We start from the raw sequence: 43,317 nt of genomic DNA, 5'->3' as shown, positions 1-43,317 counted from the left end.
GCGGGAAGGTCGTCTGATGCTCAGCACCACGCGACCTTCGCCGAGTACGAACGCGAGCTCATCCAGGAACGTGTCCACGCCGGCGTGAACGCAGCCAAGGCCCGAGGCGTTAAGTTCGGTCGTCCGGCTCCGGATTTCGAAAAGGTTGCGCCCAATCTTCGTCCGGTAAAGTACCTCATCGACTCCGAAGGGCTCGGCGTGGTTGAGGCTACTAAAACGGTCGGATGGTCGAAAGCTACCTACTACCGGCACCGCTCAGCACGGGCGGACTCATAGTGGACTTCCCGACCGTCAGGTCCGGCAAGAAGGTGCTCGTGTCCCGGCCATCCTCGGTGCAGGGAGCAAAGCTGCGTCGCTGATCAACGTGACCGACTTTGATCCACGCGTGAGAGCGACATAGAGTTCCTGGGCGCTATACCTCTCCGGGCTGAGGATGACTACATGGTCGTATTCAAGGCCCTTGACGAGAAGTGGCCGGGAGACCACGCGTGCCATCGGTCTGCGGCCGGTGGCACGCGAGTGGTTCCTCGTCCGATTAAGGGCATCTACAACAGTGCACCCATCGGTTCCGGCCACAGTGACAGAAGTCAGAATCTCGGTCCATGCCTCACGGCAATGGACTGATACCCCCGGCAATCTGCAGAGATGATCGAGAGCTGTTCGTACTGTTTCAGGCGTGGGGTAGTCACGGACCCGGAGGACCGCCTCGTAAGCCGGTTTCAGGTCGTGGCTTCTAGTGGAGAATGACTTGCCCTCACCGAGCTGCTTCCGCTTCACGGCAGAGAAGTGCGTTGGCAGGCCAATGCTGCTTGCGATTGCGAAATCGAGGACAGCTTTCGCCGTCGTCGCGCCGCCTTCTGTGTCGATGGTCGTCGCCAAGGTCATCGGGATCTTCTCATCGAGCGCCTCCATCACCGAGTAGGTGCCTTTCAACGCACTCGCAGCGTTCACGCAATCTGGTCGGAACTGTCCCAGGACGGCCACCGTCCCTTCGAGCTTCAGTGCCCTGTAACAGACACCGACGTATGCGCGCGGATCGTGGCGCTGCACCCAGGAGAGCGGCGCAGACGTTAGATCGATCGGCACTCCGTGAAGAAGATTGCCTCTGACCTCCACGAGCCATGCACCGAGTGCCTGATGATCGGGGTCCCATCGGCGCGGACGGTGCTCAACCTCGGCTTTGGGGAAGTTACCAACGACATCGGTTTCCCAGTCCACCGGCCGGTTGTTGCCGAAGTTGAACAGGCTCTGCAGCGGGTCCCCGAACACAGCGGTTGGAAGAGCCTTTGCCAACGCAAGCACCAATTCGTGCTGACCGATCAGGCAATCCTGGTATTCGTCGATGAACAGGTGGGTGTAGCTGGCTCCAAGCATGCGCACCACAGCTTTAGCGCGTACCGCACGCGAGGCCGCCCGATGGTAGTCAGAGGACCTGCTCCAGTTGGGAACCGCCGGCACCGAGAGTCCAGCAAGGTCGGGAAAATGGGCTATCAGATCGTACGACCACGCATCGATCGTGCGGACAACCACGTGGTCGTTTGCCACGCCGAATTTCTGTATCCGACGACGGAGTGCATCCACACCAGCATGGGTGTGCGTCAACACCAAACTCGTTCCGCCGCGCTGAGCAACTTCCGCCACGGACGCAGCGATGAGCTCCGTCTTTCCCGCGCCGGCAGGAAGGGTTACAGAGCACGGCAGCCCGGCGAGGACAGCGTCGACGGCGTCCTGGATACGTGGCTCCTCAGCCATGAGCGGGCGTCTCCGCATAGTCAGTCTCTATCGGCCCCGTTGCTGACGGGTAGGCGAACTCCCGCAACTCTCCGATCACGTTGATCAAGTGAGTGTCGCCCAGCCCGTCCCAGTGCGCGATGACTACCTCGGCGAGCTCCTCGCCCCGGTCTTCGCGCTTGAACCATTCGTTCCTCTTGGTCGCAGCGGCAATAGCGATGGCATTGCGCACCGAGGATTCGTCGACTCCGGCCTGCGCCTGCCAACCTTCGACGTCCGTTCCCCCGAGACCGACACTGAGCCTTGCTCCGACGGCGTTGCTGATCGATCCCTCTCCCCGTATGTCCGCAGCGAGGTCCACTAGCGCCTGCAGCCCCTCAATAGGGAGCGTCTGGATGATCTCGTCCTCAAGGGAATTGTCGAACGCCCACCGATGCACGGCGACGCCCCCTGCCAAGGCCGCCACAACCGACCCATCGATCGCCCGGTCATCGTTGTCGATGAGCATGCACGTCGGGTATCCGAGATACCGAAAGTTCTGGGCGCGCTGAATTGATTGTGTCCCGCCCGCGCCGTTAACAAGAACGGTACCGACCGCCGCAGCGGTTGCCTGCTCCGCCTTGAGCCGTTCAAGATCCCAGTGCCGCAGCAGCCCGCGCAAGAAGCCGACCTCCGTCGCCCCTTCACCGACGAGCACCGGCGGCCCAGTAGCGCTTCCGGCGCGCTCCGGAACGTACCTTGCACGTTGTCGAGAGACTCAGGCACGGGAATGCACGTAGTGACGCCCGCCCCATTGGTGTGCACGACGACGAAGTCGACGGCGCTCAGGGTCTTGACCGCGACGGGTGAGTGAGTTGTCATAATCACCTGCAGATGGCCTCCTTCAGCGCGTGACTTGAGCCGGTGGAGGGCGTGTGTCAGGCGATGCGGTTCCAACCCGTGCTCCACCTCGTCAATAGCGATGATCGATCCATCGGCCATCGCCTGGTCCTGTATCGACAGACTCATCAGCCGGCGGGTACCGAGCCCAAGGCTCGATACCGGCACATCACCATCATGGAGAATCAGAGAATGAGACGAAGACGCCGAGCCGGGCTCCAGCCCGGGTCGCAGCTGGTTGAACTTGGCCGCACCGAATCTGTCCGCTGAACGTTGTGCCGCCGCCGCTGCGTTGTGCAGCGCGTTCGGTTCGGAAGCGAAGACGGCCGCGCGCGCCTCTCTCTGCGCATCAAGAACGATTGACGAAGCACCGTCACCATCGCCGGTCAGACCCGAGAGCGCTGACCCGCGCCCCCAGCGAAGATGGTAGTCAGGTCTTTCTCCCAGCCGGAAGAAGCCCAACTGTCGGCGTTGGCTGGCGGAGATTGGACGGGCCTCGTCGGCGCCAGGGCGCACCAGGTCCCACGTCGGATCCAGATCCGGAGTAACGGTAAGCCTGATTACCAGGCATTCCTCGGCTTCATCAACTGGATCGTGAAGCAGCTTGCCATCAGGCATGATGCCGGATCGGTGCTTGCCCAGCTGGCTTTCCTTGATCAGGTTGTCCGGTAGACCCGTGACCGCCGCCTCGATGACGATGTTCTTGGTCACGTCCAGAAGGTAAAAGTCTGCATCAGTGAACTGAGGACTGTGGCTCGGGCTTAATACGAGACCGACTGCCTCAAGAAGCGTGGTCTTGGTGCTATCTCCGGCACCGATTAGACCGATCAAACGCTGACTGATCACCCAGTCCAGAGACTCGATGCCACGGAAGTGATTGATTCGAAGGCGGCGGAGCATCATGGAGGTACCTAGCTCTCGAGACTGACTTGGTCAAAATTCTGCCGGTCTGCTACGCGGGGAAGACCACCGGCCGCCAAAAAAATGACGCTTGACCTGTGCAGGGCCAGTCAGAATGTTCGGTGAGAGTCTATGCAATCGTCTCATAAAGCACGTCTCGTATCGCATAAGCACAAGACAGACTTATGAGGCTCCTCCCACAACAGGGAACCGCGCAACCGTTTCTGTCTCGCGAAGGAGATGTTTTCGTGACCACCGATTGTCGGTAGTCCTCTGTAGCTTAACGACTATCAACAGGAAGGCTGGCGCCATGGACGTTCCCAGGACTGAGACAATGATAGTTGCAGATGGAGGGAGAATCGCTGAGTAGCGCGAACAATCGTTCTTTCGTCCCGCTCACCGATTCAGATGTCCGGGAGCTCGAGTGCCCCCGCCGGAGGACCAGTGTCGCTCCGCAGGGGACTACTGAATTAACTGAGCGGGCTATCCATGCGAAATGACCGGCCGCTCCAAATGGCTCTTGGGACACTCGTGGACCGAGCGATCTGCATGCCGTACGCCAAGCCGCAGGTACTCCGGCGTGGATACCGCCCCCAAGGGGACGAGGACCTCGGAACGTGGATACTGTCGCTCCCATCAGCGAAGACGCCGCTGCTGCCGAAGAATTCCTCGTCACGATACTGACAGAGTCTCATGCAGACTCCAGATGGTCGACGGCAGAACTCGCCCTAGATCCGGGCGGTCGATTGTGGGCGAAACCACGCGACGACTTCTTCCAGCTGGACAACGACACGCGCACTTGGGTTCTCGACAGGCTGCAAGTGACCGCCCTGTGCGCAGCCGAGAGCATCGAAACCGTAGCGGTAGCCCGGGACTGGGCGTGGCTGTGGTCGCAGCCTCCTTTCGCATCTCCGAGCAAGTTGCGCCCGTCTATAACGCAACCCGACCTTATCGGCGGCATGGACTGGAAGCATTGCGACGTAACCGATCTCAAGACGACGGGCGAGGACGACCTCCGCGCCACCGTGAATTCGGGCCAAGCCAAGGCATTCGGGTCGCGGGTTGCCTCGCTGAGAGCGTTGGGCATCATTCCTGAGCGTTGCTATGCCCTCGCAGTTTCGACAGCGGACAATCGGTACGGGTGGATCGAGTTCCCGGCTCAGGACCAGTAAGGGGAAGGTCCCAGTGTGGTTAGGGTGAGCTGAGGGCTCGAGCGCGGGATGGACTTTGTCGGAGTAGGAGCCTGCTCGAACAGCAGGGCGACATAGCCACCTCGTCGGCACCTCCATCTAGTAGAAGCACGTAGTCACTCGTCGTCTCTGAGCTCGAGCATCAGCCCGAGGGCCCGTGCGATCTTAGCTATAGTCGCGGTCGCCCGCGCCGGTGCGCCGTCACTTCTTGCCTTGTGCCGCAGAGGTTATTCCATGACGGAACTCCACCACGTCGCCGTCCTTCATGATGTATTCCTTGCCCTCGATGCGCACCTTGCCGGCGGACTTGGCGTCGGCCATCGATCCCGCCGCCACCAGGTCATCGAAGTTCACGATCTCGGCCTTGATGAAGCCGCGCTGGAAGTCGGTGTGGATCACGCCGGCCGCCTCGGGCGCCGTCGCACCCTTGTTGACCGTCCAGGCGCGGGTCTCTTTGGGCCCTGCGGTGAGGTAGGTCTGCAGCCCGAGCGTGGTGAAGCCGACGCGGGCCAGCTGGTCCATGCCGGACTCTTCCTGGCCATTGAGCTCCAGCATCTCGCGGGCCTCCTCCTCAGAGAGCTCCACGAGATCGGCCTCGAGCTTGGCATCGAGGAACACGGCGTCGGCCGGTGCGACCAGGGCCGCCAGCTCGGCCTGCTTCTCGGCGGAGTTCAGCACACCCTCGTCGGCGTTGAACACGTAGATGAAGGGCTTGGCGGTGAGCAGGTTCAGCTGTCCCAGGTGCTCCATCTCGAGCTTGTCCTTGGTGATGGAGCTGAAGATGGTGTCCCCGCGCTCGAGCGTCTTCTGCGCGACCAGGTAGGCATCCAGGGTGGCCTGCTCGGCCTTGCGTCCCTTGACCTGCTTCTCCAGCTTCGGGATCGCGTTCTCCATGGTCTGGAGATCGGCCAGAATCAGCTCGGTGTTGATGGTCTCCATATCGGAGGTGGGATCCACCTTGCCGTCCACGTGGATGACGTTTTCATCCTCGAACACACGGACCACCTGAGCGATGGCGTGAGCCTCACGGATCGTGGCCAGGAACTGATTGCCCAGCCCTTCACCCTCGGAGGCGCCCTTGACGATCCCGGCGATGTCCACGAAGGACACCGTCGCGGGGAGGATCTTCTGCGAGCCGAAGATCTTCGCCAGCGCGTCCAGCCGCTCATCGGGCAGGTTTACGATGCCCACATTCGGCTCGATGGTGGCGAACGGATAGTTCGCCGCCAGGATCGACTGACGAGTCAGCGCGTTGAACAGGGTCGACTTGCCCACATTGGGTAGTCCTACGATTCCGATAGTCAAAGCCACGGTCACCTAACCTACCGTCCAGACGGCCCCGCGGCGACTTCCAGGGGCTTCCCGGCTCTGACCAGCGCGCCATAGACTGATCCTGACGTTCACTATGTGGACCGGGTCTTCGCCGGATTCAGGAGATTCGGATCACATCTACCACACCTTCGTGTCCCGGACGCGGTCAACCCGTGTCTAAGATGCCTGAGGCTCAATCACTCGAACCTATTGATACACAAGCGCACTCACTCAGCACCGGAAGGAACATAATTTCATGGCATCGGCCACGCACGACGTCCCCAGTGACGTCCCGAGCGATGTCCAGGGGGACGGCTCGTCAGGGACTCCTGCACGCTCGAAAGTGAATCTGCCGGTCTTCATCGGCTCCGCGGCGATCATCATCGCCTTCACCCTGTGGGCCTGGCTCGCACCGGACACCGCTTACACCACGCTGGAAGCCGTCTTCCTCTGGATCGGCGCGAACCTCGGCTGGTACTACATCCTCACCGCCGGCATCGTGGTGGTCTTCGTCCTGATCGTCGCGTTCTCCCGCGTGGGACGCACCAAGATGGGACCAGATCACTCCACGCCGAAGTACAACCTCTTCACCTGGACCGCGATGCTCTTCGCCGCGGGCATCGGTGTGGACCTGATGTTCTTCGCGATCTCGGGACCCGCCACGAACCTCACCACCGCCCCCGGCAATGAGGCCGGCTCCTCAGGCGCCACCGAGATGGCAGTGCTGTGGACCCTCTTCCACTATGGGATCCCCGGCTGGGCGATGTACGCGCTGATGGGCATGGCCTTCGGCCTCTTCGCCTACCGCTACCACCTCCCGCTCAGCATCCGCAGCGCGCTCTACCCGATCATCGGCAAGCGCGCCCAGGGCGCCACCGGCGACGGCATCGAGATCGCCGCCGTGATCGGTACCATCTTCGGCATCGCCACCAGCCTGGGCATCGGCGTGGTCTTCCTCAACTACGGCCTGGAATGGCTCTTCGGGATCGAGCAGGGCACCGGCGCGCAGATCGGGCTGATCGTGCTCGCGGTGATCGTCGTGATCTTCTCCTCCGTCTCCGGGGTGGACAAGGGCATCCGCCGGCTGGCCGAGCTCAACGTGGTCTTCGCCGTCGTCCTGCTGCTCTACGTGCTGATCGCCGGCGAGACCACCTTCCTGCTCAACGGGCTGGTCAAGAACATCGGCGACTTCGCCGCCTTCTTCCCCTCGATGCTGCTGGACACCTTCGCCTACAACCCGCCAGAGGGTCAGTGGCTCGAATGGTGGACGCTGTTCTTCTGGGCCTGGTGGATCGCCTGGGCCCCCTTCGTGGGCCTCTTCCTGGCCCGCATCTCCCGCGGCCGCACCCTGCGCCAGTTCGTGGTCGGCACGCTGATCATCCCCTTCGGCTTCATCCTGCTGTGGATCTCGATCTTCGGCAACGGCGCGATCTGGGAGTTCCTCAGCGGCAACACCGAGTTCATCACCGCCGCGGTGGAGAACCCCGAAGCCAGCTACTACCTGCTCCTGGAGCAGTACCCCGGCGCCACCTTCACCATCGGACTCTCCGTGATCACCGGCCTGCTGTTCTACATCACCTCCGCCGACTCCGGCGCCCTGGTGATGGCGAACTTCACCTCCAAGTCGCTCAGCGCCTCCGACGACGGCGCCCCCTGGCTCCGCGTGTTCTGGGCCCTGGCCACCGGTGCGCTGACCCTGGCGGTGCTGATGCTCGACGGGGTCTACACCCTGCAGATGGCCACCGTGATCATCGGACTGCCGTTCTCGGTGGTGATGTACCTGCTCATGGTGGGCGTCTGGCGCGCCCTGCAGATGGAGCGGTATAACCGCGAATCCAGGGAGGCCACCCTGCCCTGGATGGTCTCTGAGCGCAGCCAGGACTCCGGCGAGCGCGGCGGGCTGAGCTGGCGCCGTCGGCTTGCCCGCGGCATGCACTTCCCCTCCGCCAAGCAGGCCACCGAGTTCATCGAGACGGTCGCGGCACCGGCCGTGGAAGACGTCGCTTCCGAGCTGCGCGACCAGGGCGCGGAGATCAGCTGCGAGCGCGGCCTGGTGCCCGACACCGGGCTTCCGCACATCGATCTGCATGTCTACTTCGGCGAGCAGACCGAGTTCAAGTACCAGGTCTACCCGGTGGCGTACTCGGTGCCGAGCTTCGCGCGCAGCATGCGCCCGACCGAGGAGACCTACTACCGTGTAGAGACGTTCTCGGCCACCGGATCGGAGGGCCATGACCTCATGGGTTACACCCGAGAGCAGGTCATCGCCGATGTCCTGGACTCCTACGAGCGTCATCTGACCTTCCTGACCATGAGCGAAGAGGGCGGACAGTCCTCCTCGCTGCACACCGGCAGCAACATCCCAGACGACTGGGACCACGACCGCACCAACGGAAGCTGAGGAGCACATATGAGCACAGCAGAGCAGGCCTCCACGCTGTTCATCGACGGAGAATGGGTTCCCGCCCAGTCCGGCGAGACCCGCACCATCCACTGTCCTGCGGACGGCTCCGAGGTGGGTGTGGTCTCCGAAGCCGGCGAGGCCGACACCCTCGCCGCGATCGCCGCAGCCCGCAAGGCCTTCGACTCCCACGTCTGGGCCGACACCCCTGCCGCTGAGCGCGGGGCCTTCGTGCTCGCCGTGGCCGATGCCATCGAGGCGCGCAAGGACGAGTTCGCCCGGGCCGAAGCGCTGGACACCGGCAAGCGGTTCGTCGAGGCGCAGATCGACATGGACGACATCATCGCCTGCTACCGGCACTTCGGGAAGCTCGCCGACGCCGAGTCGGGCCGCCTGGTCGACGCCGGGGACCCCACCGTGATCTCCCGGGTCGTCTATGAGCCCGTCGGCGTCGTCGGGATGATCACCCCGTGGAACTATCCGCTGCTGCAGGCGGCCTGGAAGATGGCCCCCGCCCTGGCCGCGGGCAACAGCTTCATCCTCAAGCCCGCGGAGCTGACCCCGCACACCGGCATGCTGATCATGGACGTCTATGACTCCCTGGGCCTGCCCGCCGGTGTGGCGAACCTGATCACCGGCGCCGGCGCCACCGCGGGTGCGCCGCTGTCCTCCCACCCTGACGTGGACATGGTCTCCTTCACCGGAGGCGTGGTCACCGGACGCAAGATCGCCGCCACCGCCGCAGAGACTGTGAAGAAGGTCGCCCTGGAGCTTGGCGGCAAGAACCCGAACGTGGTCTTCGCCGACGCCGACTTCGACGCCGCGGTGGACAACGCGCTCAACGCCGGCTTCGTGGACTCCGGGCTGGTCTGCTCCGCAGGCACCCGGTTGATCATCGAGGAGTCCATCAAGGAGAAGTTCGTCACCGAGCTGGTCCGCCGCGCGGAGCACATTCGGATGGGCGGGCCCTTCGAGGAGGCCGCCGAGACCGGACCGCTGATCTCCGCCGAGCACCGCCAGAAGGTCTATGACTACACCCAGCGCGGCATCGAGGAGGGCGCCACGCTGCGCACCGGACACCACTTCGGCGGCGAGGAGCACCGCAACGGGTACTTCTACGCCCCCACGGTGCTCGATGACGTCGAGCGCGGCATGTCCGTGGTCCTGGAGGAGGGCTTCGGCCCGGTGATCACCGTGGAGACCTTCACCACCGAGGCCGAGGCCATCGAGACCGCGAACGACACCATATACGGACTGGCCGGAGCGGTCTGGACCTCGGACCGGGGCACTGCGCACCGGGTGTCCTCGCGCCTTCGCCACGGCACCATCTGGATCAACGACTACCACCCCTACCTGCCGCAGGCGGAGTGGGGCGGCTTCAAGCAGTCCGGCGTCGGCCGCGAGCTGGGCCACATGGGTCTGGACGAGTACCGCGAGGCCAAGCACATCTACGAGAACACCGAGCCCGCCGTCACCGGCTGGTTCAGCATGCCCGAGAAATAAGGAGACCCCGTGGAGAACACCACTTTTGACTACGTCGTGATCGGCGGCGGCTCAGGCGGCGCGGCCGTCGCCGCCCGCCTGTCCGAGGACCCCGACGTGACGGTGGCCCTGCTCGAGGCAGGACCCACCGACGCGGACAAGCCAGAGATCCTGCAGCTCAACCGCTGGATGGAGCTGCTGGAGTCCGGCTACGACTGGGACTACCTGATCGAGCCCCAGGAGAACGGCAACTCCTTCATGCGCCACGCCCGCGCCAAGGTGCTCGGCGGCTGCTCCTCGCACAACTCCTGCATCGCCTTCTGGGCGCTGCGCGAGGACATGGACGAATGGGAGGCTCAGGGAGCCGTCGGCTGGAACGCCGAGTCCACCTACCCGATCTTCCAGCGGCTGGAGACCAATGACGCCCCCGGCGATCATCACGGCCGCAGCGGACCGGTGAACCTGATGACCATCCCGCCGAAGGACCCCTGCGGCGTGGCACTGCTGGACGCCTGTGAGGAAGAGGGCATCCCGCGGGTGCAGTTCAACACCGGTGAGACCGTGCTCAAGGGCGCGAACTTCTTCCAGGTGAACCGGAAGGAGGACGGGACCCGGTCGTCGTCGTCGGTCTCCTACCTGCACCCGATCCTGGAGCGACCCAACCTGAGCATCCTCACTGACACCTGGGTGCGCGAGATCATCTTCGAGGGCGACCGCGCGGTCGGCGTGGACGCGGTCAACAACGCGTTCGGCCGGGCCGACCGGATCAGTGCCACCAAGGAGATCGTGCTCTCGGCCGGGGCGATCGACTCCCCGAAGCTGCTGATGCTCTCCGGGATCGGCCCGGCGCAGCACCTGGCCGAGTTCGGCATCGAGGCCCGCGTGGACTCCCCCGGCGTGGGCGAGCACCTGCAGGACCACCCCGAGGCGGTCATCGCCTGGGAAGCCAAGCAGCCCATGGTGGAGGACTCCTACCAGTGGTGGGAGATCGGAATCTTCTCGGCCACCCGTGAGGGCCTGGACCGTCCAGACCTGATGATGCACTACGGCTCGGTGCCCTTCGACATGCACACCCTGCGCCAGGGCTACCCCAGCGCGGACAACACCTTCTGCCTGACCCCCAACGTCACGCACGCGAAGTCACGCGGGACGGTGCGGCTGCGCTCCAAGGACTACCGGGACAAGCCCAAGGTGGATCCGCGCTACTTCACCGACCCGGAGGGTCACGACATGCGTGTGGCCGTGGAGGGCATCAAGCTGGCCCGCCAGATCGCCGCCCAGCCGGCCATGGCTGACTGGGCCGGACGGGAGCTCTTCCCCGGTCAGGAGACGCAGACCGATGAGGACCTCGCCGACTACGTCACCCGCACGCACAACACGGTCTACCACCCGGCCGGTTCCGTGCGGATGGGCGCCGACGACGACGCGATGTCACCGGTGGACTCCCAGCTGCGGGTCAAGGGCGTCCAGGGGCTGCGCGTGGCCGACGCCTCGGTCATGCCGGAGCTGACCACGGTGAACCCGAACATCACCACCATGATGATCGGTGAGCGCTGCGCGGACCTGATCAAGGCGGCCAACGCCTAGGTCTAGTTCGCTGGCCCGGGTTCCGCCGGGCACCCCGCCTCGAGTGGGCGATTTGAGGGAGGTTCTCGGCCTTAGAGGTCGGGATAGTCCCTTGAATCGCCCACTCGATGCGTTTCCGGCGCTGCTGTTCAGATGGCGGGAGTGCTCAGCCCGGGGTTCAGCAGCTCCGGGGAGAGGTTGATCAGACGCAGCCGCGCGTGATCGGCAATCTGGGCATCGGTGAGCTCGCGGATCGCACGGGCCTCGGCGTCGTCGTCGTGCTCCTCGTCAAGCCCCGCGTTGGGCAGCGAGGAGGAGACCGAACCCGAGGTCAGCGGAATGTCGAGCACGGTGACCGCGGCCGGGGTCAGCGGGATGAACTGACGCCGATCCAGCAGCCCGAGCCCCTCGAAGAGCACCCGCAGCGCAGCGCCATGGGAGACGACGACGGCGGTGCGCACTTCGAAGCTGAGGTCGGCCGAGGCGGTGGGAGCGATCTCTGCGGTCGAACGCACGATGTCGCTGAAGGCGCGCGTCATCCGGGACTGCAGATCCGCGTGCGCCTCTCCCCCGGCCGGGGTGTAGCTCCCGGCGCGCCAGCCCTCGAAGTTCTCCGGCTCGGCGTCACGGATCTCTGCCGCGAAGGCGCCCTCCCACTCCCCCAGGTTTTGCTCACGCAGCTCGTCCCAGATCTGGGGCTGAAGGTCGAGGCCGAACTCGGCGAAGGTCTGCTGGGTCCGCACCAGGCTGGAGACATGAGCCTGTGCCGGGTTCTGCGCGCGGACGAATGCACCGGTGGTCTGCGCCTGTAGCTTTCCGGAGTCGGCGAGCGAGATGTCCGAATGCCCCTGGAGACGGTGGGTCTTGTTCCAATCGGTCTCTCCGTGGCGGACGAGCAGGATTCGGATCATCGGGGCTCCTCTGGTTCTGGCGGGCCGCGCCGTACGCGGCGCGAGTTCTCTGCTGCAACCCTATGTCAGCGGGCTCGGCGGTGCGCAGGTCACCCCTGATGCCGGCGTCGATGTCTGCCGCCGGGTCACGCTCCATGTCCCAGTCCACGTCCGCGTCCATGTCACTGCCCAGTGGCATGCTGGGTGGTATGACCCTCGTGTACTTCCTCAGCGGACTTCTCCTCGGCGTGCTGGGCAGCTGGCTGGTGCTCTTCCTGCTTCGCCGCGGCACCGATGACGCCGGCCAGCTGCGCGGCCAGCTGGAGAGCTCCCACCAGGCGCTCACCAGCGTGCAGGCGGAGCTTGCTGGGACCCAGCAGCAGCTCAGTCTGGCGCAGGGCCGGCTCTGGGAGCTGGAGCGCCGTCGTGAGGAGGACTCCGAGGCGGCCCGGGAGCGCGAGACGCTGGTGGAGATGCTGCACCCGGTGCGCCAGGGCGTCACCGAGATGCACCGCCGGGTCCAGGAGCTGGAGACCGAGCGGGCCGCCCAGCACTCCCGGCTCTCCCAGCAGCTGACCTCTGCCGCGGAGACCGATGCGCGGATCATCGAATCCACCCAGGCGCTGCTCGGGAGTCTGCACTCGACCTCGGCGCGTGGACACTGGGGCGAGGTGCAGCTGCGCCGGGTCGTGGAGTCCGCCGGGATGCTGCCCCATGTGGACTTCACCGAGCAGCACAGCGGCCGCGGCGCCGACGGGCAGCTGCTGATCCCGGACATGGTGGTGCACCTGCCCGGAGGGCGCCAGCTCGTGCTCGACGCGAAGGCGCCGCTGAACCCCACCGACCCGAAGGCCCAGGCCAAGGCGCTGCGCTTCCGGGTCGATGAGCTCGCGAAGAAGCGCTACTGGGAGGCCGTGGACCTCTCCCCCGATGTGGTCTTCTGCTTCGTCCCGGCCGAGTCGCTGCTCTCCGCGGCGATGGAGGCGGACCCGATGCTGCTCGATGACGCGCTCTCCAAAGGCGTCACCCTGGTCTCCCCCGCCTCGCTGCTGGCCTCGCTGAAGGCGGTCTCCGCGGCCTGGCGGCAGGAGCGGCTGGCGCAGAACATCCGCGAGGTCGTGGATCACTCACGGGATCTCTACCGTCGGCTGGCCAAGATGAGCGAGCATCTCGCCCGGACCGGGGACCGGCTTCGGCAGGCGGTGACGGCGTACAACGGGTTGATCGGCAACATCGAACGCCAGGTGCTGCCCAAGGTGGAGGCGATGAGCCGTCTGGAGGTCAGCGAGCCCACCGCGACCTCCACGGAGGGGCTGCTCGAGGATCTCGGCGAGACGCTGAGCGCCACCACCGTGAACACCGAGGTCAACCCGCTCGGCCCCCGGCTGGAGGCCGAACGCAGCCAGGGGCAGTGAGCGTCTGGCGTTACAGGGTCAGACCAAAGACCCAGACCAGAATGGTCATCGAGACCGCCGTGATGATGACGACGCCGGCGACGTTGAGCCAGATGCCGCCCTTGATCATCTGACCGATGGTCACGTACCCCGAACCGTAGGCGATCGCGTTCGGAGGGGTGGCCACAGGCAGCATGAACGCGCAGGTCGCGGCCAGCGCGACCGGGGCGGCGAGAATCAGCGGATCGACTCCGGTGCCCATCGCGACGCCGGAGGCCACGGGAAGGAAGGTGGCCGCCGTCGCCGTGTTCGAGGTCATCTCGGTGAGCAGCAGGATGCCGAGTGCTGCGACGAGCACCAGCACCCAGACCGGGATCCCTGCCAGGCCTTCGACCTGCGTGCCGAGCCAGGCGGAGAGTCCGGAGTTGCCGAACTGTGCCGAGAGCGCCAGGCCGCCGCCGAAGAGCAGCAGCACGCCCCAGGGCAGCTTCGCGGCGTACTCCCAGTCCAGCAGACGTACGCCCTTGGCGGCTCCTCCGGGGAGCAGGAACAGCAGCAGGCCGACGATCATCGCGATCCCGGCGTCGGAGATGAACGGGTCCTCCATGCCGAGCAGGTTCGTAGAGATCAGGGGGATGAAGACCCAGGAGAGCGCGGCGAGCACGAAGATGATCAGCACGCGAAGCTCCGCGGCGGACATCGGGCCGAGCTTGCGCAGCTCCTCGCGGATCAGATCGCCGCCACCGGGGATGTCATCGATCTCGGGCTTGAACAACACCCGAGTCAGCAGGACCCAGGCGATGACGAGCATCACGATCGAGATCGGGACACCGACGAGCATCCACTGGCCGAAGCCGATGGTGAGGTCGTGGTTGGCCGCCATATGACCGGCCAGCAGCGCATTGGGTGGGGTGCCGATGATGGTGCCCAGGGAACCGATGGACGCGGCGTAGGCGATGCCGAGCATCAGGGCAGTCCCGAAGTTGGACTTCAGCGCGACGTTGGTCTCCTCCTCGCCGGCATCCTTCGCCGTCTCGGGATCCTCACCCTTCATGATCTTGCTGACCAGCATCAGCACCGAGACGCCGATGGGCAGCATCATCACGGCGGTAGCGGTGTTGGAGACCCACATGGAGAGGAACCCGGTGGCGATCATGAAGCCGGCGATCAGGTTCACCGGCTTCGAGCCCATGGCGCGCAGGGTCATCAGCGCGATCCGGCGGTGCAGGTTCCAGCGCTGCATGGCCAGAGCCAGCATGAAGCCGCCCATGAACAGGAAGATGATGTTGCTGCCATAGCTCGCACCGACGTCGTCCACGGAGACTCCGCCCACGGCCTCTTCGGCGCTGCCGAAGTCCCCTGCAGGGACCAGCAACGGGAAGATGATCAGCGGGAGCAAGGCCGTGGCCGGGATCGGGATCGCCTCGGTCATCCACCAGACGGCCATCAGCACGGCGGTGGCGGCGGTCAGCCGGGGCCAGACCTCCATGTCACCGGGCATCACGAAGTAGACCAGCAGCGCCAGGACCACGCCGCCGATGAGGCCGATCATCCGTCGGATCAGCGCCGGACGGTCAAGGCCCTCCGCGCGAGCACCGACTGAGAGCTGTTCAGACTCCGCCTTTGACTGCGTACGGGGATCGTATTTCTTCAGGTGGTCACCTGAGACACGGGAACGCGGAGGCGTCGTCATTGCCGGTACTCCTGCTGGTGGGGTGCAAAGGGGCGCGCTGTCTGGTGACAGGGCTCACAGAGTCTACGGGGGCTCCAGACATGTTGCCACTTTGAACTTCAGAAGATGACGTCGGCACAGCCTGGGCCGCATCGTGAGCCTGTGCAGCGTGTTCAACCTGGCGAGGACAGCCAGTCTCTGGGAGTCAGTCTCTGGGCAGGACCACGGCGGCCAGCACCGTGGCGAGTCCGGCGAGCCCGAGCACCATCAGCACCGTCCCGGACCAGCCGGCCACGTGCAGCGCGGTTCCGCCGAGGTAGCCGAAGATCGAGGAGCCTCCGTAGTAGCCCAGGTTGTACAGCGACGCGGACTGCGCTCGGCCGGCCGTGGCGGCCGCGCCCACCCAGCCAGAGGCCACCGCATGAGCGGCGAAGAACCCCGCGGTGAGCACCACGGTGCCCAGGATGATCACGGCCAGATGCGGCACCAGGGTCAGTGCGACGCCGAGGATCATGATCAGGTTGCCTGCGAGCAGCACCGGCTTGCGCGAGTAGCGTGCCGCCAGTCGTCCGGCGCGCGGTGAGGACCAGGTGCCGGCGAGATAGGCCAGGAAGACGAGCGACGCGATCCACAGCGGGATCGAATACGGCGGCGCGGAGAGGTGGAAGCCGAGGAAGTTGTACATCGCCACGAATCCGCCCATGGTGAGGAATCCCTGAAGGTAGAGGGTCCACAGCGTGGGCGAACGCAGGTTCCCGGTCAGCGCCGGCATGATCTCGCGCACCGGGACCCTCCGCGGGGTGAAGTTCTGGGCGGTCGGCGCCAGGCGCAGGAACACCAGCACGCAGGCCACCGCGATCAGCGTCACGGTGAGCATGCCGATCTTCCAGCCCAGCTGCTCCCCCACGGGAGCCGCCACGATGCGCCCGGTCAGTCCTCCCAGCGAGGTCCCGGAGATGTAGGTGCCTGCCGCAGCCACCGCGATCTTGGGGCTGACCTCCTCGTTGAGGTAGGCCACGGCCAGGGCCGGCACCCCGCCCAGCATGAACCCCTCGATGAAGCGCATCAGCAGGGCGAGCTCGAAGCCTTGGGCGGCGAACAGGGCGGGCATGAGCACTGCCAGGATCCCGAAGAAGCAGGCGAGGCTGATGGCCCAGATCATGGCCTTCTTCCGCCCGTGGGCGTCGCCGATATAGGACCAGGGGATCACCCCGAGCGCGAGCCCGAGGGTGGCGGCGGAGATCATCAGCGCCGCCTGGTCGGCGGAGACCTCCTGCTCGGCAGCGATCAGCGGCAGCAGGCCCTGCGGCGAGTAGAGCTGGGCGAAGGTCGCCACCCCGATGAAGAACAGCGCGATGAGCAGTCGCCGACTGTGTGCGCTCTGGGCAGTCACGCCAGCACGTCCAGAGTGCCGCGGATGATCGCGCCGGCCCCGCCGAGTCCGGCCAGCGTCATCGCCACGGTCCTTGCGGTGGGGATGGACACGCGTTTGGCGAGCTGGGTGCCGAGCAGGATGCCGACGATCACGGTCACCACGATGACCGGGAAGAGCCAGCCCAGCGGCGGCCCCGCGTGCTCGTTGACCTCGACCGAGCCCATCAGCAGCTTGGTGATCACCGAGACCGCGCCCATCGTCATGAAGATCGGCTGCAGGGTCGCCGCGAAGCTGCGATGGTCCCAGCGCGAGATCCGGGAGTAGATGACCAGCACCGGTCCGGCGACCCCGGAGGTGGTGTTGAAGAATCCGCCCAGCAGCCCGGCGAAGAGTCCCGCCCCGCGGCCGGGAAGGTGCGGCAGCGTCGGCAGCGCGAAGGTCACCAGCAGCGCAAAGACCACGATGCCGCCGACGATGATCGAGAGCCACCCGGCGCTGAGCTGCCCGACCACCCAGGCTCCTGGGATCGCGCCGAGCACCGAGGCGGGCATGATCAGCCAGAAGCGTCGCCAGTTGATATGCGCCCACACCGCGATCATGATCAGGCCGCCAGAGACGAACGTGGTCATATTGGTGACCAGCACGCCGAAGGCCGGGCCCAGCAGGATTGAGAGCACCGGGGCGACCACCAGGCCGACACCGGTCCCGGAGACCCGTTGGAGGATGGTGCCGATAAACACCGCGGCCGCGATCATCGCAGTCATGCCCAGCACCGTCATGGAGTCATCGTATGTCAGCCCAGGTCATGCCCACGTCACGCGAGGCGTCACCCGGTCGGGCTGGATCCGCCCGGCATCCCTGGCCGCAGGATCGGGGGCCAGTGGCTCAGCTGGTGGAGCAGGCGCTGGACTTGCGGCCGCCGCGGCCGACGTCGTCGTGTCCTGCCTGGGTGAGCGCCTTGCGGATCTCCTTGGGCAGCGAGAACACGATGTCCTCCTGGGCGGTGACGACTTCCTCGACCTGCCCGTAGCCGTAGTCGGCGAGCAGCCGCAGGACGTCATCGACCAGGACCTCGGGCACGGAGGCGCCGGAGGTGACCCCGATGGTGGCGGCGTCCTGGAACCAGGCCTCGTCGACCTGGTTGGCGTAGTCCACCCGCTCGGCACGGGCTGCACCGTATTCCTTGGCGACCTCTTTGAGCCGGACGGAGTTCGAGGAGTTCTCGGAGCCGACCACGATCACCAGATCCGACTGCGGCGCGACCTTCTTGATCGCGGCCTGCCGGTTCGAGGTGGCGTAGCAGATGTCGTCCGAGGGCGGATCCTGCAGCTTGGGGAAGCGCTCGCGCAGCTTCTGCACGGTCTCCATGGTCTCGTCCACCGAGAGGGTGGTCTGTGAGAGCCAGATCAGCTGATCTGGGTTGCGCACCTGGAGATCGTCGACCTCCCAGGGTCCGTTGACGATCGTGGTGTTCTCCGGCGCCTCGCCGTAGGTGCCCTCGACCTCTTCGTGGCCTTCGTGCCCGATCAGCAGGATCTCGTAGTCATCCCGCGCGAAGCGCACGGCTTCGCGGTGGACCTTGGTGACCAGCGGGCAGGTCGCGTCGATGGTCTGCAGGTTCCGGCTCTCGGCCAGGTCCTTGACCGCCGGAGAGACTCCGTGGGCGGAGAAGACGAGCATGGCGCCCTCGGGCACCTCATCAGCCTCTTCGACGAAGATCACGCCCTTCTCCTGAAGGGTCTCGACCACGTGGCGGTTGTGCACGATCTCTTTGCGCACGTAGATCGGCGCGCCGTAGGTGTCCAGCGCCTTCTCCACGGCGATCACGGCCCGGTCCACCCCGGCACAGTAGCCGCGCGGCGCCGCGAGCAGCACCTTGCGCGGACCGGTGAAGGTGGACTCTGCGGCCACTTCCTCGGGGCTGCGGCGCCGGCGGGGCACCATCGGCATGGGGACAGCGATGTGCTGTCGCCGGGCCGGAGCGTCGGGGGCGGTGGCAGTGGAAGTCATGCGCCCGAGTCTACCGGCGGGTACCTGGGGCCGTCACACCATGTCCCCGGTTGACGCCGTGAGCGCAAGCCGGCTCACACCGTCGCGGACTGCCTGCTGGGCCGCCCTGTCTGCCGCGCGCTCAGCGGTCGACGGCTCGGTGCGGACTCTGCCGTCGGCTGCTCCGGGCGGCCACGCTGCCAAGCAGCCCGACGACGACGACGGCGCCCGCCGCCCCGCTGAAGATCCACCAGGCCGGCTGGGCCCACTCGGTGAAACGTGCCTGGACATGGGTCGCCAGCGCCGCGTTGGCCTCACCGGCCACCGCGCCGAACTCCGGAGCGGAGATCGCGAAGACGCCCAGGAGCCCCAGACCCACGGCGAGCAGGCCGCCGAGGGTCAGCGCCACCCACCGGCTGCGACCCGGCCCCAGGAGCAGTCCCAGCACAGCCAGCACCCCGGCGGAGACGGCGAGCACCAGCCAATGTCTGCTCACCTCCGCCAGCAGCGCCCAGGTATAGGGGTCTGCGCCCTCACCGAGGGTGGCTTCGATGTCCACCACCAGCTCCGGCGCGAGGAACTCGAAGCTGGAGGTGTCCACGAAGGGCAGCCAGCCCAGCGCGGCGTCCAGGCCCTCACGCAGCGGCTCCGTCATGGCTTCCGACATGGGACTCAGATCCACCGGGAGGTCCAGGTCGCCGGCGTCACCGGTGGTCCCCTGCTCGAACAGGGTCTCCAGCTGTGCGGTGTAGTCGGCCCGGGTCCCCTGCAGGGTCTCGTCCCAGGCCGCGTCGACACCGTCGTTCTCCAGCATCGAATCGACGATGGAGTCCACCGTGGAGTCGGCCGCATCGCCGAGCAGATTCGTGAGGCCCCCGGGAAGCTCAGACTCCAGCTCGGTCATCAGGGTCTCAGAGACCAGCGCACTGAACCCCTCCTGCTCCGGAAGGTCCCCGGCGATCTGCGTGATGGGTTCCTGCTCCCGCAGCAGCTGGTTGATCTGGAACCCTGCCAGCGCCGTCGCGGCGAGCACGGCGGCGAGCAGCAGCGAGATCACACTGAGCACCTGGCGCATGTGGGGAACTCCTTCATCCATGTCAGTCCGGTGGCATAGGCTGTAAGCACCATAGCGAACCTTCCGGGGAGACCGTCGATGATCGAGGGCAGGACATGAGCGAGCCGGCACAGGCGCAGGACACTTCGGCGGAGACGCCGTGGCCGCTGAGCACCTACTCCGGAAAGCTCAAGGCCCACATCGAAGCCGCACCGCCCACCTGGGTCGAGGGCCAGCTGGTGGAGTTCAACCTGCGCAACGGCAACGCCTGGATGACCCTGCGGGATCTGGAGCAGGAGGTGTCCTTCTCCACGGTGGCCTGGCGCGCGGTGGCCGGCAGCCTCAACGGCACCGTCCAGCCTGGATCCCGCGTCGTCGCCCTGGTGAAGCCGAACCTGTACGAGAAGTCCGGTCGGCTGTCCCTGGTGGCCCAGCAGATGAAGCCCGTGGGGCTCGGCGACCTGCTGGCCCGGATCGAGCAGCTCAAGCAGCGCCTGGCCGCAGAGGGTCTGTTCCGGGTCGATCGGAAGAAGCCGCTGCCGGTGCTGCCGCTGCGGATCGGACTGATCACCGGGCGGAACTCCGACGCCTTGAAGGACATCCTGCGCAACACCCACGCCCGCTGGGCCGCCGCCCAGTTCGAGATCCGTGAGGTCGCGACCCAGGGACCCACCGCACCCCAGGAGGTCGCGGCGGCACTGGCGCAGCTCGACGCGGACCCGGACGTGGAGGTCATCGTGATCGCTCGCGGCGGCGGCGCCCTGGAGGAGGTCGTGCTGCCGTTCTCGGACGAGCGGCTGATCCGCGCCGTGGCCGCCGCGCACACCCCGGTGGTCTCGGCGATCGGCCATGAGGCGGACCGCCCGCTGCTCGACGAGGTCGCCGACATGCGCGCCTCCACCCCCACCGGTGCGGCGAAGCTGCTGGTGGTCGACGAGGCCCAGGAGCGCGATCAGCTCACCCACGCACGGGAGCGCATGTCCGCCGGCGTCGAACGGCTCATCGGCCGGGAGACGGAATGGCTGACCACGCTGCGCTCCCGCCCGGTGCTCGCCCAGCCCCAGGACATGATCACCGGACGCGCTCAGGAGCTGCTGATGCTGCGCCGTCGCTCGCTCTTCGGCATGGAGACCGCGGTGCGCCGCGGCACCGACTGGGTCGCGCAGACCCGGGCTCGGGTCCGGTCGCTCTCCCCGCAGTCCACCCTCGACCGCGGATACGCGGTGGTGCAGACCCAGGCCGATGCGCGCTGGGACGTGCTGCGCGATGCCGCCACGGTGTCCCCCGGGGACCCGCTGAGCATCATGGTCGCCTCCGGCGAGCTGACCGCCCGCGCCGAAGAGATCTACCCCGAGGACCGCGGTGCCGCCCCTGCGGGGCAGGCCTCCTCGGCAGATGAAACATCAGAGACCGCACAGACCCAGAATCGAGAGGCAGCGCCATGAGCGAAGACGCCAGCACCACACAGACCCAGACCACGAGGTCCACCGAGTTCAGCACCGCGCAGACCGAAGACATCGAGACCATGAGCTACGAGCGGGCCCGCGAAGAGCTCATCTCAGTGGTGACCAAGCTCGAGACCGGCGGCGCCCCGCTGGAGGAGTCACTGGCCCTGTGGCAGCGCGGGGAAGCACTGGCCGACCGGTGCGAGCGGTGGCTCGACGGCGCGCGGACCCGCCTTGAAGAGGTCCGCGTGGAGCTGACCGAGGACCGCTAGGGCCGCCGCGCCGTCACACGCCGCTGGCGAGGACGACCCCGCCAGCGACGGGTTCGAGCGGCTCAGGCGCGGGTCGCGGCGTCGCGGTAGTCCGCGAGGAACTCCGCGATCCCGGCGATGGCGTGCTCGAGATCTTCCACGCCGGGCAGGGTCACCAGCCGGAAGTGGTTGTCGTCGATCCAGTTGAACGCCCGCCCGTGAGAGACCAGGATCTTCTGCTGACGCAGCAGCTCGATGACGAACTTCTCGTCGTTCTCGATGGGGTAGATCTCCGGGTCCAGCCGCGGGAAGAGGTAGAGCGCGCCGTCGGCCTGATGCACCTGGACCCCCTCGATCTCACGAAGCAGCCGGTACGCGGTCTCGCGCTGTTCGAAGAGTCGCCCGCCCGGATCGATCAGGTCCTGGATGGACTGGTGTCCGCCCAGGGCAGCCTGGATCGCGTGTTGGGCCGGCACGTTGGCGCACATGCGCATGTTCATCAGAAGGGTCAGCCCCTCCATGTAGTTCTTCGCCCGGTGGGTCGGCCCGGAGACGAAGATCCACCCGGAGCGGAAGCCGGCCACGCGCCAGGTCTTGGAGAGCCCGGAGAAGGTGATCGTGAAGACATCGTCGGAGAGCGTGCAGGCGTTGACCATCTCGGCGTCGTCGAAGGTGATGTTCTCGTAGATCTCATCCGAGAGCAGCATCAGGTTGTGCCGCCGGCAGATGTCGACCATCGCCTCGAGGATCTCCCGCGGGTAGACCGCACCGGTGGGATTGTTCGGGTTGATGATGACCAGAGCCTTGGTCCGGTCGGTCACCTTCGACTCGATCTCGGCAGGGTCCGGCCACCAGCTGTTGTCCTCATCGCAGATGTAGTGCACTGCCCGGCCGCCGGCCAGGGTCGTCGCGCCGGTCCAGAGCGGGTAGTCCGGAGCGGGGATGAGCACCTCGTCTCCGGGCGCCAACAGCGCCTGGAGCACCATCGAGATCAGCTCGGAGACCCCGTTGCCGAGATAGATGTCCGCGGGATCCGCCTCGGTCATCCCACGCGCCTGGTAGTACTGGGCGACGGCGATCCGTGCGGAGTAGATGCCCTGGGAGTCCGAGTAGCCCTGGGCGTCGTGGAGGTTGCTGATCATCGCCATCCGGATCGAGTCCGGCGCCTCGAAGCCGAAGGGCGCGGGGTTGCCGATGTTCAGCCGGGTGATCGCGTGACCTTCACGCTCCAGCCGGGCGGCCTCCTGCGCGATCGGTCCACGCACGTCGTACCGGACGTCCTGAAGCTTGGGCGACTGGGTGAAGTCTTCGAATTCCTGCATCCTGGAGTTACGCACTGTCCTATCCTGCACCTTCCGAGGTGTGAAAGCCCCTGTCGTTTCACATGCTGAACGTCGCACCGTACGGTCGCGTTGCGTTTCGCGCGCGAATCCTGCGGCGCACGGTTCCGCACGGTTCCGCGCGGACGGAGCCTGGGCCCGCGCTGCGGTCAGGCTCGGGCGAACGCGTCGCGGTAGGAGGCGAGGAAGTCTGCGATTCCCGCGATGGCCTCTTCGAGCTCCTCCACCGGCGGCAGGGACACCAGCCGGAAGTGGTTGTCGTCGATCCAGTTGAACGCCCGGCCGTGGGAGACCAGGATCTTCTGCTGACGCAGCAGCTCCATCACGAAGGTCTCGTCGTTCTGGATCGGGTAGATCTTCGGGTCCAGCCGGGGGAAGAGGTAGAGCGCGCCGTCGGCCTGGTGGACGTCCACACCTTCGATCTCGGCAAGCAGCTTATGGGCGACGTTGCGCTGCTCATAGAGCCTGCCGCCGGGACGGATGAACTCCTCCACCGACTGATAACCGCCGAGCGCGGTCTGGATCGCATGCTGGGCCGGGACGTTGGGGCACATGCGCAGGTTCGACATCAGGTTCAGACCCTCGATGTAGTTCTTGGCCCGGTGCTTGGGTCCCGACATGTACAGCCAGCCCGAGCGGAAGCCCGCCACGCGCCAGGTCTTGGAGAGCCCGGAGAAGGTGATCGTGAAGACGTCGTCGGAGAGCGTGCACGCGTTGATCATCTCGGCGTCGTCGAAGGTGATCTTCTCGTAGATCTCGTCTGAAAGCAGGATCAGGTTGTGCCGCCGGGCGATGTCGACCATCGCCTCGAGGATCTCGCGCGGGTAGACCGCGCCGGTAGGGTTGTTCGGGTTGATCAGCACCAGAGCCTTGGTCCGGTCGGTCACCTTGGACTCGACCTCTTCCGGGTCCGGCCACCACTGGTTCTCCTCGTCACAGATGTAGTGCACGGCGCGCCCGCTGCACAAGGTGGTGATCGCCGTCCACAGTGGGTAGTCCGGGGCGGGGATGAGCACCTCGTCGCCGGGGTTGATCAGCGCCTGCAGCACCATGGTGATCAGCTCGGAGACGCCGTTGCCCAGGATCACATCGGAGACCTCGGCCTCGCGCATGCCGCGGGACTGGTAGTACTGGGCGACCGCGGTGCGCGCCGAGTAGATGCCCTGGGACTCGGAGTAGCCCTGGGAGCTGGGAAGGTTCTTGATCATGTCCACCAGGATCGAGTCCGGCGCGTCGAAGCCGAACGGCGCCATATTGCCGATGTTCAGCTTGGTGATCCGGTGTCCCGCTCGCTCGAGCCGTGCGGCTTCTACTGCGATGGGGCCGCGCACGTCGTACCGCACGTTGCGAAGCTTCTGGGCCTGTGTGAAGTCCTCGAATTCCTCCATGACCAGATTGTGCCTTATGCCGGACTCTGTGCCGGGACGTTACGACCACGAATCTTTTTCGGCGCGTTGCGCCACTCGGGGTGACCCCTGCTCAGCGCCTGCTCAGCCCCAGTCCTCGGGCTCCGCGACGAAGCCTTCCTGGACCAGCCAGTACTCGGCGGCCTCCTGCGGGCTCAGCCCCTGCTCGCCGTCGACCAGTCGGCGCAGCGTGACCAGGGCGTCCTCGTTCAGCGCCTGTGCCAGCTCCACGGCCACGCCGGGGACCTCCTCGGCGACCTCCGAGGAGACCACCGGGACGAACTGCTCCTGCGGGAAGGCGCGCTCGGCGTCGGTGAGTGCGATGAGCGCCTGCTCCTCGATGCCGGGGTGTGAGGTCGTGACGATCGCGGCGTCGAGCTCGGCGGTGATCACGGCGTTGATCAGGTCGGTCTCCCCCGCGACGACGATCTCGGCGGGCTCGCAGTCATAGACCTCGGCCAGCAGCGGCCTCGGCGCCGGAAGATCCGGGCGCACCCCGATGCGCAGCTCGTCGCAGGCCTCGGCGAAGGCGGGGTCATCCACCTCCCCCTCGGTGGCGATGTCGTTGAGCTCGGCGGTGATCGAGGTGATCACCAGGGAGCTGCCGAGCACCGCCGACGAGGGTTCCAACAGCTGCGCGTCCTCGTCGAGGCTGTCTTCTATCAGGCCGAGCAGCTCCGCCGAGCTGGGCTGCTCCAGCTCGCCGAAGGCCTCAGGGTCCAGCTCCCGGGCCAAGGCCATGGACCGGCCAATGACCAGATCGCTCTCGTCTGCGGTGACCGCGGCACCGGGGCCGCGATCTGAGTTCTCCACCACTGCGGGCGTGTTGCGGGAGTTCAGCGCCAGGGCGTAGACGTTAGCGATGGTCCGATCCAGCGGGTGCTCTCCGACGGCGATGGTCCAGGCGCGCTCCGCGGCGCTGCCGGTGGGCTCCTCCGCCGGCGGCGGGGGCGAACAGCCCGTCACCGCCAACACGGCGGCCGCGGTGACAGCGGTGATCCCCGAGACGCGGCGGGTACGCCGAGGCGCCACAGGGGAAAAAGTCATGAGCGTCATTCTACGACGGCGCCGGATCGGCGCTAGTCTGGTGGAGATGACGAGTCCGCTGATTCCGCGTCTGACGGCACTCCTCGAGGCCGCCGGTGGCACGACTGTGCCCGCCGCCGATGCCGCCGGATGGCTCGACCTCGCCTACGAGGGTGCCTACGGCGAACGCTACCGCTCGGCCGCCGAGGCCGCCGAAGCCGGTCTGAGCTCCCCCGGTGGAGACGATCCGGAGAACCGGCTGATGCTGCTGCGCATCCTCGCCGGCGTCCACGAGATGCGCGGAGACTCTGCCGCCGCCGCTCCGTTCATCGCTGCCCGGCTGAGCCTGCTGCGCGAGCTGGGCCGGTTCCGTCAGGCCCGGGTCGAAGCCGACCTCGGCGCGATGCTGCTGAGGGAACCCGATCGGGTCGAAGGGGAGATCCTCGCCCGGGTCGCGGAGGACCTGCGCGCCGAGGACCAGTCCTCCGGCCAGGTCTCCGTGGAGCTCGCCGATGTGCTCTCCTCCTTGGCGGTGCGCCGCCTCCAGGACGAGGGCCCCGAGCCCACCCTGCCGCTGGTGCAGGAGACCTGCACCATCCTGACTACTCTGGACCGGCCCGAGGCGCTGGCCGGGGCACGGATGTTCCTGGCCCATACCCTGCTGCTCTCCGGCGAGACCACTCAGGCGCTGAAGACTGCTGAGCTGGTGCTCGGCGCTCCGGCGAATCGCGCGGTGCACGGCGCGATGGCGATGCTGCAGGCCACGGTCCACCATCATGAAGACCGCAACCTCGCCGCCATCGAGTCCGCGCTGCGCTCGGTCGAGCTCTACGCCGCCGCCAGGGTGCGCAAGGGCGCCGCCTCAGCCGCCGCGCTGCTCGCGGGGCTGACCGGAGAAGAGGACGACGGCGAGGCCTCGGTCCTCGCCTGGCGGGTCGCTGTGCAGCAGGCCGAGCTCGGCGAGTTCCGCGAATCCAGGCTGCTGAGCCTGGCGCTGGGACAGCAGCTCCTGGAGCTGGACGACTACCCCGAGGCCGAGAAGGTCCTTGATGCGCTGTCAGTGCGACTGGGCGGATCCGAGGACGATCGCTCCACCCGGGCTCGGGCGCTGATGGGGCTCGGTCACGCGGTGACGCATCTGAAGCGCCCGTTGGAGGCGATGTCGCACTGGAACGAGGCGGCGGAGATCTTCAGCGAGATCGGTGAGACCGATGAGTCCGCTCGCGCCCACCTCGCCGCTGGTGCGCTGGCCGCCTCGCTGGAACGCCTCGAAGTGGCCCGCAGCCACTACGAACGTGGACTCGAGCTGGTGGAGCACAGCGAAGATCTGGACCCTCAGGTGCTGTTCCAGGCGTTGCATTCCCTGGGTCACCTGCTCACCCGCGCCGAGGACCAGACCGGGATCGCCCACCTGGACCGGGCGCTCACGCTGGCCCGAGAGCACGGCACCACCTGGCAGCGCGCCGACATCACCGATTCGCTGGCCCGCGGATGGACCGCCCTGGGCGACGGGACCAAGGCGGTGGCCGCTGGCCTGGAGGCCGCCGACCTCTTCACCGAGGCCGGAGACGAGGACTCCGCCGGGGACGCCGAGGTCTTCGCCGCAAAGGTCCTGCTGGAGATGGGGCGGGCCGACGAGGCCGAGGCCATCTTCCGGATGTCCACCGACGAGCGCGAGGCCAGCCCAACCCTGATGGCCGACGCGCTCGAGGGTCAGATCGAGGCTCTGATGCGCCAGGGCAAGGCCGAGGCGGCCGCCGACCTGCGCCGCAAGCTCACCCGGCTCAAGCGCCGCATGCGCAGCTGACCCCGGTCACCTGAGCCGGATCAGCCTCGCGGGCTCCTTCGCACTCTTCTTCGCCGCACCGTGCCGCGGAGGTCGAGCGCCACACAGGCCCCGGGTGTATGAGGTCCTAGCGCCTCGGCCACTGCGGCAGCGCCGGGTCCGGCGGGTGAAGACCCACCACGGCCTCGGCGCAGCTGAGTCGGTGCTCCGCCTGGGCCTGCCAATGCTGCCTGCGGGTGTCCCGCGCCCCGGCCACCAGTGACAGCGCCACCGACGCGGTGCGCACGCGCAGCGCCTGCGCATCCACGGTGGCCGAGAACCCGGCGGCGAAGCGCTGGAACGCGGCGGGGACATGGACGTAGCGGGCGTCCACGGCAGGCAGCACCGCGAGATGGCCCAGGAAGCAGGCCAGGTCGTCCACCCGGTGTCCGGGCCCCAGCGAGTCGACGTCGAGCAGCGCAGAGACCTCTCCCCCGCGCATCAACAGGTTCGCCTCATAGAAGTCCCCGTGGGTGGGGACCACGGGGCCTCGATCGGTCCTCGGCAGCGCGGCGCTGATGTGCTCGACCAGCGCGCGGATGCGGTCGGCGGCCTCGGGCAGCGCGGAGGTGGCTGCCGTGGCGTAGGCGGAGAGCCGGTCGGTCCAGGCTTCTCGGGCCGGCAGCGTCATCACCTCGGCCGGGAGCTTCTCGAGCAGCTCGATGAACTGCTCCGGCTCGGCACCGGCGGCGCCGTCGGCGAGGAAGTACTCGGCCAGGGACTCCCCTGTGCCCTCGCGCAGAGCGACGACATCGAGCACCGGCTCACGCACCGGCACGGCGGCGGGGATTCCAGCGTCGAGCAGCAGCTGATGGCGGGTGTGCAGCTGGTCGGCGCGACGGGCGCGCAGGACCTTCAGGAACAGTCGCGTGCCGTCGGCGAACTCTGCGGCGATCACCGCCCGGCGCAGCGGCCGGTAGCTGATGGTCTCCAGACTGACCAGGTCACGTCCCGCGCCCCAGACATTGCGGACCGAGTCGGGGTCGGTGGCGATGCGCAGCCCAGGCAGCGAGGGGTCCAGCGGGTGCTGCCAGATGGAGAGCCGGCCGTAGGGACTGTGGGACTGCACGACGCCGTCGGCGTCGGCGGGCACCGGTTCGGTGGTCATGCCCACGTAGAGCTCGTCCACATGGTCAGAGGTCTCGGTGTAGGCCCCGGCGGGTCCGCCCCGCGGCATCACCGGGCGCCCGGTCGCGACGCGGTAGACCCCGGTCACCCCGGCCCCCGGACGGTGCTGCAGGGACTCCAGGTGCACGCTGGTCGCGTAGACCCCCGTGTGTTGAATGGCCTCGGCGATCGGCGGATGCGCGTCGTAGGACTCCATGAACGCCAGCTGCCTGGCTTCCAGCTCTGCTGAGGTCATGCCTTTCGACATCAGGCGCGCCGGCGCTTGAGCACTTCGTCGAGGTTCATGGAGTCATGCTTCGGCACCTTGAGCTGCTCCGCCGCACGGTCCTGCTCGACCGACCCGTGGCCGGCGGCCGGGGTCTGCTCAGCCGGTGTCTGCTCTGCGGGAGGCTGCGGGTCCAGGAATCGGCGCTGGGTGAGCTTGACGTCGCCGCGCGGGGCAGGGGTCTGCGCCGTGAGCGCCTCGGGCTCGACCCGCTGCGCCTTGTCCAGCTCAAGGTACTTCGGGCGCGGGACGGCGCGCGGCTGCCAGGGACCGACCGGTTCGGCCGCCTCGCCGAGGACCGGGCCGGAGGCCTGCACCTCTGCTCCGAAGGTGCGCTCCAGGCCGACGGGGAGTCCGTCCTCGTCGACCTGCTGCAGCGAGTTCGGCCCGCCGGCTCCGCGGTCGTCGGAGCTGAGCGCGTCGAAGGGACCGGCGTGAGGCGGGTTCTCCCAGGGCGCGCTCTGCAGGGGGTTCATCGCTTCTTCGATGGCGGACTGCACACGGGCACGACGCTGGCTGCGCCGGCTCAGCACCGCCATGGTCCGCAGCGTCACCAGCGAGAGCAGGAAGATCCCGGCGGCGCTGAGCGGCACTGCGGCGGGCACGGCGGTCAGCGGGGCGAGGATCCCGGTGACCACGGCGGTCAGCAGCGCGAGGACTCCGAACAGCGCCACAAGGGTGCGGCCCCAGTGCAGGTGGAAATCGGATGGCCGGCGGGGTGAGCCGGCGACGCCGCGTGAAGAATCAGCGCCGCGTGGAGAATCAGTGGTGGAAGACATTGTCGCCCCTCGGTCGGTGTCGGGGTGGGCGGGGCTGCGGGCCGGCCGTGTCGAAGGTGCCGGGGGAGCCTGCTGGGGAGTTTCCTGCATGGCCGTAGCCGTGTCCTGGTGAGCGGGCTCGAGGTCCTCGAAGCTGCTGGCCTGGCGCTGTCCGCGCAGGACCAGGGTGCCCAGAAAGAGCACGGCGATCAGGGCGATGAGCGCGGAAGAGGGGATGGGCAGGCCCTGCACAGCGGAGAGGAATGCGCTCTCGGTGTGTTCCATGCCCAGCATCTCTGGCCCCCTGCCCTTCATGAAGTACAGAGTGAGCCTAACCGACACCGGATTGTGATCCGCGGCAACGCGCCACAAGCCCTTCGCCGATCTCTTCCCGGGTCAGCGCGAAACAGCGGTGATCGCGCCAGGCGCCGTGGATGTGCAGGAACCGCAGTCGCAGTCCCTCTTCACGGAACCCCAGCTTCTCCACGACCCGCAGGCTGGCGGCGTTCTCCGGGCGGACGGCGATCTCGACCCGGTGCAGAGTGCGTTCGAAGAAGAGATGGTCCACCGCGAGCGCCACTGCCATCGGGGTGATCCCCTGCCCGGCGTGTCCCTCATCGAGCCAGTAGCCCAGTGACGTGGTCCGCGCGGAGCCGCCGACGATCGGACCCACGGTGAGCTGCCCGACCAGCCGGGGCGCCTCGCCGGACGGGGTGAACCAGATCAGCCAGGGCAGGTGGGTGCCGGACCGCGCGCTGCGGTTCAGATTGCGGGCCATCTGCCGAAAGCTGGATGCCGAGTCGCGCGGATCAGGATCTTCAGGGGTGGTGGCGTCCCAGGGCTGCAGCCACTGGGTGTTCAGGACCCGCAGCGCCATGAAGCGGTGCTCGTCCTGGAGCGTGAGCGGTCGCAGCTCCACGCGCCCGGCGGGGGTCTGAACTGCGGGGCTCACCGGCCAGGCGTTGGTCCGACCGGAGAGCAGTCTCATGGCCGCATCGCGAATCGCAGCGTGTCCAGCCCGATCATGCCCAGGGCCAGCAGCTCGGTATGGAAGGCCCGAAGGTCGAAGGTCTCCCCTGCCTGGCGGGCCGCCGCCTCGCGCTCAGCGCGGATCTGCTCGAAGACCCGCTGACCAACCTTGTACGACGGCGCCTGGCCGGGCCAGCCGAGATAGCGGGTGAACTCGAAGTCCAGCTGCGCGGGCGAGATCGGGAGGTGGGCGCGAAGGAACTCCTTGCCCCGCTCAGGGGTCCAGGTCTGGCTCCCGAACTCGGCCGGAGCGTCGAAGCCGCAGTGGACCCCGATGTCGAATACCACCCGCGCCGCGCGCATCCGCTGCATGTCATACATCCCCATCAGGTCTCCGGGGTCGGCGAGGAAGCCCAGCTCGGCCATGAGCTGTTCGGCGTAGAGGGCCCAGCCCTCGGCGAAGCCCGAGACGAAGCTGCCGTGGCGGCGCCAGGAGTTCAGCCGGTCCTTCACCAGGGTGGCCGTGGCGATCTGCAGGTGATGCCCCGGGACGCCCTCGTGGTAGACGGTGGTGGTCTCGGTCCAGGTGGTGAAGCTCTCGTCCTCGGGCGGCACCGACCACCACATCCGGCCCGGCCGGGAGAAGTCGTCGCTGGGTCCGGTGTAGTAGACCCCGCCGTCCTGGGTCGGGGCGATCATGCACTCCAGGACGTCCATGGGGGCCGGGATGTCGAAGTGCACGTCCTTGAGCGCGGCGAGCGCCTCATCGGAGAGTCGCTGCATCCATTCCTGCAGCGCGGCGGTGCCGGAGAGCTGCCGGGCGGGATCCGCGTCGAGGATCGCCTTGGCCTCCTGGACGGAGGCGCCGGGCTTGATCTGCTGGGCTACAGCTTCCTGCGCCGCGACGAGCCGGGCGAGCTCCTCGAGCCCCCACCGGTAGGTCTCCTCGAGGTCCAGCGTGGTGCCGGTGAAGTACCGGCTCTGCAGGCTGTAGGCCTCGCGGCCCACCGCGTCGATCTCCGGCGCCTGGGGCAGCAGCTCCGTCTCGAGGCGCTGGGCCAGCACCCGGTACGCCTGCTGGGCGGCCTGGGTACCGGCGGCGAGCGCGTCCTGCGTGGCCGAGCTGACCTGTGCCTGCTGGCCGCTGATCAGGTAGCCGGCCAGCGCGCCGTCGTCGGTGGCATAGCTGCGGCACTGCTGCGCGACGGCCTCGACCTGGCGACGGGCGGGCACGTGACCCTGCTCGGCGGAGTGCACCAGGGAGGCCCAATATCCGTCCAGCGCGGCGGGCAGATTGCTCAGTCGTCCAGCGAGGTGGGTGAAGTCCTGCTCGGTCTGCGCGGGCATCAGCTCCAGGACCATCCGCACGCCCTGGGGCGGGGAGGCCAGGTTGTTCAGCTCGGTGCGCCCGGAGTCGTGCAGCGCCACGTCGAGTCCGATGCGTTCGGCCATCGCGTGCAGCGTCACCGCGTCGATGTCGTCCGCGGGCTGAAGCTGGGCCAGCCGGGTCAGCGTCTCACGCTGCAGCGCGGCGACCTCTTCACGACCGGTCGGCGAGTAGTCGGCGTACTCGGTCTCGACCCCCGGGCGGCCGAGCACCGTGGCCTCCTCCGGGTTCAGCGCGAGCAGCCGCTCGAAGTAGTCCTCGGCGAAGGCGTCCACCGCGGTGGGGGTGCGCGGTGCTGCAGGGTCAGTCGATTCAGCGGTGCTGCTGCTCATCCGGGGTCAGTCCTCTGGGTCGGTGACGTGAAGGTGCAGCCGGCGGGCGGCCTCGGAGATCGAACCGGTCAGCGACGGGTAGACCGTGAAGGTGGTCGCGACGTCGTCGACGTGGAGCTTGTGCGTGACGGCCAGGGCGAGCGGGAAGATCAGCTCAGAGGCGCGCGGGGCGACGACGACGGCGCCGATGACGGTGCCGGAGCCCTTCCGCGAGAAGATCTTCACGAAGCCTTCGCGGATGTTCATCATCTTGGCCCGCGCGTTGGTGGCCAGATCCAGCTTGATCACGTCGGCCTGGTACTTCCCGGAGTCGACCTGTTCCTGGGTGACCCCGACGGTGGCGATCTCCGGGGAGGTGAACACGTTGGAGGCGACCTGGTGCAGCTTCAGCGGCTTGACGCTCTCACCCTGCATGTGGGCCACGGCCACGCGGCCCTGCATCGCCGCGACCGAGGCCAGCGGCATGACCCCGGTGCAGTCCCCGGCGGCGTAGATGTTGTTCGCGGTGGTCCGCGAGACGGTGTCCACCTGGATGTGACCGGAGTCGGAGATCTCCACACCGGCCTCCTCCAGCCCGATCCCTGCGGTGTTGGGAATGCCGCCCACGGCCATCAGGCAGTGCGAGCCGTGCAGCACCTCGCCGTTGGTGAGGCGCACGTCGACCCCGTTCTCGGTGCGCTCCACGGACTCGGCCCGGGTCCGCGAGGCGACGTGGACCCCGACCCGTTCGAAGGAGTTCTCCAGCACCGTGGCGGCGTCGGAGTCCTCCCCGGGCAGGACCTGATCCCGAGAGGAGACAAGCGTGACCTCTGCGCCGAGCCGACGGTAGGCGGAGGCGAACTCGGCACCGGTCACGCCGGAGCCGACGACGATCATGTGCTCCGGGACCTCGATGAGGTTATAGGCCTGGGTCCAGTTGAAGATGCGTTCCCCGTCGGGCTTGGCCGAGCCGAGCTCCCGCGGGTGGGCGCCGGTGGCCACGATGACCGCATCGGCCACGATCTCCTCACCGGAGTGTTCACCGGAGGTGACCTCGATGGTGTGCGGCGGCACGAGCCTGCCGCGTCCGATGATGACCCGCACCCCGTAGGACTCCAGGGTGGTGCGGATGTCGCGGGACTGGCTGTGCGCGAGCTTGAGCAGCCGCTCGTTGACCTTGGAGAAGTCGGCCCAGGCCTCAGCCTCATCGGCGTCCTCTACGGCAGCATCCTCGGTGCCGTTGGTGTGTTCCCCGAAGCGGACGCCGAAGGAGGGTGAGACATTGACCCGGCGCATCGCGTCGGCCGTGGCGATCAAGGTCTTGGAGGGGACGACGTCGGTGAGCACCGCCGAGCCGCCGAGGCCCTTCTCCTCGATGATGGTGACCTCCGCGCCGGCGTCGGCGGCGACCATGGCTGCTTCGTAACCGCCCGGGCCACCCCCGAGGATGGCGATGCGGTCGGGGGCAAAGCGTCGTTGCACGTTAGTTGGAGTCACAGCTCCATTCTGCCGAGTCGGGACACCAAAGTCATACGCCACACGGGGATGTGACTTCGCCCATCGATTCGACGGACCGCGTCAGCCCGCCCCGGTGTCCCACCCAGACGGTAGATTGATCCCTGTGAGCCACAACAAAGTCCAGACCCAGCACAGTGCCCCGACCAGCGACGGACCCGGAGGCCACCTGGTCCCGCGCCCGGAGCTGACCCGCACCAACGACCCGACCGCCCCGGCGAATCTGCGCGCCGAAGAGGCAGCCCGCGCGCTGCTTGCACAATCGGGGGTCGACTCCATCGACCTGGCCTGCACCTTGGGCTCGGGCTGGGGTGACGCCGCCGCCCAGCTCGGCGAGCTCGTCGCGGATATCGACGCCGAGGAGATCCCCGGCTTCCATTCCTCCGGCGTCTCGGGGCACAGCGGAACGCTCAAGGTCATCCGCACCCATTCCGGAGCGCATGTCCTCGTCATCGGAGCGCGCACCCACTACTACGAGGGCCGCGGCGTGGACGCCGTCGCCCACGGCGTGCGCACCGCCGCCGCGGCGGGCGCGTCGACCATGGTGCTCACCAACGGCTGCGGCGGGCTGAACCCCCAGTGGAAGCCCGGCACCCCGGTGCTGATCTCTGATCACCTGAACCTCACCGGCACCTCTTCGCTGCGCGGCGCACACTTCGTGGACATGACCGATCTCTACTCCACCCGACTGCGCGCCGTGGCCCGGGAGATCGATCCCGACCTGCCCGATGGCGTCTACGCGCAGTTCCCCGGACCGCACTATGAGACTCCCGCCGAGGTCCGGATGGCAGGAGTCCTCGGTGCTGACCTGGTGGGCATGTCCACCGCACTGGAAGCGATCGCCGCCCGCGCCGCCGGGATGGAGGTCTTCGGCATCTCCCTGGTCACCAACCAGGCGGCCGGGATCTCCCCGGAACCGCTGAGCCACACCGAGGTCCTCGACGCCGGACGCGAAGCGGCTCCGCGGATCTCCGCCCTGCTGGCACAGGTCATAGGGCGCATCGTCGACCCCTGACCGAGGACATGGCCTTCCGGCGATGATCCACCCGTGACCGACCGACCCAGACCCGATACCCCGACCGAGATGAGGGAGCAGACCGCCATGACCGAGAAGCTGTTCGGCGCCGTGCGCCGCTGGATCGAGATGGACCCCGACGCCAAGACCCGGTCCGCGCTGGCGCAGCTGCTGACCCGGGCCGAGGACTCAGACACCTCCGCGGCTGAGGAGCTGCAGCGTCTCTTCTCCGGTCGGCTCGCCTTCGGCACCGCCGGTCTGCGCGCGGAGCTGGGTCCGGGACCGCTGCGGATGAACCGCCTCGTGGTCCGTCAGACCGCGGCCGGGATGCTCAGCTACGCCGAGGAGCAGCTCGCCCGAGCCCAACAGGGGGCCGACAACCCGCAGGACCTGATGCGCAGCGGGGCGCGCAAGATCGTGATCGGCTTCGACGCGCGGCACCAGTCCGACGAGTTCGCCGCCGATACGGCGGAGATCTTCTCCGCCGCCGGCTGGGAGGTGCACCTGTTCACCCGCCCGGGACCGACACCGCTGCTGGCCCGCCAGGTGCTGGTGCTCGGCGCCGAGATCGGCGTGATGGTGACCGCCAGCCACAACCCGCCCCAGGACAACGGGTACAAGGTCTATCTCGGCGGGGAGCTCTCCCGCTTCCTGGAACCCCATGGCCACGGCGTCGGCGCGCAGATCGTGGCACCGGTGGATCAGGACATCGCCGCCCGGATCGCTGCGCTGGTCGACACCGACACGCCAGCCGGAGCCGCGGTCGGCGGGGATTCCGAGGCGGACACCCAGGCCGGGGCTGCGAAGACCCACCCGGTCACCGATGAGGCCCGCAGCAGCTACCAGCGCGAGGCGCTGGAGCTGCTGGACCCGGAGACCTACCCGCAGCGCGACCTGCACGTGGTCTACACCGCGATGCATGGGGTCGGCGGAGAGATGGTGACCTCGTTGCTGCGCGCCGGCGGGTTCACGGTGACCCCGGTGGCCGAGCAGTTCGAGCCGGACCCGGACTTCCCCACCGCAGACTTCCCCAACCCGGAAGAGCCCGGCGCCCTCGACCTGGCGCTGAAGGCCGCCGAGTCCGAGAACGCCGACCTGGTGCTGGCCAACGACCCGGACGCCGACCGGCTCTCCGCCGCGGTCTATGACGACACCGCCGGCGCCTGGCGCCAGCTCTCCGGCGATGAGATCGGGGCCCTTCTGGGACGACACCTGCTGGAGCGCGGTCCGCTGCGACCACAGGCCGACGGCGGCGCCCCGGTCCTGGCAAACTCGATCGTCTCCTCCCGGCTGCTCGAGCGGCTGTGCCAGGTCCGCGGAGTCGGCCACGCCGCGACGCTCACGGGATTCAAATGGCTCGCCCGAGTTCAGCACATGAGCTTCGGCTACGAAGAGGCCATCGGCTTCAATGTGGACCCCGAGCACGTCAAGGACAAGGACGGCGTCTCCGCCGCGCTGATCTTCGCCGAGATGACAGCCTCGCTGAAGTCCCGTGGGATCAGCCTGATCGCCGCCCTGGACGAGATCGCCGCCGAGGCCGGGGTCTTCGTCACCGGTCAGGTGACCATCCGGGTCAGCGACCTCTCCGAGCTGGGCAAGGTCACCGCCGCCCTGCGGGCGCAGCCGCCCGCGGAGATCGCAGGCTCCGCCGTCGTGGAGTCCCTGGACCTGACCCAGGACCCGCTGCCGGGCACACAGCTGAGCGAGGCGACCAAGACCGACGCGCTGATCTACCTCACCGAGGCCGGTGACCGGGTGATCGTCCGGCCCTCCGGGACCGAGCCGAAGGTCAAGTGCTATCTCGAAGCGGTGGCAGACACGCCCGGCATCGACGCCGACCCCGAGGCGATCAGCGCAGCCCGCGCGCAGGCCGCCGAACGGCTGGGTCAGCTGCGCACCTCGATGGAGTCCATGCTCAGCTGACCCCGCCGCCTGACCCACTTGTTGTTCCGCAGATGCACGAGGAGACCCGATGACGCACACCCCCACCCCCGCCGAGATGGCGCCGCTGATCGACCACACCGCCCTGAAGCCCGACACCGACGAGGCCACGATCCGGCGGATCGTGACAGAGGCGCGCACCCACTCCTTCGCCGCGGTCTGCATCAATCCGCGCTGGGTGCCGCTGGTCGCTGCAGAGCTCGCCGGCACTGAGGTCAAGACCTGCACCGTGGTCGGGTTCCCACTGGGAGCCTCCACCACCGCCTCAAAGCTGGCCGAGACCGTCGAAGCGGTCCAGCTCGGCGCCCAGGAGGTGGACATGGTGGTGGACATCGCCGCCGCCAATGCGGGTGACCACAGCTATGTCGAGGCGCAGATCCGCGCGCTGGCCGATGCCGCCCACGCCGGCGGCGCGATCCTGAAGGTGATCCTCGAGACGGCGCTGCTGAGCGAGTCCGCCAAGGAGCTGGTCTGCCGCGCCGCAGAGGCCGCCGGCGCCGATTTCGTGAAGACCTCCACGGGCTTCGCCGGCGGCGGCGCCACCGAAGCGGACATCGCGCTGATGCACTCCCTGGTCGGTGGCCGCCTGGGCATCAAGGCCTCCGGCGGGGTCCGCAGCTACGACGACGCCGTCGCGATGGTCTCCGCCGGCGCCACACGCATCGGGGCAAGCTCCTCTCTTGATATCGTGGACCCTAGAGAATCCAGCACATCGGGTGCTGCCGGAAGCTACTGAGTTGTGCCTCCTGCAGACCGCACCGCATCCTAAGGGGAGCACATGATCAGCAACGGTAAGGTCAAGGCCTATTCGGGTCAGGGCAATCTAGTCGGCAACCTCGCCGCGTTCCTCGTCGTCTTCCTGATGCTCGTCGGTTCGATCGTCGCGCTGAACTTCTGGGACCTGGACCAGGTCTGGATTCCGGGGATCATCTTCATCGTCCTGTACTGCGGCTCGTTCTACGCGGCCAAGGAGATCATCGGTCGCTCAGACTCGCTGGACATGCAGGACCTCCATGGTGAGCACGGCGAGCCGCTCGACGCCATGGCCTCACGGGCAAGCTCCTCGCGCGAGTCGGCTGCGGAGCCGCACGTCCGCTGAGCTCGTTCGCCATCTGAGGATGTTATGACCACTCCGGCGCCGAGGACCTCCCGCGCCCGGAATCTCGGGATCGACCTGTTGCGGGTCATCTCGGTCGCCGCGGTGGTGTTCGGTCACGCCTGGGCCGGGATGCCGGGAGCCGAGTACCTCCAGATCTGGCGGATGCCGCTGTTCTTCTTCCTCGCCGGGTTCTTCTTCTCCACCTCGCGCACCCTGCGCGGCGAGCTCCTCGCGCGCACTCGCAGCCTGGCCCTTCCCTATCTGGTCTGGTTCCTGCTGCTCTGCCTCGCGGTGCTGGCGATGATCCCCACCCCATGGCCCTTCGACCCGATGACCGTCCCCCAGGCGCTCTTCGGCGGCGCCATGACGAACATGCCCTTCCTGGTGTTCTGGTTCATCTCTGTGCTCTTCCTGGCCGCGCTGCTGCTGCGCGCGGTGCTGAGCCAGCCCTGGTGGGTCGGCGTCGCCGTGGCGGTCGGGGGATTCGCCGTGGCGCAGATCCCGAACTCCGTGATGGGCTACACCCCGCTGGGGATCGGCCTGGCACCGGCCTGCATGGGGTTCATGCTCGCAGGCCACTGGTTCGGCCGCTTCATGCGCACCCCGCGCGGCATAAACCTCCCAGCCAAGCCATGGATCGGACTGCTCTGCCTGATCATCGGCTTCGGCGCCGTGGCCGCAGGCGTGCGCACCATGAACATCAAATATTCAGGCTTCGGGACGTTCCTGCTCTCCCCCGCCGTCTCGGTGCTGATCAGCATCGGACTCGTGCTGGTCTTCTCCACCGCGGTCAACGCGCTGCTCGGCGGGCCCGGGACGCAGCAGGCCCTGCCGCGCCAGGAATCGCGACGCGGGCGGATCGTCGGCGTGGTCATCGCCGAGCTGGTCCAGACCGCGACCTTCGTGGTCTTCGCCCACGCCATCGTGCTCTACCTGCTGCTGCGCCTCTTCGACCTGGAGAACCCACCGCTGCGCACCCTGGCCGCACTGATCATCTGCTGGAGTCTGGGCATGGCGGTGAACCGGACCGCGCTGGCGCTGCCGCTGAACGGGCTGCCCCGGTCTGCGCTGCGCCGACCCCGCGCGGATCGGACCGGTTCAGGCCAGACCGGCGCCGGCGATCCGGGCTCAGGTCAGGCCGAAACCGCTCCACCCGGCACAGGTCAGGCCGGCGAGGATGAGGCCGGCTCGGGTGAGACCGGCGGGAAGATCGCCTCGAAGACCTGATTCAGCCAGGCGAGCAGCTCACCGTCGGTGAGCTCCACTCCGGTGACTCCACTGGTCTTGGGCTTCGGTATCAGGACCTGCTTCATGGTGGCCTTGTGCTGGCTGCCCGGGTACATCCGCTCCATGCGCATGGTCTTGGACTCCGCCAGCTCCGCCACCGGCCCGAACCGGATGAACTTGCCCTGGGTGCCGACGTCGTGGATCCCCGCGGCCCGGGCGCGGTTGCGGAACCGGGCCACCTCGATCAGGTTGGTCACCGGTTCGGGCAGATCCCCGTAGCGGTCCTGCCACTCGGTCACGACCTCGGCGATCTTCTCCTCGGCGTCGGCCGCGGCAAGCTTGCGGTAGCCCTCCAGGCGCAGCCGTTCCCCCGGGACGTAGTCATGGGGCAGATGCGCGTTGATCGGCAGCTCGATCTTGACCTCGGTGAAGGTCTCCTCGGTGTCCCCGCGGTAGTCGGCCACGGCCTCGCCGACCAGGCGCAGGTACAGGTCGAAGCCGACCCCGGCGATGTGCCCTGACTGCTCGCCGCCGAGCATGTTGCCGGCGCCGCGGATCTCGAGGTCCTTCATCGCCAGCTGGAGGCCGGCGCCGAGCTCGTTGTTCGCCGCCACCGCGCGCAGCCGTTCCAGCGCCACCTCGCCCAGCGGCTTCTCCGCCGGGTAGAGGAAGTAGGCGTAGGCCCGCTCCCGTGAACGTCCGACGCGCCCGCGCAGCTGGTGCAGCTGGGACAGTCCGTAGGTGGAGGCCCGGTCCACGATCAAGGTGTTGGCGTTGGAGATGTCCAGCCCGGTCTCGATGATCGTGGTGGAGACCAGCACGTCGAAGCGCTTCTCCCAGAAGTCCTGGATGATCTGCTCCAGCCGGGTCTCGCTCATCTGCCCGTGGGCGACCTCCACCCGTGCTTCAGGCACCAGCTCCCGGATCCGCGCGGCGGTGCCGTCGATGGAGGAGACTCGGTTGTGCACGAAGAAGACCTGCCCCTCGCGCATCAGCTCGCGACGGATCGCCGCGGAGACCTGCTTGTCGGTGTAGGGACCCACATAGGTGAGCACCGGGTGGCGCTCCTCCGGCGGAGTGGCCAGCGTGGAGGTCTCCCGGATCCCGGCCATGGACATCTCCAGGGTCCGCGGGATCGGGGTCGCGGACATGGCCAGCACATCCACGTTGGTGCGCATCTTCTTGAGCTGCTCCTTGTGCTCGACGCCGAAACGCTGCTCCTCGTCGATGATCACCAGGCCCAGGTCGTGGAAGTCGACTTCCTTGGAGAGCAGCCGGTGGGTGCCGATCACGATGTCCACGCTGCCTTCGCGCAGACCCGCCATCGTCTCTTTGGACTCCTTGGCGGTCTGGAACCGCGAGAGCGGCGCCACTCGCACCGGGAACCCGGCGTAGCGCTCGGTGAAGGTCTCATAGTGCTGCGAGACCAGCAGCGTGGTGGGCACCAGCACGGCGACCTGCTTGCCGTCCTGGACCGCCTTGAAGGCGGCCCGGATCGCAATCTCGGTCTTTCCGTAGCCGACGTCGCCGGAGATCAGCCGGTCCATCGGGATCTCTCGCTGCATGTCCGCCTTGACCTCGTCGGTGGCGGTGAGCTGATCCGGGGTCTCGGCGTAGGGGAAGGCGTCCTCGAGCTCACCCTGCCAGGGAGTGTCGGGGCCGAAGGAGAACCCGCGCGACGCCATGCGTGCGGCGTAGAGCCTGATCAGCTCGCCGGCAATCTCCTTGACCGCCTTCTTGGCCTTGCGCTTGGTCTGGGACCAGTCGCTGCCGCCCATCTTCGAGAGCGAGGGCGCCTCGCCGCCGACGTACTGGGAGACCTGGTCGAGCTGGTCGGTGGGGACCATCAGCCGGTCTTTGGCGCCGCCGCGCTTGGAGGCGGCGTACTCCAGGACCAGGTATTCGCGGATGCCTGCAGTGCCGGCCTTGATCGCCTGCGGGGAGCCGACCTTGCGCTGGATCAGCTCCACGAACTGGCCGATGCCGTGCTGCTCGTGGACCACGTAGTCACCGGGCTTCAGCGCCAGCGGGTCCACCACGTGGCGTCGCCGCCGGGCGGGCACCTTGCGGGCGGAGCCAGAGTCCTGGCGGATCGCGCGGCCGAGCATCTCGGACTCGGTCAGCAGCGCCAGCTGCAGAGGGTCCACCGCGAAACCTTCGGAGACGTTCGCGGTGGAGATCGTGATCGTGCCCGGGGCGGGAGCCTCATCGAGGGTGTCCACCCGGACGCAGGGCACGTCGTGCTCGGTGAGCAGCTCGTGGACCCGCTGGGCGGAGCCGGAGGCTGCGGTGGTGACCACCACGGACCAGTTCGCCTTGGCGCGCTCCCCCAGGAAGGTCATCACGTCTTCGACGCTGCCGCGGTAGCCGATCGGTTCGCGGGAGACGATCGAGACGATGTCCGCGTCCTGCTCCAGCTCCTCGTCCAGGCCCAGGGAGGTCATCGACCACCAGCCGGCGCCGTGCGCGATCGAGGCCTCGCGGGTCTCGGCGAGACTGGCGAAGCCGCCGGCGGCCAGGCCCTGCTGCTCGCTGCCGATCTGGGCTCCGCTGATGTCCAGTGGCGCGGCCGCGCCGTCGGGGGCCGCGGACCAGGCGGCGGCGAGGAACTCCTCGTTGGTGGCGGCGAGGTCATGGGCGCGCCCCCGGGTCTTCTCAGGTTCGATCACCACGGTGAGCGAGCCAGCGGGCAGCTGATCCACGAAGGGCACCATCTTGGGCACCAGGACCGGGGCCAGGGACTCCATGCCCTCGGCGGCGATGCCCTCGGCGAGTTTGGTGAGCAGGTCCGCGGCATGCGGCATCTGGCTGATGAGCTCCTTGGCGCGGGACTTCACGGCCTCGGTGATCAGCAGTTCACGGCAGGGCGCGGCGTCGAGCACCTCGGGATGTTCGTTGGACTCGGTGTCCAGCGAGCGCTGGTCGGCGACGGCGAACCAGCGCATCTGCTCGACCTCGTCGCCGAAGAACTCGATGCGCACCGGGTGCGGCTCGGTGGGCGGGAACACGTCGAGGATGCCGCCGCGCACGGCGAACTCGCCGCGCCGGGTGACCATGTCCACCCGCGAATACGCGGCATCGGCGAGCTGCGCCACGGTCTGGTTGAAGTCGGCGAACTCCCCGACCTGCAGCCGCACCGGGGCGAGGTCGCCGAGCCCGGCGACCAGCGGCTGGACCACGGCGCGGACCGGAGCGACGACGACGTCGAGCACCCCGCCGGCCTCAGCCGGATGAGCGAGCCGGCGCAGCACCCCGAGCCGGCGTCCCACGGTGTCCGAGCGTGGCGAGAGCCGCTCATGCGGCAGGGTCTCCCAGGAGGGGAAGTGCGCGACCGCGGCGTCCGGTGCGTAGGCGGCGAGCGAGGTGGCCAGCTCCTCGGCCTCACGGTCGGTGGCGGTCACCGCCAGCAGCGTGCCGGTGGGGCTGGTGCTGCGCAGCTTCGTGGCGATCTCGGCGATCAGCGCCGGTCGCAGCCCGGTGGTCGAGGAGATCTGCAGCTCGTCCGTGCGCTCCCCGGCCGGATGTGCGGCGGCGGTGGCGACACGCCTGTAGGAGGAGTTCGCCGTGAGCGCTGTGCGCAGACCTGACAGAGCCATGGGAGAGTGACGCCTCGTTTCGCATGCAGATCGACACCGGAGCTCCGCGGACGGGGTTTCGGCACGGTGTGAGATTCGTGAGTTTAGGCCTCACACAGGATACTCGCTGATCCGGCTACGGCGCCCCGGTCCGGCCAGTCTTGGAGCCCCCGGGGTCGGAGTGCCCGGGGCCAGTCGTCCCCAACTGAGACGTCCCGGGGTCGGCGGAGTCGGCGGGCTGTTCGGCGCGGGCTGCGCGACGGGTGCGCATCACCCCGACCTCGTAGCCGACCAGGGCGGTGATCCAGAGCCCGGTGATCGGCAGCACGAACCAGAGCATCGCGGAGCTGAACGGCTGCAGCGCGGCATGGCCTGCGGCGTAGAGCACCAGGTAGACCACGTAGGCGCTGTAGAGCCCTACCAGGACCAGCCCCTCCAGGCGTCCGATGGCTTGGGAGGTGAACGCCAGCGGAAGCAGGACCATGGCGGTGGCGATCATCACCGGCAGGTCGAAGTTCACGGCCGCCGAGGCGACCTCCACGCCCAGCGGGGAGATGATGGCGGTCAGTCCGAGGACGGCGCCGATGTTGAAGATGTTGCTGCCCACCAGGTTGCCCACGGCCATGTCTCGCTCTCCGCGCAGGGCGGCGATGACGCTGGTGGCGAGCTCGGGCAGCGAGGTGCCGATGGCCACGATGGTCAGTCCGATGATCAGGTCGCTGACCCCGAGGGAGAGCGCGATGCTCGTCGCGGCCGAGACCAGCATTTGGGCGCCCACCACGAGCAGCGCGATGCCCCCGGCGAGCAGCACCAGGTCCAGGATGATCGAGCGAGCCTTCGTGGTGCGCAGTCCCTTGGTCAGCTTCACCGATCCGCCGCCCACCGCCCGGTCGACGTCGAACGTCTCCTCCGGGCTTGAGGCCTCCCGTTCGCGCACCGTCTGACGACGGGCGAGCACGACGGTGACGGCCAGGTAGACGACGAGCAGACCGATCAGGAT

The 43,317-nt window shown here is 67.7% G+C and carries 32 protein-coding genes and 2 pseudogenes (1 of these 34 only partly in view); 14 read left to right on the top strand and 20 right to left on the bottom strand.

Going from position 1 to position 43,317, the window contains the following annotated elements:
• A pseudogene (locus ACHAA4_RS11940) lies at positions 1-276 on the top strand (recombinase family protein); the annotation flags it as partial.
• Positions 277-291: 15 nt separating this feature from the next.
• Here the strand turns inward: ACHAA4_RS11940 and ACHAA4_RS11935 are convergent.
• The 3 genes and pseudogenes from ACHAA4_RS11935 to ACHAA4_RS11925 form a co-directional block, all read right to left on the bottom strand.
• Positions 292-1,752, bottom strand: coding sequence for a UvrD-helicase domain-containing protein (locus ACHAA4_RS11935; protein WP_435774390.1), 1,461 nt, complete (start codon positions 1,750-1,752; stop codon positions 292-294).
• Positions 1,745-2,392 carry a hypothetical protein gene (locus tag ACHAA4_RS11930; RefSeq protein ID WP_435774405.1) on the bottom strand — a complete coding sequence of 216 codons (648 nt, stop codon included), beginning with the start codon at positions 2,390-2,392 and terminating at the stop codon, positions 1,745-1,747. The genes ACHAA4_RS11935 and ACHAA4_RS11930 overlap by 8 nt, the downstream gene beginning before the upstream one ends.
• Before the next feature lie 188 nt (positions 2,393-2,580).
• Positions 2,581-3,510: pseudogene (locus ACHAA4_RS11925) on the bottom strand (ATP-dependent nuclease); the annotation flags it as partial.
• 617 nt (positions 3,511-4,127) lie between these two features.
• On the opposite strand from ACHAA4_RS11925, the gene ACHAA4_RS11920 reads away from it, so the two are divergent.
• Entirely contained in the window at positions 4,128-4,682 is a 555-nt protein-coding gene (locus tag ACHAA4_RS11920; protein ID WP_435774389.1) for a hypothetical protein, read from the top strand.
• A gap of 219 nt (positions 4,683-4,901) precedes the next feature.
• Here ACHAA4_RS11920 and ychF read toward each other — a convergent pair whose 3' ends face one another.
• Positions 4,902-6,011 (bottom strand): redox-regulated ATPase YchF, encoded by a 1,110-nt coding sequence (ychF, locus tag ACHAA4_RS11915; RefSeq protein ID WP_435774388.1) that lies wholly within the window; start codon positions 6,009-6,011, stop codon positions 4,902-4,904.
• Between the two features lie 256 nt (positions 6,012-6,267).
• Here ychF and betT point away from each other — a divergent pair, with 256 nt between their 5' ends.
• The 3 genes from betT to ACHAA4_RS11900 are packed head-to-tail and all read left to right on the top strand — an operon-like array spanning position 6,268 to position 11,481.
• Positions 6,268-8,412 carry a choline BCCT transporter BetT gene (gene betT / locus ACHAA4_RS11910; protein WP_435774387.1) on the top strand — a complete coding sequence of 715 codons (2,145 nt, stop codon included), beginning with the start codon at positions 6,268-6,270 and terminating at the stop codon, positions 8,410-8,412.
• Between the two features lie 9 nt (positions 8,413-8,421).
• On the top strand, positions 8,422-9,915 hold the full coding sequence (locus ACHAA4_RS11905) for an aldehyde dehydrogenase family protein (RefSeq protein ID WP_435774386.1): 1,494 nt from the start codon (positions 8,422-8,424) through the stop codon (positions 9,913-9,915).
• Positions 9,916-9,924: 9 nt separating this feature from the next.
• Positions 9,925-11,481, top strand: coding sequence for a GMC family oxidoreductase (locus ACHAA4_RS11900; protein ID WP_435774385.1), 1,557 nt, complete (start codon positions 9,925-9,927; stop codon positions 11,479-11,481).
• A 128-nt stretch (positions 11,482-11,609) separates the two neighbouring features.
• On the opposite strand, the gene ACHAA4_RS11895 is transcribed toward ACHAA4_RS11900, so the two are convergent.
• Positions 11,610-12,371: a histidine phosphatase family protein gene (locus ACHAA4_RS11895; protein WP_435774384.1), complete on the bottom strand. Its 762-nt coding sequence runs from the start codon at positions 12,369-12,371 to the stop codon at positions 11,610-11,612.
• A gap of 158 nt (positions 12,372-12,529) precedes the next feature.
• Here ACHAA4_RS11895 and ACHAA4_RS11890 point away from each other — a divergent pair, with 158 nt between their 5' ends.
• Entirely contained in the window at positions 12,530-13,765 is a 1,236-nt protein-coding gene (locus tag ACHAA4_RS11890; protein WP_435774383.1) for a DNA recombination protein RmuC, read from the top strand.
• Positions 13,766-13,775: 10 nt separating this feature from the next.
• Here ACHAA4_RS11890 and ACHAA4_RS11885 read toward each other — a convergent pair whose 3' ends face one another.
• The 5 genes from ACHAA4_RS11885 to ACHAA4_RS11865 all read right to left on the bottom strand — a co-directional run bounded on the left by ACHAA4_RS11885 (position 13,776) and on the right by ACHAA4_RS11865 (position 19,855).
• Complete coding sequence (locus tag ACHAA4_RS11885; RefSeq protein WP_435774382.1) at positions 13,776-15,437, bottom strand: SLC13 family permease; 1,662 nt, start codon at positions 15,435-15,437, stop codon at positions 13,776-13,778.
• 184 nt (positions 15,438-15,621) lie between these two features.
• Positions 15,622-16,809 carry an MFS transporter gene (locus ACHAA4_RS11880; protein WP_435774381.1) on the bottom strand — a complete coding sequence of 396 codons (1,188 nt, stop codon included), beginning with the start codon at positions 16,807-16,809 and terminating at the stop codon, positions 15,622-15,624.
• Positions 16,806-17,570, bottom strand: coding sequence for a TSUP family transporter (locus ACHAA4_RS11875; protein WP_435774380.1), 765 nt, complete (start codon positions 17,568-17,570; stop codon positions 16,806-16,808). The genes ACHAA4_RS11880 and ACHAA4_RS11875 overlap by 4 nt, the downstream gene beginning before the upstream one ends.
• A gap of 106 nt (positions 17,571-17,676) precedes the next feature.
• Positions 17,677-18,801, bottom strand: a complete 1,125-nt coding sequence (locus ACHAA4_RS11870) for a 4-hydroxy-3-methylbut-2-enyl diphosphate reductase (RefSeq protein ID WP_435774379.1) — start codon at positions 18,799-18,801, stop codon at positions 17,677-17,679.
• Between the two features lie 121 nt (positions 18,802-18,922).
• Positions 18,923-19,855: a hypothetical protein gene (locus ACHAA4_RS11865; RefSeq protein WP_435774378.1), complete on the bottom strand. Its 933-nt coding sequence runs from the start codon at positions 19,853-19,855 to the stop codon at positions 18,923-18,925.
• A 95-nt stretch (positions 19,856-19,950) separates the two neighbouring features.
• On the opposite strand from ACHAA4_RS11865, the gene xseA reads away from it, so the two are divergent.
• Both xseA and ACHAA4_RS11855 read left to right on the top strand, forming a co-directional pair.
• Positions 19,951-21,279 (top strand): exodeoxyribonuclease VII large subunit, encoded by a 1,329-nt coding sequence (gene xseA, locus ACHAA4_RS11860; RefSeq protein WP_435774377.1) that lies wholly within the window; start codon positions 19,951-19,953, stop codon positions 21,277-21,279.
• On the top strand, positions 21,276-21,551 hold the full coding sequence (locus tag ACHAA4_RS11855; RefSeq protein WP_435774376.1) for an exodeoxyribonuclease VII small subunit: 276 nt from the start codon (positions 21,276-21,278) through the stop codon (positions 21,549-21,551). The genes xseA and ACHAA4_RS11855 overlap by 4 nt, the downstream gene beginning before the upstream one ends.
• Positions 21,552-21,613: 62 nt before the next feature.
• Here ACHAA4_RS11855 and ACHAA4_RS11850 read toward each other — a convergent pair whose 3' ends face one another.
• The 3 genes from ACHAA4_RS11850 to ACHAA4_RS11840 form a co-directional block, all read right to left on the bottom strand.
• Positions 21,614-22,852 (bottom strand): pyridoxal phosphate-dependent aminotransferase, encoded by a 1,239-nt coding sequence (locus tag ACHAA4_RS11850; RefSeq protein ID WP_435774404.1) that lies wholly within the window; start codon positions 22,850-22,852, stop codon positions 21,614-21,616.
• A 167-nt stretch (positions 22,853-23,019) separates the two neighbouring features.
• Positions 23,020-24,258: a pyridoxal phosphate-dependent aminotransferase gene (locus tag ACHAA4_RS11845; RefSeq protein WP_435774375.1), complete on the bottom strand. Its 1,239-nt coding sequence runs from the start codon at positions 24,256-24,258 to the stop codon at positions 23,020-23,022.
• Positions 24,259-24,360: 102 nt separating this feature from the next.
• On the bottom strand, positions 24,361-25,323 hold the full coding sequence (locus ACHAA4_RS11840) for a glycine betaine ABC transporter substrate-binding protein (RefSeq protein ID WP_435774374.1): 963 nt from the start codon (positions 25,321-25,323) through the stop codon (positions 24,361-24,363).
• 46 nt (positions 25,324-25,369) lie between these two features.
• Between ACHAA4_RS11840 and ACHAA4_RS11835 the strand changes: the two genes are divergently transcribed.
• Positions 25,370-27,109 (top strand): tetratricopeptide repeat protein, encoded by a 1,740-nt coding sequence (locus ACHAA4_RS11835; RefSeq protein WP_435774373.1) that lies wholly within the window; start codon positions 25,370-25,372, stop codon positions 27,107-27,109.
• Positions 27,110-27,215: 106 nt separating this feature from the next.
• On the opposite strand, the gene ACHAA4_RS11830 is transcribed toward ACHAA4_RS11835, so the two are convergent.
• From ACHAA4_RS11830 to ACHAA4_RS11810, 5 genes are read right to left on the bottom strand one after another with little or no spacing between them, the layout of a single operon-like run.
• Positions 27,216-28,490 carry a phosphotransferase gene (locus tag ACHAA4_RS11830; protein ID WP_435774372.1) on the bottom strand — a complete coding sequence of 425 codons (1,275 nt, stop codon included), beginning with the start codon at positions 28,488-28,490 and terminating at the stop codon, positions 27,216-27,218.
• An 11-nt stretch (positions 28,491-28,501) separates the two neighbouring features.
• Entirely contained in the window at positions 28,502-29,593 is a 1,092-nt protein-coding gene (locus tag ACHAA4_RS11825; RefSeq protein WP_435774371.1) for a hypothetical protein, read from the bottom strand.
• 16 nt (positions 29,594-29,609) lie between these two features.
• Positions 29,610-30,266, bottom strand: coding sequence for a GNAT family N-acetyltransferase (locus ACHAA4_RS11820; RefSeq protein WP_435774370.1), 657 nt, complete (start codon positions 30,264-30,266; stop codon positions 29,610-29,612).
• The gene (locus ACHAA4_RS11815) at positions 30,263-31,966 is read right to left on the bottom strand and encodes a DUF885 domain-containing protein (protein ID WP_435774369.1); all 1,704 of its coding nucleotides are present in this window, start codon (positions 31,964-31,966) and stop codon (positions 30,263-30,265) included. The genes ACHAA4_RS11820 and ACHAA4_RS11815 overlap by 4 nt, the downstream gene beginning before the upstream one ends.
• 6 nt (positions 31,967-31,972) lie before the next feature.
• The gene (locus ACHAA4_RS11810) at positions 31,973-33,442 is read right to left on the bottom strand and encodes an NAD(P)H-quinone dehydrogenase (RefSeq protein ID WP_435774368.1); all 1,470 of its coding nucleotides are present in this window, start codon (positions 33,440-33,442) and stop codon (positions 31,973-31,975) included.
• Positions 33,443-33,647: 205 nt separating this feature from the next.
• Here ACHAA4_RS11810 and ACHAA4_RS11805 point away from each other — a divergent pair, with 205 nt between their 5' ends.
• From ACHAA4_RS11805 to ACHAA4_RS11785, 5 genes are all read left to right on the top strand, one after another.
• Positions 33,648-34,475, top strand: coding sequence for a purine-nucleoside phosphorylase (locus ACHAA4_RS11805; RefSeq protein WP_435774403.1), 828 nt, complete (start codon positions 33,648-33,650; stop codon positions 34,473-34,475).
• A gap of 87 nt (positions 34,476-34,562) precedes the next feature.
• Complete coding sequence (locus tag ACHAA4_RS11800; protein WP_435774367.1) at positions 34,563-36,398, top strand: phospho-sugar mutase; 1,836 nt, start codon at positions 34,563-34,565, stop codon at positions 36,396-36,398.
• Between the two features lie 49 nt (positions 36,399-36,447).
• Positions 36,448-37,152 (top strand): deoxyribose-phosphate aldolase, encoded by a 705-nt coding sequence (gene deoC, locus ACHAA4_RS11795; RefSeq protein ID WP_435774366.1) that lies wholly within the window; start codon positions 36,448-36,450, stop codon positions 37,150-37,152.
• 42 nt (positions 37,153-37,194) lie between these two features.
• The gene (locus tag ACHAA4_RS11790) at positions 37,195-37,515 is read left to right on the top strand and encodes a hypothetical protein (protein ID WP_435774365.1); all 321 of its coding nucleotides are present in this window, start codon (positions 37,195-37,197) and stop codon (positions 37,513-37,515) included.
• 24 nt (positions 37,516-37,539) lie between these two features.
• Entirely contained in the window at positions 37,540-38,742 is a 1,203-nt protein-coding gene (locus ACHAA4_RS11785; protein ID WP_435774364.1) for an acyltransferase family protein, read from the top strand.
• On the opposite strand, the gene mfd is transcribed toward ACHAA4_RS11785, so the two are convergent.
• Both mfd and ACHAA4_RS11775 read right to left on the bottom strand, forming a co-directional pair.
• Entirely contained in the window at positions 38,679-42,338 is a 3,660-nt protein-coding gene (gene mfd / locus ACHAA4_RS11780; protein WP_435774363.1) for a transcription-repair coupling factor, read from the bottom strand. The two genes, ACHAA4_RS11785 and mfd, sit on opposite strands and share 64 nt — an antisense overlap.
• A gap of 115 nt (positions 42,339-42,453) precedes the next feature.
• A protein-coding gene (locus ACHAA4_RS11775; protein WP_435774402.1) for a calcium/sodium antiporter crosses the window boundary here: on the bottom strand, positions 42,454-43,317 show its 3' portion. The gene runs 384 nt beyond the window's last position; the window shows 864 of its 1,248 coding nt (coding positions 385-1,248); its start codon lies beyond the right edge, outside the window — the gene reads right to left on this strand; it ends in the stop codon at positions 42,454-42,456.

It is taken from the genome of Nesterenkonia maliinae (assembly GCF_051262655.1).
Lineage (GTDB): Bacteria > Actinomycetota > Actinomycetes > Actinomycetales > Micrococcaceae > Nesterenkonia.
This window is presented reverse-complemented; position numbering and strand designations above follow the sequence as displayed.

Excerpts from the sequence above, each read along its gene's own strand:
- ACHAA4_RS11855 (WP_435774376.1), top strand. The coding sequence starts at position 21,276 with ATGAGCGAAGACGCCAGCACCACACAGACCCAGACCACGAGGTCCACC.
- ACHAA4_RS11790 (WP_435774365.1), top strand. The coding sequence starts at position 37,195 with ATGATCAGCAACGGTAAGGTCAAGGCCTATTCGGGTCAGGGCAATCTA.
- ACHAA4_RS11870 (WP_435774379.1), bottom strand. The coding sequence starts at position 18,801 with ATGACTTCCACTGCCACCGCCCCCGACGCTCCGGCCCGGCGACAGCAC.
- ACHAA4_RS11815 (WP_435774369.1), bottom strand. The coding sequence starts at position 31,966 with ATGAGCAGCAGCACCGCTGAATCGACTGACCCTGCAGCACCGCGCACC.
- ACHAA4_RS11800 (WP_435774367.1), top strand. The coding sequence starts at position 34,563 with ATGACCGAGAAGCTGTTCGGCGCCGTGCGCCGCTGGATCGAGATGGAC.
- ACHAA4_RS11885 (WP_435774382.1), bottom strand. The coding sequence starts at position 15,437 with ATGACGACGCCTCCGCGTTCCCGTGTCTCAGGTGACCACCTGAAGAAA.
- mfd (WP_435774363.1), bottom strand. The coding sequence starts at position 42,338 with ATGGCTCTGTCAGGTCTGCGCACAGCGCTCACGGCGAACTCCTCCTAC.
- ACHAA4_RS11890 (WP_435774383.1), top strand. The coding sequence starts at position 12,530 with ATGTCACTGCCCAGTGGCATGCTGGGTGGTATGACCCTCGTGTACTTC.
- ACHAA4_RS11840 (WP_435774374.1), bottom strand. The coding sequence starts at position 25,323 with ATGACTTTTTCCCCTGTGGCGCCTCGGCGTACCCGCCGCGTCTCGGGG.
- ACHAA4_RS11825 (WP_435774371.1), bottom strand. The coding sequence starts at position 29,593 with ATGAAGGGCAGGGGGCCAGAGATGCTGGGCATGGAACACACCGAGAGC.
- ACHAA4_RS11865 (WP_435774378.1), bottom strand. The coding sequence starts at position 19,855 with ATGCGCCAGGTGCTCAGTGTGATCTCGCTGCTGCTCGCCGCCGTGCTC.
- ACHAA4_RS11905 (WP_435774386.1), top strand. The coding sequence starts at position 8,422 with ATGAGCACAGCAGAGCAGGCCTCCACGCTGTTCATCGACGGAGAATGG.
- xseA (WP_435774377.1), top strand. The coding sequence starts at position 19,951 with ATGAGCGAGCCGGCACAGGCGCAGGACACTTCGGCGGAGACGCCGTGG.
- ACHAA4_RS11830 (WP_435774372.1), bottom strand. The coding sequence starts at position 28,490 with ATGACCTCAGCAGAGCTGGAAGCCAGGCAGCTGGCGTTCATGGAGTCC.
- ACHAA4_RS11875 (WP_435774380.1), bottom strand. The coding sequence starts at position 17,570 with ATGACGGTGCTGGGCATGACTGCGATGATCGCGGCCGCGGTGTTTATC.
- ACHAA4_RS11935 (WP_435774390.1), bottom strand. The coding sequence starts at position 1,752 with ATGGCTGAGGAGCCACGTATCCAGGACGCCGTCGACGCTGTCCTCGCC.
- ACHAA4_RS11845 (WP_435774375.1), bottom strand. The coding sequence starts at position 24,258 with ATGGAGGAATTCGAGGACTTCACACAGGCCCAGAAGCTTCGCAACGTG.
- betT (WP_435774387.1), top strand. The coding sequence starts at position 6,268 with ATGGCATCGGCCACGCACGACGTCCCCAGTGACGTCCCGAGCGATGTC.
- ACHAA4_RS11850 (WP_435774404.1), bottom strand. The coding sequence starts at position 22,852 with ATGCAGGAATTCGAAGACTTCACCCAGTCGCCCAAGCTTCAGGACGTC.
- ACHAA4_RS11895 (WP_435774384.1), bottom strand. The coding sequence starts at position 12,371 with ATGATCCGAATCCTGCTCGTCCGCCACGGAGAGACCGATTGGAACAAG.
- ACHAA4_RS11785 (WP_435774364.1), top strand. The coding sequence starts at position 37,540 with ATGACCACTCCGGCGCCGAGGACCTCCCGCGCCCGGAATCTCGGGATC.
- ACHAA4_RS11835 (WP_435774373.1), top strand. The coding sequence starts at position 25,370 with ATGACGAGTCCGCTGATTCCGCGTCTGACGGCACTCCTCGAGGCCGCC.
- deoC (WP_435774366.1), top strand. The coding sequence starts at position 36,448 with ATGACGCACACCCCCACCCCCGCCGAGATGGCGCCGCTGATCGACCAC.
- ACHAA4_RS11820 (WP_435774370.1), bottom strand. The coding sequence starts at position 30,266 with ATGAGACTGCTCTCCGGTCGGACCAACGCCTGGCCGGTGAGCCCCGCA.